At 45.9% G+C, this 57,671-nt stretch carries 54 protein-coding genes and 1 pseudogene (1 of these 55 running past the window's edge); 40 read left to right on the top strand and 15 right to left on the bottom strand.

Going from position 1 to position 57,671, the window contains the following annotated elements; translation table 11 throughout:
* The 3 genes from A3IE_RS0116495 to A3IE_RS0116485 all read left to right on the top strand — a co-directional run.
* Positions 1 to 2,561, top strand: partial view of a 2-oxoglutarate dehydrogenase E1 component gene (locus A3IE_RS0116495; RefSeq protein ID WP_020396734.1) — the 3' portion only. The gene continues 271 nt to the left of window position 1, outside the view; the window shows 2,561 of its 2,832 coding nt (coding positions 272–2,832); its start codon lies beyond the left edge, outside the window; its stop codon occupies positions 2,559 to 2,561.
* A gap of 441 nt (positions 2,562 to 3,002) precedes the next feature.
* Positions 3,003 to 6,422 (top strand): type I restriction-modification system endonuclease, encoded by a 3,420-nt coding sequence (gene hsdR / locus A3IE_RS0116490; protein WP_020396733.1) that lies wholly within the window; start codon positions 3,003 to 3,005, stop codon positions 6,420 to 6,422.
* A gap of 55 nt (positions 6,423 to 6,477) precedes the next feature.
* Positions 6,478 to 6,957, top strand: coding sequence for a Uma2 family endonuclease (locus tag A3IE_RS0116485; protein WP_020396732.1), 480 nt, complete (start codon positions 6,478 to 6,480; stop codon positions 6,955 to 6,957).
* Here A3IE_RS0116485 and A3IE_RS0116480 read toward each other — a convergent pair whose 3' ends face one another.
* Positions 6,958 to 7,236: a hypothetical protein gene (locus tag A3IE_RS0116480; protein WP_020396731.1), complete on the bottom strand. Its 279-nt coding sequence runs from the start codon at positions 7,234 to 7,236 to the stop codon at positions 6,958 to 6,960.
* A 128-nt stretch (positions 7,237 to 7,364) separates the two neighbouring features.
* Here A3IE_RS0116480 and A3IE_RS0116475 point away from each other — a divergent pair, with 128 nt between their 5' ends.
* The 6 genes from A3IE_RS0116475 (at position 7,365) to ilvE (ending at position 12,587) form a co-directional block, all read left to right on the top strand.
* Positions 7,365 to 8,819, top strand: coding sequence for a class I SAM-dependent DNA methyltransferase (locus A3IE_RS0116475; RefSeq protein ID WP_020396730.1), 1,455 nt, complete (start codon positions 7,365 to 7,367; stop codon positions 8,817 to 8,819).
* Positions 8,820 to 8,901: 82 nt separating this feature from the next.
* Positions 8,902 to 9,153, top strand: coding sequence for a hypothetical protein (locus A3IE_RS0116470; RefSeq protein WP_020396729.1), 252 nt, complete (start codon positions 8,902 to 8,904; stop codon positions 9,151 to 9,153).
* Positions 9,150 to 9,557: a type II toxin-antitoxin system VapC family toxin gene (locus A3IE_RS0116465; protein WP_020396728.1), complete on the top strand. Its 408-nt coding sequence runs from the start codon at positions 9,150 to 9,152 to the stop codon at positions 9,555 to 9,557. The genes A3IE_RS0116470 and A3IE_RS0116465 overlap by 4 nt, the downstream gene beginning before the upstream one ends.
* Positions 9,557 to 10,975 carry a restriction endonuclease subunit S gene (locus A3IE_RS0116460; protein WP_020396727.1) on the top strand — a complete coding sequence of 473 codons (1,419 nt, stop codon included), beginning with the start codon at positions 9,557 to 9,559 and terminating at the stop codon, positions 10,973 to 10,975. Before A3IE_RS0116465 ends, A3IE_RS0116460 begins: the two co-directional genes overlap by 1 nt.
* A 151-nt stretch (positions 10,976 to 11,126) precedes the next feature.
* The gene (locus A3IE_RS21090; RefSeq protein ID WP_020396726.1) at positions 11,127 to 11,579 is read left to right on the top strand and encodes an LEA/WHy family protein; all 453 of its coding nucleotides are present in this window, start codon (positions 11,127 to 11,129) and stop codon (positions 11,577 to 11,579) included.
* 138 nt (positions 11,580 to 11,717) lie between these two features.
* A complete protein-coding gene (gene ilvE, locus A3IE_RS0116450; protein ID WP_020396725.1) occupies positions 11,718 to 12,587 on the top strand; it encodes a branched-chain-amino-acid transaminase in 870 nt (289 codons plus the stop codon).
* A 28-nt stretch (positions 12,588 to 12,615) separates the two neighbouring features.
* On the opposite strand, the gene A3IE_RS21085 is transcribed toward ilvE, so the two are convergent.
* On the bottom strand, positions 12,616 to 13,305 hold the full coding sequence (locus tag A3IE_RS21085) for a TetR/AcrR family transcriptional regulator (RefSeq protein WP_051062553.1): 690 nt from the start codon (positions 13,303 to 13,305) through the stop codon (positions 12,616 to 12,618).
* 112 nt (positions 13,306 to 13,417) lie between these two features.
* Positions 13,418 to 14,251, bottom strand: a complete 834-nt coding sequence (locus A3IE_RS21080) for a quinoprotein dehydrogenase-associated SoxYZ-like carrier (RefSeq protein ID WP_020396723.1) — start codon at positions 14,249 to 14,251, stop codon at positions 13,418 to 13,420.
* Between the two features lie 305 nt (positions 14,252 to 14,556).
* On the opposite strand from A3IE_RS21080, the gene A3IE_RS0116435 reads away from it, so the two are divergent.
* The 25 genes from A3IE_RS0116435 to A3IE_RS22250 all read left to right on the top strand — a co-directional run bounded on the left by A3IE_RS0116435 (position 14,557) and on the right by A3IE_RS22250 (position 36,187).
* Complete coding sequence (locus tag A3IE_RS0116435) at positions 14,557 to 16,416, top strand: methanol/ethanol family PQQ-dependent dehydrogenase (RefSeq protein ID WP_020396722.1); 1,860 nt, start codon at positions 14,557 to 14,559, stop codon at positions 16,414 to 16,416.
* 71 nt (positions 16,417 to 16,487) lie between these two features.
* Positions 16,488 to 18,035, top strand: a complete 1,548-nt coding sequence (locus A3IE_RS22275) for a quinoprotein dehydrogenase-associated putative ABC transporter substrate-binding protein (RefSeq protein WP_020396721.1) — start codon at positions 16,488 to 16,490, stop codon at positions 18,033 to 18,035.
* Between the two features lie 9 nt (positions 18,036 to 18,044).
* A complete protein-coding gene (locus A3IE_RS0116425; RefSeq protein WP_020396720.1) occupies positions 18,045 to 18,734 on the top strand; it encodes a hypothetical protein in 690 nt (229 codons plus the stop codon).
* Between the two features lie 24 nt (positions 18,735 to 18,758).
* Positions 18,759 to 18,836 carry a pyrroloquinoline quinone precursor peptide PqqA gene (gene pqqA, locus A3IE_RS23460; protein ID WP_083900675.1) on the top strand — a complete coding sequence of 26 codons (78 nt, stop codon included), beginning with the start codon at positions 18,759 to 18,761 and terminating at the stop codon, positions 18,834 to 18,836.
* A gap of 55 nt (positions 18,837 to 18,891) precedes the next feature.
* Complete coding sequence (locus tag A3IE_RS22270; RefSeq protein ID WP_083900673.1) at positions 18,892 to 19,800, top strand: DUF2380 domain-containing protein; 909 nt, start codon at positions 18,892 to 18,894, stop codon at positions 19,798 to 19,800.
* A 27-nt stretch (positions 19,801 to 19,827) separates the two neighbouring features.
* On the top strand, positions 19,828 to 20,274 hold the full coding sequence (locus tag A3IE_RS22265) for a hypothetical protein (protein ID WP_020396718.1): 447 nt from the start codon (positions 19,828 to 19,830) through the stop codon (positions 20,272 to 20,274).
* A 120-nt stretch (positions 20,275 to 20,394) separates the two neighbouring features.
* Positions 20,395 to 21,273, top strand: coding sequence for a formyltetrahydrofolate deformylase (gene purU, locus A3IE_RS0116410; protein ID WP_020396717.1), 879 nt, complete (start codon positions 20,395 to 20,397; stop codon positions 21,271 to 21,273).
* Between the two features lie 229 nt (positions 21,274 to 21,502).
* Positions 21,503 to 22,321, top strand: coding sequence for a CDP-diacylglycerol--serine O-phosphatidyltransferase (gene pssA / locus A3IE_RS0116405; RefSeq protein WP_020396716.1), 819 nt, complete (start codon positions 21,503 to 21,505; stop codon positions 22,319 to 22,321).
* 235 nt (positions 22,322 to 22,556) lie between these two features.
* Positions 22,557 to 24,107, top strand: coding sequence for a 2-isopropylmalate synthase (locus A3IE_RS0116400; protein ID WP_020396715.1), 1,551 nt, complete (start codon positions 22,557 to 22,559; stop codon positions 24,105 to 24,107).
* A gap of 6 nt (positions 24,108 to 24,113) precedes the next feature.
* A complete protein-coding gene (locus A3IE_RS22260; RefSeq protein ID WP_020396714.1) occupies positions 24,114 to 24,977 on the top strand; it encodes a uracil-DNA glycosylase in 864 nt (287 codons plus the stop codon).
* A gap of 3 nt (positions 24,978 to 24,980) precedes the next feature.
* On the top strand, positions 24,981 to 25,448 hold the full coding sequence (gene rimI / locus A3IE_RS0116390; RefSeq protein WP_020396713.1) for a ribosomal protein S18-alanine N-acetyltransferase: 468 nt from the start codon (positions 24,981 to 24,983) through the stop codon (positions 25,446 to 25,448).
* A 115-nt stretch (positions 25,449 to 25,563) separates the two neighbouring features.
* Positions 25,564 to 26,874, top strand: coding sequence for a polynucleotide adenylyltransferase PcnB (gene pcnB, locus A3IE_RS0116385; protein WP_245539209.1), 1,311 nt, complete (start codon positions 25,564 to 25,566; stop codon positions 26,872 to 26,874).
* The gene (gene folK / locus A3IE_RS0116380; protein ID WP_020396711.1) at positions 26,875 to 27,360 is read left to right on the top strand and encodes a 2-amino-4-hydroxy-6-hydroxymethyldihydropteridine diphosphokinase; all 486 of its coding nucleotides are present in this window, start codon (positions 26,875 to 26,877) and stop codon (positions 27,358 to 27,360) included.
* Positions 27,361 to 27,377: 17 nt separating this feature from the next.
* Positions 27,378 to 28,535: a murein transglycosylase A gene (gene mltA, locus A3IE_RS0116375; protein ID WP_020396710.1), complete on the top strand. Its 1,158-nt coding sequence runs from the start codon at positions 27,378 to 27,380 to the stop codon at positions 28,533 to 28,535.
* A 2-nt stretch (positions 28,536 to 28,537) separates the two neighbouring features.
* Entirely contained in the window at positions 28,538 to 29,380 is an 843-nt protein-coding gene (locus tag A3IE_RS0116370; protein ID WP_020396709.1) for a methyltransferase domain-containing protein, read from the top strand.
* Positions 29,381 to 29,534: 154 nt separating this feature from the next.
* The gene (gene sdhC / locus A3IE_RS0116365; protein ID WP_026154989.1) at positions 29,535 to 29,909 is read left to right on the top strand and encodes a succinate dehydrogenase, cytochrome b556 subunit; all 375 of its coding nucleotides are present in this window, start codon (positions 29,535 to 29,537) and stop codon (positions 29,907 to 29,909) included.
* 13 nt (positions 29,910 to 29,922) lie between these two features.
* Positions 29,923 to 30,303 carry a succinate dehydrogenase, hydrophobic membrane anchor protein gene (gene sdhD, locus A3IE_RS0116360; RefSeq protein ID WP_020396707.1) on the top strand — a complete coding sequence of 127 codons (381 nt, stop codon included), beginning with the start codon at positions 29,923 to 29,925 and terminating at the stop codon, positions 30,301 to 30,303.
* A gap of 11 nt (positions 30,304 to 30,314) precedes the next feature.
* Positions 30,315 to 32,102, top strand: coding sequence for a succinate dehydrogenase flavoprotein subunit (gene sdhA, locus A3IE_RS0116355; RefSeq protein WP_020396706.1), 1,788 nt, complete (start codon positions 30,315 to 30,317; stop codon positions 32,100 to 32,102).
* Positions 32,103 to 32,113: 11 nt separating this feature from the next.
* A complete protein-coding gene (locus A3IE_RS0116350) occupies positions 32,114 to 32,893 on the top strand; it encodes a succinate dehydrogenase iron-sulfur subunit (RefSeq protein WP_020396705.1) in 780 nt (259 codons plus the stop codon).
* A gap of 51 nt (positions 32,894 to 32,944) precedes the next feature.
* Entirely contained in the window at positions 32,945 to 33,178 is a 234-nt protein-coding gene (locus A3IE_RS0116345; RefSeq protein ID WP_020396704.1) for an FAD assembly factor SdhE, read from the top strand.
* 18 nt (positions 33,179 to 33,196) lie between these two features.
* Positions 33,197 to 33,451: an FAD assembly factor SdhE gene (locus A3IE_RS0116340; RefSeq protein ID WP_020396703.1), complete on the top strand. Its 255-nt coding sequence runs from the start codon at positions 33,197 to 33,199 to the stop codon at positions 33,449 to 33,451.
* 38 nt (positions 33,452 to 33,489) lie between these two features.
* Positions 33,490 to 33,915 carry a rhodanese-like domain-containing protein gene (locus tag A3IE_RS0116335; protein WP_020396702.1) on the top strand — a complete coding sequence of 142 codons (426 nt, stop codon included), beginning with the start codon at positions 33,490 to 33,492 and terminating at the stop codon, positions 33,913 to 33,915.
* 37 nt (positions 33,916 to 33,952) lie between these two features.
* Complete coding sequence (locus A3IE_RS22255) at positions 33,953 to 35,230, top strand: OmpA family protein (protein WP_020396701.1); 1,278 nt, start codon at positions 33,953 to 33,955, stop codon at positions 35,228 to 35,230.
* A 15-nt stretch (positions 35,231 to 35,245) separates the two neighbouring features.
* On the top strand, positions 35,246 to 35,395 hold the full coding sequence (locus A3IE_RS23005; RefSeq protein WP_020396700.1) for a hypothetical protein: 150 nt from the start codon (positions 35,246 to 35,248) through the stop codon (positions 35,393 to 35,395).
* A gap of 12 nt (positions 35,396 to 35,407) precedes the next feature.
* A complete protein-coding gene (locus tag A3IE_RS22250) occupies positions 35,408 to 36,187 on the top strand; it encodes a hypothetical protein (RefSeq protein WP_157832893.1) in 780 nt (259 codons plus the stop codon).
* Positions 36,188 to 36,207: 20 nt separating this feature from the next.
* Here A3IE_RS22250 and A3IE_RS0116315 read toward each other — a convergent pair whose 3' ends face one another.
* The 4 genes from A3IE_RS0116315 to A3IE_RS0116300 all read right to left on the bottom strand — a co-directional run bounded on the left by A3IE_RS0116315 (position 36,208) and on the right by A3IE_RS0116300 (position 39,653).
* Positions 36,208 to 36,750: a winged helix DNA-binding protein gene (locus A3IE_RS0116315; protein WP_020396698.1), complete on the bottom strand. Its 543-nt coding sequence runs from the start codon at positions 36,748 to 36,750 to the stop codon at positions 36,208 to 36,210.
* Between the two features lie 12 nt (positions 36,751 to 36,762).
* Positions 36,763 to 38,058, bottom strand: a complete 1,296-nt coding sequence (locus tag A3IE_RS0116310) for a TRAP transporter large permease (protein WP_020396697.1) — start codon at positions 38,056 to 38,058, stop codon at positions 36,763 to 36,765.
* Positions 38,058 to 38,618, bottom strand: coding sequence for a TRAP transporter small permease (locus A3IE_RS0116305; RefSeq protein ID WP_020396696.1), 561 nt, complete (start codon positions 38,616 to 38,618; stop codon positions 38,058 to 38,060). Before A3IE_RS0116305 ends, A3IE_RS0116310 begins: the two co-directional genes overlap by 1 nt.
* 66 nt (positions 38,619 to 38,684) lie before the next feature.
* Positions 38,685 to 39,653 (bottom strand): TRAP transporter substrate-binding protein, encoded by a 969-nt coding sequence (locus A3IE_RS0116300; protein ID WP_020396695.1) that lies wholly within the window; start codon positions 39,651 to 39,653, stop codon positions 38,685 to 38,687.
* A gap of 125 nt (positions 39,654 to 39,778) precedes the next feature.
* Here A3IE_RS0116300 and A3IE_RS0116295 point away from each other — a divergent pair, with 125 nt between their 5' ends.
* On the top strand, positions 39,779 to 43,396 hold the full coding sequence (locus A3IE_RS0116295) for a hydantoinase B/oxoprolinase family protein (protein WP_020396694.1): 3,618 nt from the start codon (positions 39,779 to 39,781) through the stop codon (positions 43,394 to 43,396).
* Between the two features lie 31 nt (positions 43,397 to 43,427).
* Entirely contained in the window at positions 43,428 to 45,050 is a 1,623-nt protein-coding gene (locus A3IE_RS0116290; RefSeq protein ID WP_020396693.1) for a long-chain-fatty-acid--CoA ligase, read from the top strand.
* On the opposite strand, the gene A3IE_RS0116285 is transcribed toward A3IE_RS0116290, so the two are convergent.
* Together A3IE_RS0116285 and A3IE_RS0116280 are read right to left on the bottom strand one after the other, a co-directional pair.
* Positions 45,045 to 46,199, bottom strand: coding sequence for an alpha-hydroxy acid oxidase (locus A3IE_RS0116285; protein ID WP_020396692.1), 1,155 nt, complete (start codon positions 46,197 to 46,199; stop codon positions 45,045 to 45,047). The genes A3IE_RS0116290 and A3IE_RS0116285 overlap by 6 nt on opposite strands.
* A gap of 71 nt (positions 46,200 to 46,270) precedes the next feature.
* Entirely contained in the window at positions 46,271 to 46,708 is a 438-nt protein-coding gene (locus A3IE_RS0116280; RefSeq protein WP_020396691.1) for a hypothetical protein, read from the bottom strand.
* Positions 46,709 to 47,128: 420 nt separating this feature from the next.
* On the opposite strand from A3IE_RS0116280, the gene A3IE_RS0116275 reads away from it, so the two are divergent.
* Positions 47,129 to 50,065, top strand: coding sequence for a DEAD/DEAH box helicase (locus A3IE_RS0116275; RefSeq protein ID WP_211206846.1), 2,937 nt, complete (start codon positions 47,129 to 47,131; stop codon positions 50,063 to 50,065).
* Here A3IE_RS0116275 and A3IE_RS0116270 read toward each other — a convergent pair.
* Genes A3IE_RS0116270 through A3IE_RS0116255 form a run of 4 tightly spaced genes read right to left on the bottom strand, consistent with a single transcriptional unit; the run spans position 50,062 to position 53,193 of the window.
* Positions 50,062 to 50,379 (bottom strand): hypothetical protein, encoded by a 318-nt coding sequence (locus A3IE_RS0116270; RefSeq protein ID WP_020396689.1) that lies wholly within the window; start codon positions 50,377 to 50,379, stop codon positions 50,062 to 50,064. The two genes, A3IE_RS0116275 and A3IE_RS0116270, sit on opposite strands and share 4 nt — an antisense overlap.
* A gap of 10 nt (positions 50,380 to 50,389) precedes the next feature.
* Positions 50,390 to 51,037 (bottom strand): LutC/YkgG family protein, encoded by a 648-nt coding sequence (locus tag A3IE_RS0116265; protein WP_020396688.1) that lies wholly within the window; start codon positions 51,035 to 51,037, stop codon positions 50,390 to 50,392.
* Positions 51,030 to 52,451, bottom strand: a complete 1,422-nt coding sequence (locus tag A3IE_RS0116260; RefSeq protein ID WP_020396687.1) for a LutB/LldF family L-lactate oxidation iron-sulfur protein — start codon at positions 52,449 to 52,451, stop codon at positions 51,030 to 51,032. The genes A3IE_RS0116265 and A3IE_RS0116260 overlap by 8 nt, the downstream gene beginning before the upstream one ends.
* Positions 52,444 to 53,193 (bottom strand): (Fe-S)-binding protein, encoded by a 750-nt coding sequence (locus tag A3IE_RS0116255; protein ID WP_020396686.1) that lies wholly within the window; start codon positions 53,191 to 53,193, stop codon positions 52,444 to 52,446. The genes A3IE_RS0116260 and A3IE_RS0116255 overlap by 8 nt, the downstream gene beginning before the upstream one ends.
* A 227-nt stretch (positions 53,194 to 53,420) precedes the next feature.
* Here A3IE_RS0116255 and A3IE_RS21050 point away from each other — a divergent pair, with 227 nt between their 5' ends.
* Positions 53,421 to 54,365: a PfkB family carbohydrate kinase gene (locus A3IE_RS21050; RefSeq protein ID WP_020396685.1), complete on the top strand. Its 945-nt coding sequence runs from the start codon at positions 53,421 to 53,423 to the stop codon at positions 54,363 to 54,365.
* Positions 54,362 to 55,279, top strand: coding sequence for a pseudouridine-5'-phosphate glycosidase (locus tag A3IE_RS0116245; RefSeq protein WP_020396684.1), 918 nt, complete (start codon positions 54,362 to 54,364; stop codon positions 55,277 to 55,279). Before A3IE_RS21050 ends, A3IE_RS0116245 begins: the two co-directional genes overlap by 4 nt.
* Here the strand turns inward: A3IE_RS0116245 and A3IE_RS0116240 are convergent.
* Entirely contained in the window at positions 55,276 to 55,803 is a 528-nt protein-coding gene (locus A3IE_RS0116240) for a thioesterase family protein (protein WP_020396683.1), read from the bottom strand. The two genes, A3IE_RS0116245 and A3IE_RS0116240, sit on opposite strands and share 4 nt — an antisense overlap.
* Before the next feature lie 225 nt (positions 55,804 to 56,028).
* Positions 56,029 to 56,435 (bottom strand): annotated as a pseudogene (locus A3IE_RS0116235) (GFA family protein).
* A 335-nt stretch (positions 56,436 to 56,770) separates the two neighbouring features.
* On the opposite strand from A3IE_RS0116235, the gene A3IE_RS0116225 reads away from it, so the two are divergent.
* Positions 56,771 to 57,649: an IS982 family transposase gene (locus A3IE_RS0116225; protein WP_020396680.1), complete on the top strand. Its 879-nt coding sequence runs from the start codon at positions 56,771 to 56,773 to the stop codon at positions 57,647 to 57,649.
* The last annotated feature ends 22 nt before the right edge of the window (positions 57,650 to 57,671 follow it).

Here is a 57,671-nt window from a genome sequence, read left to right as displayed (position 1 = left end):
ACTCTTATCGTTATGTAGGGCATTTAGCCGCCAATCTTAATCCACTCGGCGATTATGGTACTCATGTACCGACCCCAGAACTAACACTGGAAGCCAACGATTTACATAATACGGATCATAGTATTGCTTTCGACCCCGGCTCTTTCAATATTAAAGCAACGCCAACACTCGGCAATATCTTCCATGCACTGAAAGAAACCTATACGCGTACTATTGGTTTTGAGTACATGCACATTATGGATTTGGAAGAAAAGCGTTGGATTCAGGCGCGGATTGAGCCTGATATGGGACGCGAAGTACTCAATAACGATCAAAAGAAAATGTTGCTCAAGCAGTTAACGGCGGCGGAAGGTTTCGAGCAATATTTGCATCGTCGCTTTGTAGGCCAAAAACGTTTCGGTCTGGAAGGTGGCGAAAGCTTAATTCCTATGTTGCATCGTATTCTGCAAGAAGGCGGTGCGGCGGGTATGAAAGAAGCCGTTATCGGCATGGCGCATCGTGGCCGTTTGAATGTACTGATTAATGTGATGTATAAGCCATCTGGTGTGCTATTCAGCGAGTTCGAAGGCAAAACCACGGATGGGCAATACACGGGTGACGTTAAGTATCACAAAGGTTATTCCAGCGACATTATGACGGAGGGTGGCCCCGTACACTTGGCACTAGGCTTTAATCCTTCACACTTAGAAATCGTAAGTCCTGTGGTCATTGGTTCAGTGCGTGCACGTCAAGAGCGTCGTGGTGATCGGACTGGCGAACAAGTCATGGCGATTAGTATCCATGGCGATGCCGCATTTGCGGGTCAAGGCGTCGTGATGGAAACCTTCAATATGGCACAGACGCGCGGTTATCGCACCTTGGGTACGGTTCATATTGTTATCAATAACCAAGTCGGTTTTACGACTAGCACCACGACCGATAGCCGTTCTACACATTATCCAACGGATGTGGCGAAGATGATTAATGCGCCGATCATCCACGTGAATGGTGATGATCCAGAAGCAGTTATTTATGCTGCGAAGGTCGCCTTAGATTATCGTAATCGCTTCAAGAAAGATGTGGTGATTGATTTGGTTTGTTATCGCCGTTTAGGTCATAACGAGGCGGATGAACCCGCTATGACGCAACCGGTGATGTATAGCATCATCCGCAATTTACCAACTACCCGTACGCAGTACGCCGAAAAGTTGGTGAAAGAAGGTGTCATTACACGGGAAGAAGCCGATGCTATGGTGGCTGAGTTCCGTGCTGTTATGGAAGCGGGTGAGGTGGTGCGTGGTTATTTCGGCCAGCCAGTAGTAGACGGTTTGCCGAACGAGCTTCAAACGCACTGGAAAAATTATTTAGAAGGCAAATGGCGCGATAAAGTGAATACCGCCGTGAGTGCCGAGCGTATTGCTTCCTTATCCTCAAGCTGGCTGAATAATATTCCGTCTGATTTCAAAGTGCATCGTCGTGTTCTGAAAGTTATTGAAGACCGTGTTGCGATGGGTAAAGGTGAAAAGCCTGCTGATTGGGGTTTCGGTGAGACCTTAGCTTATGCGACTTTATTAGAAGAAGGCCGCCATGTACGCTTGTCCGGTCAGGACTGTGGACGCGGGACTTTCTCTCATCGTCATGCAGTGCTGCATCACCAAGAAGAGCGCAGACAGTGGTTACCCTTATTGCATCTGACGCCAAATCAAGGCTCGTTCAACGTTATTGACTCAGTATTGTCTGAGGAAGCGGTGCTGGCTTATGAATATGGTTATGCTACGGCTGAGCCAGAAAGCTTAACAATTTGGGAAGCGCAATTCGGCGATTTCGTGAATGGTGCGCAGGTGGTTATCGACCAGTTCATTAGTTCCGGTGAGCAAAAGTGGCAACGTTTATGCGGTTTGGTGATGTTCTTGCCTCATGGTTTTGAAGGCCAAGGGCCGGAGCACTCTTCTGCGCGGATTGAGCGGATGGTGCAATTGGCAGCACAGGAAAATATGCAGATTGTGATTCCAACCACACCTGCGCAAACCTTCCATATGCTGCGCCGTCAAGTGCTGCGTAATTATCGTAAGCCTTTGATTGTATTCACACCGAAAAGCTTGCTGCGTCATCCATTAGCTGTGAATGAGCTGAAAGATTTCACCGAAGGTGAATTCCAATTAGTCATCGATGAAGTGGACAGCCATATCACTAATAATAAAGCGGCCGTAGATCGCGTTATTATGTGTAGTGGTAAGGTGTATTACGATCTGTTAGAAGAGCGTCGGAAAAATAATCTGGAGAATGTGGCGATTGTGCGGATTGAGCAAATCTATCCTTTCCCAGCGCCTGAATTGCGTACTGTCGTTTCTTCGTATCCGAATCTAAAGCATTTGATTTGGTGTCAAGAAGAGCCAGTCAATCAAGGTGCATGGGATGGTATTCGTCACCGTTTCGAGGCTTATGAGTTGGCAGAAATTTCTTGTGTGAGTCGTCCGGCAGCAGCAGCGCCTGCCGTAGGTTCGCTGTATGTTCATCAAGCTCAGCAACAAGCTTTAGTGAAAGAAGCGTTGGGGATTTCGAACGAAGCCGCAAAAGCCTAATCCGCTAAGTTAAACCAAAAACCCTGAAATTTGCTCGTCGAATTTCGGGGTTTATTTTTTTATTTTCTCTATTCATCTCCTGCCTTTAGCAATTTTCTTGCTTACCTCAATAACCTGCGTTCGATGTAAGAAATGTGCCGAATGATACGGGGCTTCCTAGAAGTCAGTAGCGCCTGTTGTGGAATACTTCATGGGATAACCACATCTTAAAACTACCCATGCAAGTTATAACCTGCTAAGCCAAGGGTATTAAGGGCTTTATCAATCGCAATGATCTGTCCGCTTAACACTGTGCGAGTAGTAGGTATCAAACTGCTTCGAATGCAATGAATCATTCCCCAGTTTTTTAAACAAATAAGCACCGATCGAATGATTCGATTCACTTATAGCATTACTCTCCATTAAACTAATTAACTTCAGGGCAGCTAAAAAGGGCAACTCATGCAAACACATGGAAATTTTGAATTTCTCAGTGAGCATAGCCCGATTCTTTTGCAGCTTGCGCGCACGGCTGAGGCGATTTTTGTGAGTGATCCGAATACAACACTCATTAAATTACGCCAATTAGGAGAAGCATTAGCGCAGGATTTAGCGAGTCGCTATGGCATTCGTTTTGATGAACAGACGACGCAAAAAGACTTGCTAAATAAATTGCAGCAAGAACTGCAATTAGATCGCAAAATCCGTGATTTATTTTACATACTGCGTGTGGAAGGAAATAAAGCCACGCATGAATTTCAAACGCGCCATCAAGAAGCCCTAAATGGCTTGAAAATGGCACGCGAACTGGCTGTATGGTTTCACCGCAGCTTTGGCAAACAAGGCAGCCAATTTAAAGTGGGTGCATTTATTCCACCGCGTGATCCGAGCCAACCTTTACGCGAACTCACCGAACAGATTGCACAATTACAAAGCCAATTAAACAGCGCACATCAACAAGTTGATTCTAATCAAGCCTTATTAGAGCTAATCAAACAGCAAAAAGTGGAAGCAGATGCTTTAGCCCAATTGATGGATGAAGAAGCACAGCACTTTAAACAACAAGCGGAAGCGGCTGAATTAGAATTATTAGTCCAACAAGAGCAATTTCAGGCTGAAATTAGACAACTACAATTAGCTTTAGCCAACCAACATGATGCCGCACAGCAGAATAAACGCCGCAAAGAGTTATTACATAAGATTCACTTAGCTAATAAACAGATATATTTAAGTGAAGAGCTAACCCGTGAACTGATTGATCAGCAACTACGCGAAGTCGGCTGGGAAGCGGATAGTAAAAATCTGCGGTTTAATTTGGGGGCACGCCCTGAGGCCAAAACCTTTAAAGCCATTGCCGAATGGCCGACCCATGATGGTCAAGCGGGGCGAGCGGATTATGTCTTGTTTGCGGGTTTAACCCCGCTAGCTGTGATTGAAGCGAAGCAATTGACTAAAAATGTCTATCACGCCGTCGATCAAGCTAAGCGTTATGCCCGTGGTTTTCAAACGCATGATGCTTGTCAGTTAGCAGGTGAATGGGGGTCGTTTAAAGTACCGTTTGCTTTTGCCACTAATGGGCGGGCCTATTTACCTCAATTAGAACAAGAAAGCGGCATTTGGTTTTTAGATTTACGTGACGATTATAATCAGAGACGTGCTTTAGAACATTGGTATAGTCCTGCGGATTTACAGGCTTATTTAAAGCAGAACATAGCACAAGCTGAAACGACGCTTGCGAGTATGCCATTTAAATTTGATTTCCATTTGCGCCCCTATCAGATTGCTGCTATTCAGGCCGCAGAACTGTGCATCTCCCAACAGCAACGGGAAATTTTGCTCGCAATGGCGACCGGTACGGGCAAAACCAAAACTTGTATAGCCCTGATTTATCGTTTACTTAAAGCGCAACGTTTTCGACGTATTTTGTTTTTAGTGGATCGTAGTGCCTTGGGTGAGCAAGCTTATAATGCGTTTAATGAAACACGCATGGAAAATGCCAGTACCTTTGGCAATACCTTCACTGTATTAAATATGAAGGATAAATATCCAGAAGGCGATGCGCGCTGTGTACAAATTGCCACGGTGCAAAGCATGATTAAGCGTGCGTTATTTGAACCAGACCAACAACCTAGCGTCGGGCAATATGATTGTATTGTGGTGGATGAATGCCATCGTGGTTATCTGTTAGATAAACTAATGGATGATACTGAACTCACCTTTCGTGACCACGACGATTACTTGTCTAAATACAAACAGGTTATCCATTATTTTGACGCAGTACGCATTGGCTTAACCGCTACACCTGCTGCGCACACGGCTCAGATTTTTGGTAAGCCCGCTTTTACCTATACTTATCCTGAAGCAGTGATTGATGGCTTTTTGGTTGATCACTTGCCACCGATTCGGATTCAGACCCAATTAGCAAAAGATGGGATTCATTATGCCGTACAAGAAGAGGTCAAGGTCTATGATGCCACTAAACAGCAAGTCGTCAGCTATAACACACCCGATGAATTGAGCTTTGATGTAGCGCACTTTAACCGCAAGGTCATTACTGAGAATTTTAATCGTGCGGTACTGGGGCATTTGATTGAGCAAGAGCTGATTGATCCAGATCAGCCTGCCAAGACCTTGGTATTTTGTGTGAATGATGATCACGCTACTTTAGTGGTGCGCTTATTTAAAGAAATTTGTCAGCAGCATTTAGGCGCGATTGAAGATGATGCGATTATGAAAATTACGGGTTCAGTGGATAAGCCACTCGATCAAATTCGCCGCTATAAAAACGACCGTTTACCCAATATTGCCGTCACCGTCGACTTACTCACCACGGGTATTGATGTGGACAGTATTTGCAATTTAGTCTTTTTGCGCCAAGTGAATAGCCGTATTTTATACGAGCAAATGCTAGGCCGCGCTACTCGGCTCTGCCCTGCGATTGGCAAGGGTCATTTTCGGATTTTTGATGCGGTGGACTTGTATTCCAAGCTTGAAGCAGTCAATACCATGCGCCCAGTAGTGACTGACCCGACCATTAGCTTTATACGTTTGGAAACGGAGATTGCACATGGCGAAAATGCCGATTTGGTCGAATTAGCCAAGGGGCAACTGCTGGCTAAATTACAAGTGAAAAAGAACTACCTCACCGACGCACAAACCGAAGCCATCCAAAGCTTAACAGGTGAGAACTTAGCCACTTTAATCCCCCCCCTCAAAGCCATGTCGCCTGCTGATTTAGCAACGTGGATGCAGCAACATCAAGGTCTTGGCGATATTCTTGATGCTAAGGTCAAAACTAACCGCCCTACGCTGGTAATTTCTGGGCATGAGGATAAAGTAGTGAGTGTTACTGAGGGTTACGGTGAAGGTAATACCCGCCCTGAAGATTATTTAGAAGCCTTCCGCCAGTTTATTAATTCCCAAGGCAATAAACTGCCCGCACTCGAACTAGCTATTACACGTCCTTGGTCGCTGACACGGGCTGATTTGAAAAAGCTCGTGATAGAGCTAGAGAAAAATCATTTCCGCGAGCTTGACTTAGATGCAGCGTGGAAAGCTGCCAAAAATGAAGCGATGGTTGCGCGTATTATCGGGCATATCCGCCAAGCGGCCTTGGGAGAAGCCTTAATTCCGTGGGCGGAGCGTGTCGATCAAGCCTTAGCCAAACTTCTTGCCCAGCAAGACTGGAATCTTGGACAACGCAAATGGCTACAAGCCATTGCAGGGCAAACTAAAGCAGAAGTAATTGTTGATATCGATTCCTTCCAAGCCGCCATTTTTAGGAATCAAGGTGGCTTAAAAAAGGCGAATCTACTGTTTGATAATCAACCTGAGGTCATTTTGCAGCGCTTTAATCAGGCATTGTGGCAGGATGCGGGCTGATGCTGCAATCCGTGCTAAACTGGAGCACTTGCTTAACCAGTTGAGGTTTAATGTTATGGATGCACGCTTACTGCAAGCCGAATCCTTAGGGGTAAAGCTGGAAATTGTGAATGGTTTGCCTATCTGGGAAGCACAGCCAGTTTATCGCCATCAACGTGCAGTCGATCAAGTGCGCAGCACGATTCAGCCGAGTCTAAACAAAGCCTGCCAGTGCATCCACATTGCTGATGTTTATGTCAGTTTTCCTGATGGTTCGCTCAAGCGCCCTGACATTTCGATCTTTTGCCGTGAACCAGATGAAGACGAAGCCGCGATTACCTTAGTGCCCGAAGCGGTGATTGAAATTATTAGCAAAGGCTATGAGGCCAAAGATTTGCAAATTGCCCCACCGTTTTATTTATCCCAAGGCGTGAAAGATGTATTGGTGATGAATCCGTATACTTTAGCAGTCTTGCATGTGCGGCGTGACGGTGCAAAACATTATATTTCCCCCGTTGAGCTAGAACTGGAATGTGGTTGTCGGGTCACGGTTTAGTTATTGGCGCAAGCTGGTAATTTCTTGGCGCAACTGTTGATTTTCTAAAACAATTTCTTGTAAGCGTTTAGCCATCACAACTATTTGTATCAACGTTGCATCAATTTTGGCTTGTAAATTTGGGTTAACATTGCTGCTAGTAGAATTCGCTAATACTAGGCCTTCTTCCTGATCTTTTTCGGCATACCACTGTTCGAGTTGCTGCTGCTCAGCCTCAGTGAGTACAAGGCCGCGTGTGGCTTTATCGTGTAGCTGAACCCCTAATTCATCTGTAATCATTGCGCTGTCCTTTTCAGGAAAATCATGTGTTAAGTTTACCATAACTCGTCAAGCTCGCACGGTTAGGCTTTTGCAAAGGCTAATTAATGCTAAACTCTGTACCCTTCTAGCCTGAGTCTGAGCTGTTTATGAGCACTGTCGATATTGTCGCCAAGCTGTGGAATTTGTGTAATGTGTTGCGGGATGATGGGGTAACTTATCATCAATATGTGACTGAGTTGACCTATCTGCTGTTTTTGAAAATGGCGCAGGAAACCGAGCAGGAGCACTTATTGCCGGAGGGTTATCGCTGGACGGATTTGAAGGAACAGAGCGAGCCGCAGCGTCTGGAAGATTATAAAAAACTGCTAATCCATCTAGGCTCGCATGGCAGTTCGATCACGCGGCGCATTTATAGCAATGCTGCTTCGGTGATTCGTAAACCTGTCACCCTGACTAAGCTCCTGACTGAAATTAATCAACTCGATTGGTACGATGCCAAAGCAGAAGGCTTGGGTGATTTGTATGAAGGCTTATTGCAGAAAAATGCCGATGAGAAAAAATCGGGCGCAGGGCAATACTTCACGCCGCGTGTACTGATTGATGCGATGGTGGCGTTAATGCGCCCTACCTTACAGGATGTGATTTGTGATCCCGCCGCAGGTACGGGTGGTTTTTTGATTAGTGCCAATCATTATCTGGAAAATCACTACGATCTAAATCAGCTTTCAGAAAAAGATTATGACCGTTATCAGCACCAAACCTTTTACGGTATGGAGTTAGTGGAAGATACCCACCGTTTAGCGCTGATGAATCTAATGCTGCATAACTTGGCGGTGGATGAAAAAGGCGCAGGGATTTTGTTTGGCGATACCTTGAGCAATGAAGGGCGCGATTTAAAGCCTGCAAGTTTGGTTCTGTCTAATCCACCGTTTGGGACGAAACAAGGTGGCGGTGCGCCGACACGCGATGATTTATTGCACTACACCAGTAATAAGCAACTTGCATTCTTGCATGTGATTTATCACAAGCTGTTAAACGCAGGTGGGCGCGCGGCGGTGATTTTGCCCGACAATGTGTTATTTGAAGCAGGCATTGGGCAAACCATTCGGCGCGATTTGATGGAAAAATGCAATCTGCATACGATTTTACGTTTACCCACCGGCATTTTCTACGCACAAGGCGTGAAAACCAATGTGCTGTTTTTTACTAAGCCTAGCGATCCTAAACAGGACACGGGCAATACCAAAAATGTGTGGGTCTATGATATGCGTGCCAATATGCCACAGTTTGGCAAACGCACAGTGCTAACGGAAGCGCATTTTAATGAGTTTATCGAATGCTTTGGCGCAGATGCTTATGGCAATGCAGCACGTACTGCACAGGATGAGAATGGACGTTGGCGTTGTTTTAGTCGGGAGTGGATTCGGGATACCAAAGGTGACTCGCTGGATATTAGTTGGTTGAAGGATGACAGCAGCGTGGACGCAGCAAGTTTACCAGAGCCTGAGGCGTTGGCGAGTGAAGCACTAGCTGAATTGGAAGCGGCAATGAGTGGTTTGCAGGATTTGTTGAAGGCGCTGGGGGCGGAGCAGGCGGCTTAGTTAGGCGTAAATTGATTCAAGCTGTTCTAAGGGCAATACTTTATAATTATTTCAAAATCACTGATTAGATGAGGATTGTATTATGACTTATGAAGAGCTTCAGCTAAAGATAAAAACCCTCGACCCTAGCTATTTGCAGCAGATAGCTGATTTTATTGACTTTATCAACCAGAAAAAACAAAAAACTTTTCAGCAAATGATTATGGAAAAACGCAAATATTTTCCAGAAACGCAGTTTACGCCAGCCACTGCAAAACCTGCTTACACAACGCGGACGCTAAGTATTGAGGATATGAATGCAGCAGTGGATTATGAAGCTGGTGAGCATCAATGATTGAGTTAGATACGAATGTTATTGTGCGCTATTTGAGCAAAGATGATGAGCAGCAAACTGAAGTCGCTACACAATTGATCATGCAAAATGAGTGTTTGTTATTGCAAACAGTATTGCTTGAAACAGTATGGGTATTAGGTTCTAAACGTGGGCACGCTTGGAGTCGAGAGCAGATCGCAGAGAATTTGAAGCATCTTTTAGGATTACCAACTTTAGCTCTTCAGGGCTTGGAACAGATGTATCAGACTTTAAGGTGGTACGAAGCAGGTATGGACTTTGCGGATGCTTTGCATTTAGCCAATAGTACGAGTCAGTTTGCTACATTTGATAGGCATTTAGCGAACAAAGCGGCGGAATTAAATGCGCCTACAAAGATTATTTTCTTGGGGCAACAGGCTCACTGATGGATTTAGATAGTTTGCCCACATCTTGGGTCATAACCTCTTTAGCTACAGTTTGTAGCGATATTAAACAAAAAACGCCTGAGCTAGATGAACAATTAACCTATATCGATATTGCGAGTATTGATCGACACTTAAAGGCCATCACCGAGCCACAACTACTCATTGGCAAAGATGCGCCAAGCCGTGCAAGGAAAATTGTTCAAACCAATGATGTACTCGTTTCAATGACGCGCCCAAACTTAAATGCTGTCGCTATAGTAAAAAGTGGGCTAATAAACCCAATAGCTTCTACAGGTTTTGATGTGCTTCGAGCTAATCAGGTACATCCGCAATGGATTTTTTTTCAAGTTAGAAACCAAACTTTCATAGAGGAGATGTCAGATAAGGTTCAAGGGGCTTTATATCCTGCTGTGAAAAGCGCCGATATTCGTAGTTATGAAATCCCACTCCCTCCCCACGCCGAACAACAAGAAATCGCCACCCGTTTAGATGCTTTACTCGCGCAAGTGGATACGATTAAAGCGCGTTTGGATGCGATTCCAGCGATTTTAAAACGCTTTCGGCAATCGGTGTTAGCAGCGGCGGTGAGTGGGAGGCTGACGGAGGATTGGAGGAACGACAGTAATTATATTGGAACAAATATAAATATGTTAATTCCACAATCTTGGCAATTACTAAGTATTGATGATGTCGCTGAGGTAAAAGGTGGAAAAAGACTACCTAAAGGGGAAGAACTATTAGCGACTGATACAGGTTATCCTTACATTAGAACAGGACAACTTAAAAGTGGAACCGTAATAACCGAGGGACAACTATATCTAAAGCCAGAAGTACAAAAGCAAATTTCTCGTTATATCGTTAATACAGGGGACATTTATATAACTATTGTTGGAGCTTGCATAGGTGACGCAGGAATTATTCCTGAAGCTTACGATGGCGCAAATCTCACTGAGAATGCAGCAAAAATATGTAACTTTAAGAAGAAATTAAATAATCAATATTTTTCGATATGGTTACGTAGTCAATTTTTGCAAGATATTATTTCATTTGAAATAAAATCAGGTGCTCAAGGTAAATTAGCATTGCATAGAATAAAAAGTCTTCCTTTTTCTTACCCTTGCATCGAAGAACAAACCGAAATCGTCAAACGAGTTGAACAACTCTTTGCCTTCGCCGACCAAATCGAACAACAAGTTCAAAGCGCCCAAAACCGCGTGAATAATCTCACCCAAGCCATCCTCGCCAAAGCCTTTAAAGGCGAACTGACTGCTGAATGGCGCGCGCAAAACCCTGAACTGATTAGCGGGGAAAACAGCGCGGCGGCGTTATTAGAACAGATTCAACAAACCGCAAAACCCACTAAAACTAAAGCAGGCAAAACCCAACAAGGGCAACTCGCCCTAAAACCAAACCATTAAGCCATCCACACAAAGGCTGAATCGCTTTCGCTGTTCTAAACGTAACGCACCTGAATGCAATGCCTCGTCGTTATACGCTGAGCGGTTTGTTGCGCTAAAACTATCAAAATTTGGTATATAGCAGCTTGTGTTTTAATAGGGCTTTTAACAAATGGCAATCATAAAAAAAATGGTGTTAGGCTGGGCTTTAGCTTTAGCCGGTTGTTCCGCAATGGGGCCAGCGTCTAATTTCATCCAAGCACCCAAAATTTCTATCCAAGACGCCTCCGTGCAGAATATTTCGTTGATGCAGGGGACAGGTTTAGTCACCTTACAAATCACGAACCCGAATCCAGTGCCGATTCCTTTGGAAGGGGTGCAATATAATTTGCGTCTGAATGGCGCACAGGTGGCTAGTGGGGCGCAACGTCAGTCTATGCACCTCATGCCGAATCAGCCCATGGCAGTGCAAATTCCTATTCAACTTAATCTACAGCAAATTATGCAATTAGCGCCTAATCTGTGGCGTTCACAGCAGGTGCAATACGAACTTGATGGCGCAGTGCAAGTGCCTTACTTAAGTATTCCTTTCCAGCGCCAAGGCGAGATCGGCGTACAAATGTAGTACAGTTACACCTTGCATTAGCATTACAGTTCCCGACCAACGCACCACTGTCATGAAATCGAAAAGTTTGAACTGAATCTGTACCGTTGTGCATTTGGCTTTTACACTAGGGCTTTTAGCATTCAATGAGAAAAGAATATGTTTGAGCAGGCTTGTTGCTGGATTGACGGCAAAATCGTCCCCGTTTCGGAAGCTAAAGTTTCAGTATTTGACCACGGTTTTTTATATGGTGACGGCATTTTTGAAGGCATTCGCTTTTATAATCGCAAAGTATTCCGTTTACCGCTGCATTTAAAACGTTTTGAGCGTTCGGCCGTAGCTTTGCAATTAACGTTACCGTATAGCTTGGATGGGATCGAAGCGGCGATTTATGAAACGATTAAAGCCTCACCCTTGAGCGATGGTTATTTGCGGGTCATCGTGACGCGGGGAGTGGGCGTATTAGGCATCAATCCAGCGTCTTGCGCAAAACCTAGCTTAATTGTAATTGCCGATGAATTAAAAATGGCGAGTGATGAGCAACGTGAAAAAGGCGTAAAAGCCATTATTACTTCGACGCGTCGCACTATGCCAGATCGCTTAGATTCACGTATTAAAAGCATGAATTATTTGACTGCGATTTTGGCGCGCATGGAGGCGAATTATGCGGGGGCGGATGAGGGGATTTTATTAAATGACCGTGGGTTTGTCGCTGAAGGCACTGTGGCGAATTTGTTTGTGGTCTCCGAAGGTATATTACTAACGCCTCCGGCTACCGAGGGAGCGTTGGGCGGTATTACACGTCAGACTATTTTAGAGTTGGCTCAGGTGTTAAATATTCCCGCTCGTGAAGCAGCCTTAACCGCTTATGATTTATATAATGCCGAAGAGTGTTTCTTCACCGGAACCGGAGCGAAATTAATTCCAATCCGTGAAATAGATGGGCGTAAAATTCGTCATTGTCCGGGCAATATTTATCGCAGCTTATTCAAAGCCTTTAATGAATTAGTGCAAAAAGAAACTGCTTAAACAAACTAGGATAGGCTAGTCGCTAGACTTAGCCTGTCAAACTGGTACGCTGGCATAGTTTATTAGCGAGTTTTCTGGGTTTGCGCGTAGTGGCATTCGCCCAATAAGCGACCGTAGGGATTTTATCGGGCACGAGTCCAGCCTGCGCAGCGCTTACGGTTTGCGCAATATACTCAACGAGCGAGTTAGTGATTTTGCCTTCAAGGCGTAATTGAATCATGTGGATGGCGCTGCCGAATAACATGGCGGTGGCTATGTGTTCATCCATGGAGCGGAATTCGCCGTGTTGCATACCTGCTTGCACAATAAAACGTAGTTTTTGAAAAGCTAGCGATTCGCTGACGGCGGGTTCATCAGGCAAAAAATCGGGATGGTGAGTATGAAACAAAAACGCAATCATATTGCGATGCGTTTCAGTGAAATGAAATAGCTCACTAATAATGCGCTGATGTCGTTCGCTAGCGCTTGGGTAGTTAGCTATGGCCGCATCGACGACCTCCGCTAGTTCATTCAACAAATGTTGGTATAACGCGCGTGCGATGCCCTCTTTGCCGCCAAAATGATTATAAATAGAGCCAATACTGACCTGAGCTTGGCGCTGAATCTCATGAATGGAAATATTATGAAAGCCTTGCTGCACAAAGAGGTTTAACGCAGCCGTCAAAATGCGGCAGCTCAACGATTCGTTTGGGTCATTCGGTTTTCTTAAATATGGCATAGTTCAGACTGATCTGGTTGTAGGTGTTGAAGGCTACCTTAAACGCCTCACAGCCTAAGATCAATACTTCCTCTAGACGAATAAGCTAATGCTTATAGCTTACTGAAAAATTTTAATAACTCGCACTTTTGTCCTCACCGATCATTTGCTGGTGTACAAATACTTTGCCTTCAGTGTCTGTAATGGTGGCAGTTAATTGTTGCTGTGTACTAGGCTTAAAATCAAAGCTTAATACGGGATTTTCACTAATGGAAATATTGGTTTCAGCTGATAAAATAATATCTTCGCCTAATTTAACCTCAATCGCTTTAATATAATGGGCTGGCACAAAAAGTTGGGTTAACTGGTCGCGTTGCAAACCGGTTAAGTTCGGATGTTTAATCGCCAAACTGGCTTGTGCCCAGTCATGCGTAGACTTGCTCGTTAAGTTATTAATCTTAAAGCGCATTTGTCCTAGTTCCTTGGCCGCTTTTTGCATATCTGTTGCCGCAGGTGCTGAGCAACCGCCACTCGCTTTCACAAAATGACTTTGCATATACAATTGACCATCACTGGTTTCGGCAATCACGCGAACGGGGGAATATTCATTCACACGAATAAATAAGTCTAATTGTGCAATATGGCTATTCGGACTTAAATTAAACTTGCCTGCTAATGGACTAGGATTATTGTCGATAATTAAATAAAGGCTTTTTAATTTAGAAATATCTAAATCTTTTGGGCGGGTAGTAATGCTCACGGGTACACGCGCTGGGTCTTCGGCACGATCGGGAGCAGTTAAACTCACTACACTTGTATTTTCTTGGATGGGTCGTTCCTGAAAATAAAAGTTCTTCAGGCGGCTATTCCACGCTTGGTTGAGATCGGGCGGTTCAGTGCCTGCTGAAACGATACTTGTATAAGCAAGCAGACATAAGCTGCTGATCAGTCTAAGAAATCCTTGCATAACTCCTCCCAGTATCACATTGGATTGCTTAATTTTTGTCTAAGTTATTGAGCCATAAGGGACATTTTTTAGCTTATTGACAAAAATGAACATTCATTCTACTCTCTGACTTGAGTGAGGAGCAACCAAAGTTATGCAGATATAGGCTGCAAAACCATTAAAAATTATTATTTTTAGTTGTTTTAAGAGCTTTGGTTAAGTACCGGTCTGCTTTAAGCAATAGGAAATTTCTAGCGGGGATGTTGCCTATTGGCAGACCACCATTCATGAAAAATGAATTCGGTGTATACCAATGGAGGAGTTCTATGAAGTTTCCAGTCAAATCTATGTTGTCGGTTGTGTGTGCGCTTGCTTGTAGTGGGGCTGCGTTTGCGGATTCGGTGATGGACGCTATCGGCAATAATGCTAACTGGGCAATCTGGGGTGGTAATTATGCAGGTAATCGTTACAGTACCTTGAATCAAATTACCGCTGCTAATGTTTCTAAATTACGTCCTGAGTGGACGTTCTCAACAGGTGTGCTACGGGGGCATGAAGGTGGGCCACTGGTCATCGGCGAAACCATGTATGTGCACACACCATTTCCTAATAAAGTCTTCGCGATTAATCTGAATGATCAGACTGTCATTTGGCAATATGAGCCAAAGCAGGACGCTAATGTTATTGGTGTCATGTGCTGTGATACCGTCAATCGTGGTTTGGCTTATGCAGATGGCAAAATCTTCTTACAACAAGCTGACACAACCCTAGTAGCACTCAATGCACAGGATGGGAAGTTAGTTTGGAGCGTCAAAAACGGTGATCCTAAGAAAGGTGAAACCAATACTAATGCCCCCATCGTCGTTAAAGATAAAGTCATCACAGGTATCAGTGGTGGTGAATTCGGCGTGCGTGGTTTTGCGGCAGCCTACAATATTAGCGATGGTAAATTAGCTTGGAAATGTTATAGCACCGGCCCTGATGCTGAGATGTGTATGGATCCTGCTAAAACCATGACATGGACAGGGACTAAAGGGGGAATGCAGCCGGTAGGCCCTGATTCTAGTCTGAAAACATGGCAGGGTGACCAATGGAAAATCGGTGGCGGTACGACATGGGGCTGGTACAGCTATGATCCCGAGCTCAATTTAGTGTATTACGGTACAGGCAATCCTAGTACTTGGAATCCAGTGGTTCGTCCCGGTGATAATAAATGGTCGATGACTATCATGGCACGCGATGCCGATACCGGTATGGCGAAGTGGGTTTATCAAATGACCCCGCATGATGAATGGGACTATGACGGTGTGAATGAAATGCAATTGGTCAAAATGAAGGCCAATGGCAAAGAAATGAAGGGCTTGGTGCATTTCGATCGTAATGGTTTTGGCTACACCATGAATGCGGAAACGGGTGAGGTCTTATTAGCGACTAAATATGATCCTGTAGTCAACTGGGCAAGCCATATCGATATGGAAACAGGTCGCCCTGTGGTTGACCCTAAGTACAGTACCGATAAAAACGGTGCTGATTTTAATACGCAAGGGATTTGCCCAGCGGCATTGGGTTCAAAAGACCAACAGCCGAGCGCTTACTCGCCTAAAACCGGCTTATTCTACGTGCCCACTAACCATGTGTGTATGGATTACGAGCCTTACCAAGTCGAATACGTGGCCGGTCAACCCTATGTTGGAGCAACATTGAGTATGTTCCCAGCCGGTAAGGTGAAAGGCGATAACTCCACGCATATGGGTAATTTTATTGCTTGGGATGCCACCAAGGGTGAAATCAAATGGTCTTTACCTGAGCAATTCTCTGTTTGGAGTGGTGCCTTAGCGACAGCGGGGGATGTCGTGTTTTATGGCACGTTGGAGGGTTACTTGAAAGCCGTTGATGCGAATACTGGTAAGGAGCTTTATCGGTTCAAAACGCCCTCTGGCATTATCGGCAATATCAATACCTGGAAGTTTAAAGACAAGCAGTACATTGGTGTGTTATCCGGTGTGGGTGGTTGGGCCGGTATCGGTATGGCGGCAGGCTTGGCGGGTGATACCGATGGTTTGGGGGCAGTCGGTGCTTATCGTAGTTTAAGTGCGTATACCCAATTAGGGGGTGTCTTGACTGTGTTCTCCTTACCTTCTGAAGTGACTCAAGGTGAGGCAAACCAAAAGGTCGCTCAGCAATAAGGTCATGCTGTCGTGGTGGGGATGCTCCTGCGAGCATCCCATTTGTCGGGTTTGATGGAGTCAGGTGTTACATGAAAACTCATAATCGTGTTATCCGCCGTGCTTTCCAAGTGACTGCTTTAGCAGTCGCTGCCATAACGCTTAGTACTTCCAGTAGCTTGCTAGCTGCCGAGGCGATGTCGGCGCGCACTAGCCTCAAGGTTTGCGCCGATCCGCATTACATGCCGTTTTCTAGCCAACAATTAGACGGTTATGAAAATAAACTGGCAGATTTGATGGGGCGTGCTTTGGGGGTACCAGTGCAATATACGTGGTTTCCACAGCGTATTGGCTTTATTCGCAATACCCTGCGTAAAGAAACCCCACAAGGGCAAGTGGATGGCTATTTATGTGATGTAGTAATGGGCGTACCAGCAGGTTATGAACAGACGCTGACATCCAAGCCCTATATGCAATCGTCTTATATGCTAGTGGTGAATCCAAAGGGCAAATTAGCTCAGTTAAACACTGCTCAACCTTTGTTAAATCAAATACCCGAAGGTTCAAAAATTGGCGTAACCGAGCGTAGTCCGGGGGCAGAGTGGTTAGCCAAGCATAATTTATTTCTAGCCATGCAGTCGTATGTGGCGCAATCCGGTGATCCGAATGAATATCCGGGGCAGCTGATATTACAAGATTTGCTTGCAGGTCATTTAGATGCAGCAATTGTCTGGGGGCCTACCGCTGCTTATTTTGTTAAGCAATCGCCCACGGATGCACGATTTTATTTAGTCGCTATGCCGAAAGAGCAAGGTATACAGTTTCACTATTCGATTGCGACGGGCGTGCGGTTTGGTGATAAAGCATGGCGTGATCAAATTAATAACATCTTGGCGCAGCACCAAGAGCAAATCAAAAACATTTTGACTGAGTATGGTATTCCTTTAGTCAATGCTGTTGGTGAGGTGTTATTAGCTAATACACCCACGGCGAATGCAGCCGAAGCAACCCCACCGGCTACTAATGTAGCGCCGCCCAGCACTGTATTGGAAATGGTGACCACTCAACCACCACAGCCAGTGCTAGCAACGCCAGCAACCCAGTCTAATCCTAGTGCACCAGCACAAGGGATGGCAGCCCCTGTAGCGGATCCTGCACCGCCAGCGCCAAGCGTTACCACTACTCCAGTAAACGCAGCAACACCGCCCACACCACCGATTCCTCCAACTCCCCCCACTCCTCCAGCAGTGGCAGCCCCTGCTGCAGGGATGACAGGGGAGACGGTGGTTGTGAGTGCGGCCAAGCCCTATGAGGGGCATTTGCAATGTGATACGGATGGTAAAAACTGTAAGGTAGATACTTATATTATCAAAGGCTTTCGAACGTTTGGGCAGTGTCAGGTTTGCCATGGTATAGATGGTTCGGGCAGTACGATTGCACCTAATTTATTGGAAAAATTACAGCAGCTTGATAAAGCTACTTTTATTAACCGTGTGACTGAGGGTTATAAGGGGCAAATCGGGGTGATGCCGCCTTGGAAAGAAAATCCAAATGTGATGAATAATATCGAAAATCTCTATGCGTATTTAAAAGCGCGCTCTGACGGTTTAGTTGGCGCCGGTAGCCCACAGCGTTTCTAGGAGCGAGTGATGCCTTGGATAAAGTTCAGGATAGCAGTTTGGTTATTGGCCTTGGGTTTAACTTCTCCGGTGTTTGCAGAAAATGCTGAGCAATTCAATAAGGAAAGCTTTTCCAAAGCTAATCAAGCTTTGTTTTTATCGCCTCATTTTAAAGCGGTCAAACAAGCGGGTCAGTTAGTGTATGACGTGTTGGAGTTGCGTGATGATCAGACCCAAATCAAGGATAGTGTCAGCTTAGATATTAAGTTCGAGCAACAGCATATGCTGGTACAATCCACTTATCTAAGCGGCCAGCGCCAATTGTGGGTACCTGAATTTACTGATCCTGAGGGTAATCCGGTTCTCATGTGGTTTTTACAGTCGGATACTAACGAAATGGCTCGTCAAAATGGCGGACAATGGCGTCATTTTCAGAAATACATCAAGTTAGCTTTGGAAAATGAAGCCCTGTATGAAACGGTTCAAGTACCTTATCGCGGCCAAGTCTACTCAGGGGTACATATTCACATTCAACCTTATGTCAATGATCCTGAGCGTGGCCGTTTTGCTAAGCCCGACTTTGTGAATGCGTACTATGATTTTGTGTTAGCAGAAGACATACCGGGAGGTATCTATAAATTGGCCATGTATGTTTTGCCGAAAGGCTCAAGCGATGTGAATCGACGCATTGCCAGTCGTGAACTCACTTTGCGCGAATAGCGCGTTTTTGGAAGGAGCAAACCTATGAAAAAGTGGACTAAGCCCAGCTATCAAGATTTACGCTATGGCTTTGAGATCAATCTCTACATTCTGAACCGCTAATTGCGGTTGTCACCGTAGTGTGCCGTGGCGCATTACGGTTTTATTAAGGAGTAGTATGATGCGATGGAAATTCCCCAGTGTTATGCTAATGCTACTATGGCTTAGCTTTGCGCAGTCTGTGTCAGCTCAAGTAGTTGTCTTAGCTTTTGAATTACAAGATACGACTTTAAAGCCTGCTACCGCTGAAGAATTACAACGTACCGCTTCAGCACAAAACCTCCTTATCCAAGCTTTACAAGACAAACATTATCCGGCTATGAGCATTGAACCTGCTCAGCAGCAGGCTGCTGACAAAGGCTTCGGCTATCTTTATGATCATCCTGAAGCAGCGGCGCAATTAGCCTTGTCACAGGGCGCGGACGCTATTGTGGTCGGGCGTGTACATAAGCCGAGTTTTTTATTTGCTTATTTTATCGCGCGTTTAGTCGATGCCAAATCCGGTAAGGTGATTTTGGATACGGCGATCGAGGCTAAAGGGCCCAGTGATCAAGCTTCAACCCAACGCGCTTTAGTCTCCCTAGCGAATAAATTACTGCCAGCCTTACTTGCCGTTACTACTGACTCCATGGCTCAAACTTCAGAGCGTCGTTTGAGTACGCGTATTTATCAAAAAGCTACCAATAAAGCCTTTGCTGATGTGGTTGATGATGCCCTTACTGCGATTAGCCAACATAATTTTCGTATTCTAGGTCAGTCGGATGTAGGTAAGGCTATTGCTGAGCGAGAAGCGAGTGATTTTCCGGCAACTACCATTATCCAATTTTGTAATCTAACTTATGCCAAGACTTTTTTAGAGGCGAGTAAAGGAGAAGGGGCGATTCAAATGCCCTGCCGTTTGATTATTCGTCAAGCTGGTCGGCAAGTACTATTAGAAACCGTGTTAGTGGAGAGCCTCAGTCAGATCGAATTTAGTACAGAGGTTAATAAGATTTTGCGTGCCATTGTTGATAGCGCGGCGAGTTAAGCATCCATAAGCCTAAGGAGGAAAGTGATGCAGAGGGTCAATAAAATAAGCTTCTTTTTGTCAAGCCTGCTGCTGCTTGGATTAAGCCACTACAGTAGTTATGCGGAAGATGTGCCACTGAATAATTACCCCACTCAAGCACGCGTAGAATATGTGTTTGAGTGCATGAGTAAGTACGGTGGGGAAAATTACACTACTATGTATGGCTGTGTGTGTGCGATTGATGAGATCGCCAAGCGCATTCCTTATGACAATTATGTGCGTACTCAAACGCTCGATTCCATTCTGAAAGTTCCTGGCGAGCGCTCAGCGCAATATCGCGATATTAAAGGCGGGCGTGAGGCGATCAGTGAATTTAAGACCTTTACGGCCGAGCGTGAATCCTATTGTGGTTTGAAAAAGCCAGCTCCCGTTGCAGCAACACCCGCAAACACTCAAACGACAAAAGCCTCCCAAGCTAGCGCACAGCCCTAGAGCTGTTTTAGGCACGCAATGCTGCTAAACTAGCGCAGCGTGCCTTGTGACCTGTTCACAAGGCTAGATTGATCAAACCAACTCATATTACTCAATTATTGGACGTATAGGACAAGAATAATGGCTACGTTTGCAGCATCACCTTTGCCGAGTAAAAGTTTTATTTTACGTGCTAGTTGCCCTGCCATTCGGGGGGTTGTTGCGGGAGCGACCTCGATGTTGTTTGAGCAGGGCTGCTATATTAGTGAGATGGCACAATTCGATGATCAGGAGACTGCACGTTTCTTTATGCGTGCCGAATGTGAAATTCAAGGTGATGCGACTTTAGAGCAAATCCGTGAGCATTTTGTGCCAGTGGCAGAGCGCTTTCAGATGGAGTGGTCGATTCGCGATGCGGCTGAGCCAGTGCGCGTCTTAATTATGGTCAGTCAATTCGATCACTGCTTGGATAATTTGCTTTACCGTCATCGTAAGGGCGAGTTAAAAATGCAAATTACCGCAGTAGTGTCCAATCACCTCGATTTGCGGCCTATGGCAGAACGGGAAGGCTTACGCTTTATTTATATGCCGGTTAATAAAGACAATAAGGCACAGCAAGAAAAAGCACTGTTAGACGTAATTAAAGAAACGCGAACTGAATTAGTGGTGCTAGCACGTTACATGCAGATTTTATCGAATGATTTATGCGAGCAATTACGGGGTCGGGTGATTAATATTCACCATTCTTTCCTACCAGGTTTCAAAGGCGCCAAGCCTTATCATCAAGCGCATGCGCGTGGGGTCAAATTAATTGGCGCGACGGCGCACTACGTCACGGCCGATTTAGATGAAGGCCCGATTATTGAGCAAGCCGTGCAAGTGGTCGATCATTCCTATTCCCCTGAGGATTTAACCTCGATTGGGCGCGATACTGAAACGGTCGCTTTATCGCGTGCTGTAAAATTGCATATTGAGCAACGCGTCTTTTTAGATGGGAATAAAACAGTCGTCTTCAAGTAGTTTGTTAAAGACGATTCGATATCATCTAGGTTTAGGGAGTAGGGTAAAGATACTTACTCCCGCTGGTGCTATAAAAAATCTACTGTTGGCGCTAAGGTGAAAAAATTGCCATTGCGTAATGAGGCTACTATCATTTTTATATAAGACTGAAACCTAAGTTGTTTTATATAATGCTACACTGAACTTCCAACTGAAAAATGATCACTACTTAATTATAAAGGGAGCAATAGTGGATTCTAAACCTGAACATGATACTGCTGAGGCCGATGCGGATAATCCAGCAATACCGGCTGAGCGACGCAGAAAAGGCATCTATTTATTGCCAAATTTATTCACAACCGCTGCTATGTTTTGCGGTTTTTACGCCATTATTGCGTCTATTCAAGGTCAGTACGAAGTGGCTGCGATTGCCGTATTTGTCGCTATGGTACTGGATAGCTTAGATGGTCGCGTGGCGCGTTGGACAAATACCCAAACGGCCTTTGGTGCGGAATATGATAGTTTATCGGATCTCGTATCCTTTGGTTTAGCACCTGCCTTGACGATGTACCAGTGGTCGTTGGTACATCTACGTGAGATGGGCACAGCTTGGGGGAAAATTGGTTGGCTAGCTGCGTTCATTTATGCGGCGTGTGCTGCTTTACGTTTAGCACGTTTTAATACGCAAATTGGCAAGGCAGACAAGCGTTTTTTCACCGGCATGCCAAGTCCGACCGCCGCGGCTTTGATTGTGGGGATGGTGTGGGTTTTTCACGACTCTGAGGTGGCTGGGCGTAGTTTACAGATGCCTGCTTTGATTGCGACGGTGGTCGTGGGCTTATTAATGGTCAGTAACTTTAGCTATTATAGCTTCAAAGATATTAACTTACGCGGTCGTGTTCCATTTGTGGTTATGATCGCTGTAGCCTTAGGCTTTGTCTTAATTACGATTGATCCACCCAAGGTGTTTTTTACCTTCTTTGTGCTCTATGGTTTGTCAGGCCCTGTGCTTTGGATGACGCGTCAAGTACGTCGCTACCAACGCCGTAAGAGCAAAACTACTACTTGAGGCCAGCAGCGTTTTATTGTAGTTTTGCGAGTATCCTACAACGGTAACTTATATTCATGAACTCACGCAGCGCCCCTCAAGATTTTGCTCAAGCTTATTTAAGCTTTAGCTGCGTGCTGTCTACAACGCTGCTACTTCGACTGCCCTAAGGGGCAAATAGTGACGCGCCTGGCGAGGCTGGAACGCGCTTAATTCATTATTTTTACCAGAATACCAGCGAGTGGAATACATAAGCATGTCTAAACAACGTTTAATTATTTTTGATACAACCTTGCGCGATGGCGAGCAAAGTCCCGGCGCTACCATGAATCAAGCTGAAAAAATTCGCATCGCGCAGATGTTAGAAAAAATGCGCGTGGACGTGATTGAAGCAGGATTTCCTATCGCCAGCCCCGGTGACTTCGAGTCAGTAAAGGCCATTGCTAAAATTGTAAAAGACAGCACCATTTGTGGTTTAGCACGTGCTTTGGATGCGGATATCGAACGTGCTGCTGAAGCCCTAAAAGGTGCAAATTCCGGACGTATTCATACCTTTATCGCTACTTCACCGATTCATATGCAAAACAAATTGCGTATGACGCCGGATCAAGTGGTTGAACAAGCTGTTTATGCAGTGAAAAAAGCGCGTCACTATACGGATGATGTGGAATTTTCCTGTGAAGATGCGGGACGTTCAGAGTTTGAATTTTTGTGTCGAGTCATAGAAGCAGCGATTAATGCGGGTGCAAGAACCATCAATATTCCTGATACCGTGGGCTATCAAATTCCCCATGTCTTTGGCACGATGGTCGGCAATTTAATTAAAGAAATTCCCAATTCAGACAAAGCCATTTTTTCAGTGCACTGTCATAATGACCTCGGTCTGGCGGTCGGTAATTCTTTAGCAGCCGTGATGAATGGTGCGCGCCAAGTGGAATGTACCATTAATGGGTTGGGTGAGCGTGCCGGTAACGCGTCGTTAGAAGAAATTGTGATGGCAATTCGTACGCGCCAAGATGTATTTGAAGTCGAAACGCATATTGATACGACCCACATTGTGCCGACCTCGCGCCTCGTTTCAAGTATCACAGGCTTCCCCGTGCAACCGAATAAGGCGATTGTTGGGGCAAATGCTTTCGCGCATGAGTCTGGTATTCACCAAGATGGTGTCTTAAAGCACCGTGAAACCTATGAAATTATGCGCGCTGAAGATGTGGGTTGGTCAGCCAATAAAATCGTTTTAGGCAAGCATTCTGGCCGTAACGCGTTCCGTGCACGCTTACAAGAGTTGGGTATTCATTTAGCAACTGAGCAAGAAGTGAATGCGGCGTTTTCGCGCTTTAAGGATTTAGCGGATCGTAAGCATGATATTTTTGATGAAGACTTGCACATGCTGGTGTTGGATGCGCGTGCTCAAGATGAACAAGTCATTTACGAATTAGTATCTTCGCGGGTGTGTTCTGAAACTGGTGAAACGCCCGTGGCTATGGTTACGCTGAAAGTGCAAGGGATTGAACAAAGCGCTGAGGCGATTGGGGGCGGGCCTGTGGATGCTGTATTCAAAGCGATTAAGCAAATTACTGGGCAGGCTAGTGCACGCTTGCAGCTTTATTCTGTCAATAATATTACCAGTGGAACCGATGCGCAGGGTGAAGTAACGGTGCGCGTTGAGCAAGCAGGACGTTTGGTACATGGGCATGGTGCAGATACAGATATTGTGATTGCTTCGGCGAAAGCTTATGTCGAAGCGCTCAATAAACTCGCTTCGCAGCAGCAGCGCGCTCATCCTCAACATGATGGAGTGTAGGCCCTCTTGGATGGTCAGACACGCCGCCATTATTTGAAAGCGATGGGAATTCCTTTGTGGGTTCCCAGAGCTGTTGAAACCGAGCGCATTGAGGAAGCTGAAGTCAGCTTAACGGATGTCGGCGCCAAATCCTTAGACCTGTCAGGCACTGAGCTTGAAGCGCCCTTCGATGCGAGTGCTTATGCTGAATACACACAATTTCAGCAAAAAGCATCACTTCCTGATTTATCAGATTTTTTCAAAACCGAAAAAACAACTCCAGTTTTAACACCTAAAACCCTCGTCCCATTAACGGCGGTACCTCCCGATTGTACTAAAATGGATTGGCTGAGTTTGGAGCAATCCGTTAGCCAATGCGAATTATGTAATTTGCATAAAACACGCCAGCGCACGGTTTTTGGGATAGGTAATCAGCAGGCAAGCTGGATGGTGATCGGCGAAGCACCCGGTGCGGAAGAAGATAGACAAGGTGAACCGTTTGTCGGTCGTGCAGGGCAATTATTGAATAATATGCTGGCGGCGATTGGTTTAGTACGTGAGCAGATTTATATTGCCAATATTCTCAAATGTCGCCCCCCTAATAATCGTGACCCCAAACCCGATGAAGCCTTATTATGTCGAGGCTATTTGGAACGTCAAATCGCGTTGGTTCAACCTAAATTGATCTTAGTGGTTGGGCGAATTGCGGCTCATAATCTACTCAATACCACACAGTCCTTAGCCAAGTTACGCGGTCAACGCCATGACTTGCCGCATACTCAAATTCCAGTGGTGGTTACTTATCATCCTGCCTATTTATTACGTCAACCCCTCGATAAACGTAAAGCATGGCAAGACCTGCAATTTGCCCGCCAAACCTTAGCTAGATAAATCATGTTCGAAATACTTTCTTTACCCTTGCGCCCTATGGTGGAGGAAGACTTAGCGGCAGTGATGCAAATTGAACTACGCGCTTATAGTCATCCTTGGACTCATGGCATTTTCAGTGACTGTTTGCGCCATCGTTACCCTTGTTTTGTGTATCAGCCTGATCGAGACATTGAAGCTTACGTGGTGTTGATGCAAAGCTTAGAAGAATTGCATATTTTGAACATTACGGTGCTGCCAGAGCGACAAAGGCAAGGCTTAGGACGGCAATTATTAAATGCAGTAGAAAAAATTGGGCTAGGTTTATCGGCGAGTGAATGTTTCTTAGAAGTGCGCGCCTCCAATCAGGCCGCTATTAATTTGTATTTAAAACAAGGGTTTAATGAGATTGGATTGCGAAAAAATTATTATCCAACGCAGCAAGGGCGCGAACATGCCCTGTTAATGGCAAAAACACTCTTTCCGCCGGATTAGGCTCTGGTGTAAAGTGTGAAATAGTTTAGTACCACAGTAGTTTGAATGCTAATATCGTCGATTTTACCAGCAATCGGCTGAGGCCATAAGTCAATAACGGGGAGCCAGTGTTAATTTGAATTCAGTAGCAGGTAATTCGGTACGCATTCCTGCGTCAATGCATTCGATTCGGTCAGAGCAAATCTGCCAACGCGCGGACGGCATTATTCGCCGGTTACAACAAGCGGGATTCGAAGCCTATTTAGTCGGTGGTTGTGTCCGAGATTTATTACTAGGGTTAATCCCCAAAGATTTTGATATTGCCACCAGTGCTCATCCCGAGCAGGTGCGTAAACTATTCTCCTCTGCACGCTTGATTGGGCGACGCTTCCGTCTAGCCCATATTTATTTTGGGCGCGATTATTTGGAAGTTGCTACGTTTCGTGCTCCCCATGACGATAGTGATGAAGGGCACGTCAATGATCAAGGTCGTATCCTACAAGATAATGTTTATGGCACTTTAGAAGAGGATGTATGGCGGCGCGACTTCACGATTAATGCTTTATTTTATGATCCGGTGACTGGGGATGTGCTCGATTTCGTTAATGGTTTGCAGGATTTAAGGCAGCGCGAATTAAAACTGATTGGCAATCCTGAATTACGTTATCGCGAAGATCCGGTGCGGATGCTACGTGCTTTGCGGTTTGCCGCTAAATTACAGTGCCAAACTGAGGGTGAAACCTTTGATTTGATTCATCAGTTAGGACCTTTGCTACGTGGTGTTGCGCCGGCACGTTTATTCGATGAGCTATTAAAACTACTGCATAATGGTACGGGTTGGAAAAGCTTCCGACTATTAGAAGCCTACGGTTTATTGCCTTATTTGTTGCCTGTAGTGGCAGAAAGCTTTAAGCAAGAACGTAGCGGCGGCATGTTCCGTCGTTTATTGCAAGCCTCGTTAGAAAATACAGATAAGCGCATTGAAGAAGGCAAGTCGGTGCAGCCATCTTTCTTGTTTGCTGTATTGTTGTGGGAAAAAGTACAGCGTTTAATGCTACAAGAATTGGACGATCATCCGGAGCTACAAGCGATCCAGCTAGCTGCCAACGATGCTTTACAAGATCAAGTGCAAGTCACGGCGATTCCGCGTCGATTTAGTAATATTACGCGTGAGATTTGGGGCTTGCAGCCGCGTTTTCGCGCGCATGATTTGCGGCGTGTAAATCTTCTCTTGAATCATCCGCGTTTTCGTGCGGCTTATGATTTTTTATGTTTGCGCGCACAAGCGGGCGAAAATGTGCAGGATCAAGTGGAATGGTGGACTGCTTTAATGGCGGCGAGCCATGAAGATCGTTTGCTGATGTGTAAGCCTTCTGGCAAAAAGCGTCGTCCCAAAAAGCGCCGTAGCGCCCATAAAGCACTACCAGTGACGGTATTGGTCGATTAAATGATGGTGCGCGCTTATATTGGGCTAGGCAGTAATTTGGGTGATTCCTTGTCCACGCTACAAGCCGCGCTGAACCGCTTACATCAGCACGCTAATATTAGCCTTCACAAAACCTCGTCTTTTTATCGTAGTAAACCGGTGGGGCCACAAGATCAGCCGGATTATATCAATGCGGTCGCTGAGCTAGAAACCGATTTAAGTGCGGTACATTTGTTAAAGGTGTTATTGGCGGTTGAGCAAGACTACGGACGAGTGCGTGAGGCTGGATTACGCTGGGGGCCACGAACGCTAGATTTGGATTTATTGCTTTATGGCAATGAAACGATTGATTTGCCACAATTGCGTGTGCCACATCCTTTTTTGACAGAGCGTGAGTTTGTGCTCATTCCCTTATTAGAAATTGCCCCCGACTTGTGTTTACCTCAGGGTGAGCGGCTTAGTGATCTTCCTGTCGCTACAGCGCCCCACCAACTACAAAAATTGTAAAATAATCAAGGATAGTTATGGTTAAGCGAGGGCTTTGGTGGATTTTAGTAGCGTCGCTCTGCTTAGCGGCCTGCAACAAAGAAAAACCCGCAAAACCAAGCAACACGGCTCAAACACCGCAGCCACCCCAACTGAGTGAAGCGCTATCCTGGTCAAAAGTTCCCGGTTGGCAGCAGGATGTCGTTCAAGAAGCTTGGCCAGCTTTAAGCAGTAATTGTCGCGCGTTAGCTTTAAAACAGCCCATCTGGCAAGTGATTTGTACTGATGCGGCCACCTTGCCTAATCCGCCGGATAACGCTAGTGCGCGTGCCTTTTTCGAAAAGCATTTTACGGTACATCAATTATCACTTCTCGAGGGTGGTCAACAGGGTTTGATGACTGGCTATTATGAACCCTTATTGATGGGCAGCTTTACTCCCGATGAGCGCTTTAAATACCCATTGTACAAGACACCTAGCGATATGCTGACGATTGATCTTGGGAATGTGATACCTGAGCTAAAAGATAAGCGTATCCGTGGGCGTTTGGTCGAGGGCAATAAAGTGGTACCGTATTACGCGCGTGCCGATATTGAAGCGCCCACTAAACCGTTGGCGGGGCAAGAGCTGCTGTGGGTTGATAGTCGCGAGGATGCTTTTTTCTTAGAAATTCAAGGCTCGGGGCGTGTACAGCTACCCGATGGTAAGGTGATTGGTGTCAATTATGCCAATCAAAACGGTTATCCTTATGTTGCTATTGGCAAACCTATGCAGACTTGGGGAATGCTAGAGGCGGGTAAGGTTAATATGTTTACTATTAAGCAATGGCTACGCGAGCATCCAGAGCAGGTGGATCAGGTTTATCACGCGAATCCAAGTTATGTGTTTTTTAGTTTACGCGATCAGGTCGAAGCGGGGCCACTGGGATCATTGGGGGTTCCCTTAACTGCTGAACGCAGTGTAGCGGTCGACAAAAAAATGATTGAGTTAGGCTCGGTATTATGGGTCGATACGACTTATCCGGATGGCACTCAAGCGCCCTTACAGAAACTGGTGTTCGCACAAGATACCGGTGGTGCTATCAAAGGTAGTTTACGTGCTGACTTCTTTTTTGGGACAGGAAAGGTAGCTGAAGAACGTGCGGGTCTGATGGCGCGCAAAGCGGAGTTTTATATGCTAAAGCCTAAGGATTTCTAGCCTTGACCGCGACGATTGATTGCCGCTCGTGGGCTGAGTTTTGCTCAATCCATATTAAAGGGGCTGTGTCAATACCTGCTGAGCACTTATTTGCCCGTTTGCATGAGTTGCCAAAGAAGACTGAGCCGCTGGTTTTATGTGGTTCGCAAGCTGAATTACAGCTAGCTGAAGCCTTTCTCATGGAGCGTGGTTATGACATTATTGAAAAGCTGGAATGGGACGAGCAACTGCTCAAGCGCTTAACGGATTTACAACAGCTAGAGCAGGGCAGTCTCCAACCCCGTTTATGGCAGCCAGCCCCACTATTACAGCGTTTTATTCAAGAGTTCATGCCACATTATGGCATTCAAGCGGGCAAGGGTTTAGATTTGGCTTGTGGCGCGGGGCGCGATTTAGTTTATTTGGCCTTGAATGGCTGGCAAATGACGGGTGTAGACTGGTCAGCCGACTCGATTCAGCGTGTTACTCAATTAGCCGCCCAACATCAAGTCCAAATTAAAGCCTACCAGCGCGATTTGGAAACATCTTCTGATCCTTTAAGCGATTGGCCCGATCAGCAATTTGATCTAATTTGTGTTGCGCGTTATTTGCATCGACCTTTATTTACGACGATACGCCGCTTATTGAAGCCTAATGGTATTTTGATTTACCAAACTTTTATGAAAGGTTGTGAGAATACGGTTGTGGGGCGGCCTCGTAATCCACGTTTTTTGCTTGAGCCACACGAATTGGCTAGTTATTTCTCCAATGATGATATTTGGTTGGATGAGATAGAGATATTGCCAGATGATCGTCCAATCAGTGCATTTGTGGTAAGATTACGCTCCCATTTAGTGGCTTGCTAAATGTTAAGTTAATACAATTCATCAAACTGTCAACAATGCCTACATTTTTCCTTGGAAAAAACCACTAAGCGAGCTATGATTCGTGCCAGTTTACACCATGTGTCGACAATCTGATGATTTATACCATCACGCCCAATAGAGGTTCCCAAGCACTATGAAGACCGGCAATAGACCCTTATCACCTCATCTCAGTGTCTACAAATTCCCACTTACTGTCCTTATGTCGATTACCCACCGTATCACGGGCGTAGCCTTAGCGCTTGGCTCACTGGTGGTGGCTTATTGGTTAGCATCGATTGCAGTTGGCCCTGAAGCCTATGCGAATGCGACTGAATTTTTGGGTTCTTGGTTTGGCAAGTTAATTTTATTCGCTTGGACAGCTGCTTTGTTTTATCACATGAGCAATGGTGTGCGACATTTATTATGGGATATGGGCTATGGCTTTGAATTGCCTACCTCGGTGCTGATGAATAAAGTCGTGTTAGGGGCTAGTGCTGTGTTGACCGTTTTGGTGTGGCTTGTGGCCTAAGGAGAGGAAGCAAATGAGTTTAAATACACCTTTAAAAAATGCGCGAGGCCTCGGTTCGGCAAAAGATGGCACGGGTCATTGGTCGATGCAGCGTTTAACAGCGGTGGCTTTAATACCGCTTAGTTTATGGATAGCCTTTACGGTAGCACACATGGCTGGTCAAGATTATGAGGCTGTGCTGGCGTATTTCAGAGCACCTTTCCATATTTCTATGTTTGTCTTATTTGTTTTTGCTGCGTTTTATCATGGCGCTTTAGGTTTGCAAGTGGTGATAGAGGATTATGTCCACAACGAAGGTGTAAAAATTGGAGTGATGATTGTCATGAAACTAGGCATGGCTTTGTTGGGCACTATTAGCGTTGTGTCTATCTTACGTGCTGCATTTGGGAGCTAAGGAGAAGGTTCATGGCAGATTATAAAATTCAAAATCATACCTACGATGTGGTAGTCGTTGGGGCAGGTGGGGCAGGCTTACGCGCTACTTTCGGTATGGCAGTGAAGGGCTTATCGACAGCCTGTATTACTAAAGTATTCCCAACCCGTAGTCACACGGTGGCAGCACAAGGTGGTATGTCAGCGGCCTTAGGTAATATGGGGCCGGATAAATGGCAATGGCATATGTACGACACGGTGAAAGGATCCGATTGGTTAGGCGACCAAGATGCGATTGAGTATATGTGTCGTGAAGCGATTCCAGCCGTCATTGAATTAGAACATCAAGGTGTACCGTTTTCGCGTACTGAAGATGGTCGTATTTACCAACGCCCCTTCGGTGGTATGACCACCAATTATGGTGAAGGTATTGCGCAGCGCACTTGTGCAGCAGCTGACCGTACTGGGCATGCGATTCTGCATACGCTGTATCAACAGTCTTTACGGCATAGTGCAGAGTTCTATATTGAGCATTTCGCGACTGACTTAATCATGGATGAGCAAGGCGTTTGTCGTGGTGTACTAGCCTGGGATTTGGCAACTGGCACTTTACGTGTATTTCGCGCCCAGACTGTGGTGTTGGCTACGGGTGGTTATGGTAGAGCGTATTTCTCTGCGACTTCAGCACATACCTGTACGGGCGATGGCAATGGTATGGTGACGCGTGCGGGTTTACCGTTGCAGGATATGGAATTCACGCAATTCCACCCCACCGGTATTTACGGCTCAGGCTGTTTGATTACCGAGGGTGTACGTGGCGAGGGTGGCTATCTCACTAATTCTTTAGGTGAACGCTTTATGGAGCGTTATGCGCCGAATGCAAAAGACTTAGCGTCACGTGACGTAGTAAGCCGTTCAATGACCATTGAGATTAATGAAGGTCGTGGTGTGGGCCCCCATAAAGATCACATCCATATCCACTTGGAGCATTTGGGTGCAGATGTTATTCATGAGCGCCTGCCTGGTATTGCGGAAAGCGCCAAGATTTTCGCAGGTGTCGATGTGACCAAAGAACCGATTCCGGTTCTGCCGACCGTTCACTACAACATGGGCGGTATTCCCACGAATTATCATGGCGAAGTAGTTACCCTAAAAGATGGTAATCCGGATAGCGTCGTGCCGGGCTTAATGGCGATTGGTGAATGTGCGTGCGTCTCGGTGCATGGTGCGAATCGTTTAGGCTCGAACTCTTTATTAGATATCGTTGTGTTTGGTCGTGCGGCCGCCAATCGTTGTGCTGAAACCCTAAAGTCTGGTGCGAATCAGCCTGATCTGCCAAAAGCGGGTTTGGATAAAGCGTTAGATCGTTTCAAGCGTATTCAACAGGCCAACGGTAAAACGACAACCGCTGACATCCGCAATAATATGCAGCAAACCATGCAGAAACATGCGGCAGTATTCCGTACCGGCCCTTCTTTAGAGGAAGGTGTGGCGAAGATGAATGACATTTATGCTAGCTACAGCGATGTGAAAATTGCTGACCGCAGTTTGGTGTGGAACTCTGATTTGATGGAAACCTTCGAATTGGCGAATTTATTAGATTGTGCGCAGGCTTCAGTCCAGTGTGCTTTGAATCGTCAAGAAAGTCGTGGTGCTCATGCGCGTGAAGACTTTCCAGATCGCAATGATGAAACCTGGATGAAGCATAGTGTGGCATGGGTGGATGAAGCCGGTAAGGTGTCAATCGATTACCGTCCCGTTCATACTTATACTTTAACGAGCGATGTTGAATATATCGCGCCGAAGAAGCGTGTTTACTAAGGGGTAGGACAATGGCTGAATTTAAATTACCAGCTAACTCGGTTATTAAGGAAGGCAAAACTTGGCCTGCGCCCGCTGGTGCTACACGGATTAAGAAATTCAAAATCTATCGCTATGATCCTGATACGGGTGAGAATCCACGTTGGGATACTTATGAAATTGATTTAGACAAATGTGCGCCAATGGTTTTGGATGCTTTGTTGAAGATCAAAAATGAAATTGATACGACTTTGACCTTCCGCCGTTCGTGTCGTGAAGGTATTTGTGGTTCTTGCGCCATGAATATTGGCGGCACGAATACACTGGCTTGTATCAAGGCGATTGAGGATATTCCGGGCGATATTACCATTAGCCCCTTGCCGCATATGGAAGTGGTTAAGGATTTAATTCCTGATTTAACACACTTTTATGCCCAATATGCTTCCATTAAACCGTGGATGCAGACCACTACACCGGCACCCCAAGACCGTGAGCGCTTACAATCACCAGAGGATCGTAAAAAGCTGGATGGCTTGTATGAGTGTATTCTATGTGCAAGCTGTTCAACGTCTTGCCCGAGTTATTGGTGGAATGGTGATCGCTATTTAGGTCCTGCCGTTTTGCTCCAAGCTTTCCGTTGGGTCATTGATAGCCGTGACGAAGCCACAGGTGAGCGTTTGGATAATTTACAAGATCCATTTAAGTTGTATCGCTGCCATACCATTATGAACTGTACTAATACTTGCCCCAAGGGTTTAAATCCTGCTAAGGCGATTGGTCAGCTCAAACGCCTAATGGTAGATCGTCTCTAGTTTACTCTACCCGCCTTGCCTACGAGGCGGGTTTTCCTTGGGAGTACCCCAATGAGCGAGTTATCTCGATACAAGCTACGTTGTCGGCGTGGCATGAAAGAATTAGACGTTGTCTTAGAACGTTATTTACAACGCCATTTCCCAGTGGCAAATGAGCATGAGCGCCAGCAGTTTGATGCCTTATTGGAATTACAAGATCCTGTACTCTTTGGCATTTTATTTGGTCTAGATCCTACACCTGAACCTTATCTCGCTTTGGTTGAGAAAATCAGAGCAGTTCATTAATTTAACCAGTCGAGTTACATGGATAGTGATGAGTTGCGTGCCGAGCGATTGGTACGTGTGCGCTGGGCCTGTCAGCGCACGATTCAGGCTTTAAATAGTCCCTTGAATCAGTTTCTCGTAGAGCATTACGATACGATTCCTATGGCTCAACAATTTGCCTTTGAGCGCTTGCTAAGTGCGGCCGATCAAGATATTTTGGACTGGCTACAAGGCATTAAGCAGCCTCATGATCAGGGGATACGAGAGATATTGTCTCTCATGCGTTTTCCTTGAATACTAGCGAGCAATTTTTGTTGAGGAGTGCTTAAAAAATGGCTGATTTAATTGATTTGTCGCCCATTGATGCTTATAACTTTTTACAAGGCAACCCAAATTCTAGTATCCTGATTGATATTCGCTCATCTATGGAATATCTATTTGTGGGACATCCCCTAAATTCTGTACATGTTGCATGGATTGATGAGCCTGATTGGGATGTGAATCCTGCCTTTGCCACTGAAGTCTTGCGTATGGTGGAAATGCGTTGCAAAGGTTTAGACGCCAAAACTGAAGCAAAAGTGGTATTATGCTGCCGTAGTGGCAAGCGTACCCGCGATGCTGCCGCTGTATTATTGGCAGAAGGTTTTCAACATGTGCTGCATGTCGATGAAGGGTTTGAGGGCGAACGCGACGAAAATCACCATCGTGGTACACTAGGTGGTTGGCGTTTTCATGGACTGCCATGGGAGCAATGTTAAGGAAAGCCTAGGGCAGTTTAAAAGGAGTTAGTGAGTCATGAAATTGAAAAGCCTTGCTGTGTTAGCACTAGCAGGTGTTTGGGGTGCATCCGGTTGGTGGTGGTATGCGTGTCAAATTAAGGGATTTTGCGGTGAGCCAGCGAATGCGCACACCAGCGAAACGACTGAGCTGAGTAAGGCTCATGCTGCAACCGAAGCAATAGGGGATGCAAAGTCTCCCGCAACAACTGATGCTGAGACAGTAACAAGCAATGACTCTAATAAGCCATTAGATGAGCAGGCCAGTTTAACCGCGCCTGTTAGCACGGACACCTCTGCCTCAGTACTCCCTAAACTAAAACCTAAACTTAGCACGGGTTCGTCTAGTAATAAGCAAACAGATGCTCAAGCGCCCGTGCTGGCCGAGCCAAATGCCTTGGATTCTCAAGGGGAAGAGGTCGTTTCTGAAACCAGCAGTACTGAAGAAAATGATTTAGCCGCTGCCAATCAAGCGGCTGAGCAATTGGCTGAAAAAAAATTGGCCGAAAATGGTCAAGCCTTAGTCGCTGCCACGAGTCATAGCACTGCTGATAAGACAGAGCCTGTCTCAACAACAGCCGAGGTGAAGCCTGAGCCGACGTTGGCCGTGGGTGATCCTATTCCACCCGAGCCTGATGCTATCGTTCTGGCTCAGAACCAAGATAAGACTAAGGCAGCGCCCAGCGCTTCAGAACCAATCGCCACGCCCTCAAGCAAAAAAGCGGATGCCAAACAGCAGGAGGCCGCTAGCGAGGAGCCGACTGAGGATAAACTTAAGCGTGAAAAGGCTAAAGATAAACAAGATAAGAATGAAAAATCCGAAAAGTCAGCTAGTGATGCCAAGAATGATAAGACCGACAAAGACAATGGTGATAAGTTAACCGTTGAAACGATTGGTAAGGATGATGAAAAAGATAAGGATAAAAATAGTAAAGATAAAAAGAAAGTTAAATCCATTAAAGCTGCGCGCTTATATTTCCCGTTCCGTTCTTCTAGACCTGAGTTAGCCGACGAATCGAAGGATTATGTTGAAAGTGTTGTGACTTATTTGAAAGAGAATCCCAAAGCAAGTATTACGTTAACAGGACATACGGATAATGTAGGCGATGCGGATTATAATGAAAAAGTAGGCTTAAAACGCGCTGAAGCGGTAAAAAAACTATTAGTAAGACAAGGTGCTCCCGCCGATCAAATCAAAGTGGATTCGAAAGGGGAGTCTCAAGCTATTGCCAGCAATAAAGAAGAAGAGGGGCGCAAAAAGAATCGTCGCGTTGAATTGACCCCCAATCGCAAATAAAAAAGGAGCTATAAAGTGTTTGAAAATATCACAACTCGTTATGATATGAGTAGCGCGACTTGGGAAGTGGCGATTATTTTATTGGGTGCTTTTCTATTAGGTTTTTTATTTTGCTACGTGCAGATTAAACCTCATAAAGACCATGACACTGAATCCAACAATTAAAAGGAGTTGATGGTGGAGGAAGCGTACACATTTGGCACAGCTAGTTTGCAGATTTTTTTATTAATGCTCGGCGCATTTCTGTTGGGAGCATTAGCTTGTTTTCTATCAAAGAAAATAGGTTTATGTTGCCGTTATGAAGAAAAATTAGTTTATGAGGATTTAGAGCCGAGTTTTCGTCCTTTAGATTTTCCGCAGCGCCAGCCTCTTTTAAAAGGGGCGGATCAGCCTGATCCAAGTACTATTATTCGTCGTCGTATTGAAGCCGAACAACCTGCTGTTACACCGGCACCCGCCCGCAGTTCATTTGAGGCACGTCTTGCTGAATTAGGGGTGGATGATCGGCCTGTCGTGAGTATGGATGCCACGACTAGGATTCCCTCGCCAGCTAAAAGTTTTGCACCACCGCCACCCCCTATGCCAGCGCCAGCCATTATGCCATCGGTAGCCGCGAATTTAGCCAAGCCTGCCCCTTTAAGCGTTGAAACAAGCAAACCCTTTTTGACTTCAGATGATTTAGATTGGGATGATGAGCATCGTGTTGATGACCTAAAAAAACTTGAAGGGATTGGTGCAACGGTAGAATCTTTATTAAATGCAGCTGGCATTAAAAGTTATGCGAAGCTTGCGACCATGGATCGGGATGCTTTAAAAGAGATTTTAGAAAAGGCCGGTTCAAAATTTAAAATGTATGATCCTAAATCATGGCCTTATCAAGCTGAATTAGCAGCAAAAGGTAATTGGGAGCGTTTAAAAGAATATCAAGACTTTCTAGCCTCAGGACGTAATGGCTGAGGCTAGCGGGTAAATAGCCTTTAGAGTGACGACGCTGCTCTGGAGGCTTGGTCATAAAGACCGGATAAACTTCTCAAAATTAAAGCACAGTGACTAATTTCATTAAAGTTCTGATCTGTCGCTCCAGCTGCATCAATTAAACAGGCGTTGCGCACTTCGCGGTATTTTTCACAAACGTCCTGACCTTTTGGGGTGGTCTGATAAAACATTTCTTTGCCCACTTTGCGGCTTTCTACCAGCTCATTTTTCATGAGTTTCTTTAAGGAATAATTCACCGTGTGGTTATCGTCAATATTAAGGGTGAAGACGATATCAGCTAGGCGTTTTTCACGGGTACGATGATTGACATTGTGGAGTACCAGTACATCTAGTGGATTAAAATCTTTGTAGCCCAGCGAGGCGATACAATGCACCATCCAACGGCTGAAAGCGTTGTAAACCATAGTCATAGCGTATTCCATTTCACTGAGTTGCCAGCATTTTTCTTGTGCCAAGTGAGCGGAGGAGACAATGGGTAATTGCGGTAAGCTAGCCGCCTGATGGGAGATGGTTTTTTTTGCCATAGTTGAGTTGAGCTACATTTGATTAGGTAAGAAAGTCACAATACTGGGGAAAATAACGATCAGTAGCAAGGCTAAGAGCATCACCATAAAGAAGGGTAAGGCTGCTTTGGTGATGATCCAGATATTACGTCCAGTCAGGGCTTGTAGTACAAATAGATTAAAGCCGACCGGTGGGGTGATCTGTGCCATTTCGACTAAGATTACGAGAAATATCCCAAACCACAGTATATCGATGCCTGCTTGCGTGACAACAGGCATGAGGACCGAGGTGGTGAGTACTACCACCGAAATGCCATCTAGAAAGCAACCTAGGATAATGAAAAATAAAGCGAGTGCTGTGAGCAGGGTATAAGTGGAAAGCTGCAAGGTGCCAATCCATTCGGCTATGAGTTTGGGGATGCCAGTGAAACCCATCGACATGGTTAGAAAGGCTGAGCCGACAAGGATAAACGCAATCATGCAGGAGGTCTTAGTAGCGCCCATTAAGCCAGCGATAAAATGTTCTTTGCTGAGCGATCCCGAAGACCAAGCAATCACTAAAGCAAGGACTACGCCAACCGCCGCTGAGTCGGTGGGGGAGGCTATACCCGCATAGATTGAGCCAATTACACCGATAATTAATAAAAACACCGGAATTAAGCGCTGCGAACGTTTCAATTTCTCAGTAAAGTTATACTGTTCGGTTTCAGCGGGTATTTGCTGGGCATGAAATAAAGACCAAATGATCACGAATCCTGCCATTAGCGTGAGTAATAGAATTCCCGGTAGTACGCCTGCAATAAACAAGCGTGCAATCGACTGTTCGGTGGCCACGCCATACACAATTAAAATAATCGAAGGTGGAATTAATAGACCTAGGGTAGCTGAGCCTGCCAAAGTGCCAATGGCCATTTGTTCAGGGTAATTACGTTTGGCTAGCTCAGGAATGGTGAGTTTGCCGACGGTCATTGCAGTTGCGGCTGAAGAGCCTGATACCGCAGCAAATAGGCCACAACCTAGAATATTCACGTGCAGTAAGCGCCCTGGAAGTTTATTGAGCCAAGGCGATAAGCCGGTGAATAAATCTTCTGACATTTTAGAGCGAAATAGGATTTCACCCATCCAAATAAATAAGGGCAGGGAGGCTAAGGCCCAAGAGTTGCTGCTCCCCCATAAAGTTGTGGCTAGAATTTGACCGACTGGCGCATCGGTGAATAAGGCCATCGCGACCCAGCCGACAGCTAAGAGTGAAAAGGCTACCCATAAGCCTGAACTTAAGAAAGCTAATAAAACCACTAATAAGAGTAGCGTTAAATAAAGTTCATTCATTATTCGCCACCCCGTTGTGCTAAAGGATCATTGTCAGTGCGTGTATAACGTGCAGGTTTTCCTTGGATCAGTAAAACCAGATTATCGAATAAAGCTAAAGCTAGTACGGCTAAGCCTAAGACCAAGCTAGATTGTGGAATCCACAAAGGCATGGCGATTACACCAGAGGACATATCGTGGTATTGCCAAGCCTCTTTGACCATTAAAAACATATAACCGCTCATATACAGGGTCAGCGCAAGGGCGATAGCCACACTACTGATTTCAAACAATGTTTGTAAACGAGCAGGTAAGCGGCTGGTAATTAGGTTAATGCGGATGTGCTCGCCTGCTTGAAGGGTATACGCGAGAGCCAAAAAAGAGGCCGCTGCTAAGAAAAAGCCAGTGAAGTCGGAGTAAGATGGAATCGTTAAGCCTAAGGCCGTACCCGTGAATAGTTTTGCGAGACGGTCGACTAGATTTAATAAAACTTGGGCAAAGACTAAGAGCGTGATTGCTACAATAAACAAGGCCGCTAGACCACCACTAAGACGATATAAGCGATCTAAAAATGCACGCATCGGCTTAAACTCCCTATAAAATTCTCTCCAAAGAGAGAATCTAAGTTCATGATAGTGGCAACTCTATTATTGATAAGCCTTGAGAATTTTTTCGCCATCCGTGCCGGTCGTTTTTTTCCAGTCTTCCAGCATCGTTGCACCGACAGCTTTTAAACTGCTCATTAATTCGGGGCTAGGGCTTATCACCTTAATACCATTGTCTTTTAAGACTTGAACTTGCTTAGTGTTTTCTGCTTTGCTTAATTCCCAGCCACGTTGCTCGGCGCTAGCGGCAGCGGCTAAGATGGCCTCTTGCGTCGCTTTATCTAATTTACGAAAAGCGGATTTATTGACGACTACAATATTTTTTGGAATCCATGCTTGAATATCAGTGTAATAATCTAAAAAATCCCAAGCTTTGGAGTCTACTCCGGTAGATGGTGAGGTAATCATCGCCTCGACACGGCCAGTGCTAAAAGCTTGGGCAATATCAGGGGCTTCTACCTGAGTGGGTGCTGCACCGACAGCACTAGCGAACTTTTCTAAAGTGGCATTATAAGAGCGGAATTTTAGGCCTTTTAAATCATCGACGGTTTTAATTTCTTTTTTGGTATATAAACCTTGTGGGGGCCAAGCGACTGAATACAGTAGCATCATGCCTTGTTGATCCAATAACGCTTCAGCGACAGGCTTTTGCGCATCCCAGAGTTTTTTCGCTTCATCATAGTTGGTGGCCAAAAAGGGCAAGGCATCCAAGCCAAATACGGGCATTTCATTATTCGCAAGCGACATAAAAAATTCACCAATCGGTACTTGGCCGCTACGCACGGCTTTACTGATTTCGGGATGTTTAAACAGTGATCCAGCGGAATGCACTTTAATGTCGAGTTGATTATTAGTTTTTGCCGCAATCTCTTTGGCAAAATCATTAATGTTGATGGTATGGAAATTCGTGTCGGGGTAGGGTGTTGGCATATTCCAAGTTTCTGCATGGACACTGAGGCTGATACTCAGCACAACACCGGCAAATGCTGCCAATAAACTTGAATGACGCATAAGTCTTCTCCTCCAGTTTGTAAAACTTCAGTTAAAAAGCCATTAAGAATTATCCTAGTATTACGTTGACATTTTGTCAACGTTTCTATAGCGTTTTATATAAATGCTACTAGAGGAGTAAGTTTATGTCCCCCCAACTCATCCCCAACCACTTAGCACAATGGCAATTTTGGATTGATCGTGGTGGTACCTTTACTGACATCGTAGCGTTGAGTCCGACGGGAGAATTGCGAACCCATAAGCTCCTTTCTGAAAATCCTGAACGTTATCAAGATGCTGCCATCCAAGGCATTCGCGATTTAATGGGGCTGAACTCCGATGAAGAGATTCCCGCACAAAGTATTAAAGCTGTGAAAATGGGAACGACAGTCGCGACGAATGCGCTATTGGAGCGTAAAGGTGAGCGAATTTTATTGCTTATAACCCAAGGTTTTGGTGATTTACTACGTATTGGCTATCAAAACCGTCCTGATATCTTTGCGTTGAATATTGTTTTGCCCGAATTATTGTATGAGCGGGTCGCCGAAATTCCAGAGCGCTTTTCAGCCCAAGGCGTAGAACTGATTCCTTTGGATGAACACGCTGCGAAAGTAGCGCTTCAAGAGGCTTACCAAGCCGGTATTAGGGCAGTGGCGATAGTATTTTTGCATGCTTATCGTTATCCGGCTCATGAGCGAAAAGTGGCTGAACTAGCCCAACAATTGGGTTTCAGTCAGATATCTAGCAGTCATCAAGTGAGTCCTTTGATTAAATGCGTCGCGCGTGGGGATACCACCGTAGTGGATGCTTATCTTTCGCCGATTTTACGCCGCTATGTTGAACAAGTGAGTACAGCCTTGGGCAAAGAGAGTTGTGATGCCCTAATGTTTATGCAATCCAATGGTGGTCTTACTGATGCAGCACTGTTTCAAGGCAAGGATGCGATAGTGTCAGGGCCTGCAGGTGGCGTCGTTGGAATGGTAAGAACGGCGAGCGCCGTGGGTATTGAACATATTATTGGTTTTGACATGGGCGGCACATCGACGGATGTCTGTCATTATGCCGGTGAGTATGAGCGCTCGTTTGAGACGGAGGTTGCGGGCGTGCGTATGCGTGTTCCTATGATGGATATTCATACGGTCGCGGCCGGTGGCGGTTCTATTTTGCGTTTTGCGGATGGGCGCTTACAAGTTGGCCCTGAGAGTGCAGGTGCCAATCCAGGCCCTGCCTGTTATCGTCGTGGTGGGCCTTTGACGGTAACCGATTGCAATGTCCTGTTGGGTAAACTGCAAGCAGAGTATTTTCCGGCAGTATTTGGTGCGGATGGTAAACAGCCTTTGGATCGTGAGTTAGTGCGCCAACAATTCACAGCATTGGCGGCTGACATTGCTGCGACTACGCAAACACCAGAGCTGAGTCCAGAGCAGCTAGCTGAAGGGTTTTTGCGGATTGCGGTTGAAAATATGGCGAATGCCATTAAGAAAATCTCCGTGCAGCGCGGACATGATGTAACGACCTATACGCTAAATTGTTTTGGTGGTGCTGGCGGTCAACATGCCTGTGCAGTGGCGGATACCTTGGGTATGGAGCAAATTTTTATTCATCCTTTTGCGGGTGTGTTATCGGCGTTTGGCATGGGTTTAGCGGATATTCGTGCCTTGCGTGAAGTTCAGTTTGGGCAGGATTTAAGTCAGATCAGTGCCGCAGAACTCATGTTGGCACAGTTGGGTCAGGTCACTCGTCATGAGGTGTTACAACAAGGGATTCCTAAAGACAATATCCGTTTGGTGCAGCGTGCTCATTTACGTTATGACGGCAGTGATCAGGCTCTGCCGGTAGATATCGCCAGTGCTGACCAAATGCAGCGTAATTTTGAAAATATCCATCAAGCCCGTTTTGGCTTTATTCCTAAGTCGGGCAAATTAATTATTGAATTATTATCGTCAGAAGCAATTGGCTCTACGGGAACAGATGCCAAACTGCAATTGCAAGAACAAACCCCTTTTAAAACAGATGTTTCAATGTTTAGTCAAGGGGCTTGGCATACTGCCCCCTTAATTAAACGTGAAGGGATGAAAAGTGGGGAGTGTATTAAAGGGCCTGCCATTATTAGTGAAACCACTGGCACGACTATTATTGAGGCCGGTTGGCAGGCACAACGCGATGAAGCTGGAAATTTGATCCTAAGACGTCACCAAGCAAGGCCACAACAGCACGCTTTGGGTACTACGGTAGATCCAGTTATGTTGGAGGTTTTCAATAATCTCTTCATGTCTATTGCCGAGCAAATGGGGGCAACACTCGCGAATACCGCACATTCGGTCAATATCAAGGAGCGCTTGGACTTTTCGTGTGCCATTTTTGATCCGAATGGTGGATTGGTCGCGAATGCGCCGCACGTACCTGTACATTTAGGTTCTATGAGCGAAAGTGTGCGCAGTATTTTGCAGCTTAACCATGGTACTATGCGCGCCGGTGATGTGTTCATGATGAATAATCCCTATAACGGGGGGACGCACTTGCCAGATGTGACGGTGATTACGCCAGTATTTGCTGACAATGGGAGTGATCTGATTTTCATGGTGGCTTCGCGGGGGCATCATGCCGATATTGGTGGAAAAACTCCAGGGTCTACACCACCTGATAGCACCCATATTGAAGAAGAAGGGATTGTGATTGATAGCTTTAAGCTAGTTGATCGAGGCGTATTTTGTGAGCAGGCGACCCGATCCTTACTCGCATCAGGCCCTTATCCCTGTCGTAATATCGATCAAAATATCGCTGATTTGTCCGCCCAAATTGCGGCCAATGCGACCGGTGTGCGTGAGGTTCACCGAATGGTGCAACAGTTTGGCTTGGAAGTCGTTCAGGCTTATATGCAGCATGTGCAGGATAATGCCGAGGCTAGTGTGCGCCGCGTATTGGGTGTGCTGAAAGACTCAAGCTTTGTCCATGAACTGGATAATGGGGCACGTATTCAAGTCTCGATTCGGATTAATCACAGCGCGCAAACGGTTGACATTGATTTTACAGGAACTTCAGCGCAGGACAGTGGCAACTATAATGCACCGTTGGCGGTGTGTCGCTCGGTAGTCTTATATGTGTTTCGTACCTTGGTCGGGGCAGCCATTCCACTGAATGAAGGCTGCATGAAACCGCTTAATATCATCGTTCCCGAAGCCTCGATGATTAATCCTCAGTATCCGGCGGCAGTCATCGCAGGGAATACGGAAGTGAGTCAAGCCATCGCCGAAGCGTTATATGGGGCTTTGGGGGTGTTAGCGGGTTCACAAGGCACCATGAATAATTTTGTATATGGCAATGCACATTACCAGAACTACGAAACCTTATGTGGTGGTGCGGGAGCAGGGATAGGTTTTGAGGGAGCGAGTGCCGTTCATACCCATATGACGAATACCCGCCTCACTGATCCTGAAGTGTTGGAAAATCGTTTTCCGGTGCGTATTGAGCAATTCGCCATTCGGCCTGATTCGGGTGGGGAAGGGCAATTCAAAGGCGGCAATGGCCTCATTCGCCATTTACGCTTTCTAGAACCTATGACCGTGACCGTATTAAGTTCAAATCGGATTAAACAAGCGCGTGGTCTGTTGGGTGGTACAGCAGGTTTGTCGGGACGGAATGCAGTATTAAAAGCTGATGGGACTTGGGTAGCGTTGAAAGGTAATGATCAGATCGAAGTACAAGTGGGTGATGTGTTTGTGATGGAAACACCCGGCGGCGGTGGATGTGCTATGATGAGCTGATAATCATACAACCATCGTAAGGAGGATACGAATGTTTGGACAAATGCAAAAACAAGCTTTGCTGATTAGCAACTTGATTAAGCACGCTGACAAATACCATGGCACAACCACCATTGCTTCGGTGGAAACTAGCGGTGGCATGGTTTATAAAACGTGGGCAGACGTTGCAAAGCGGGCGCGCCAATTAGCGAGTGCTTTAGAGGGCTTAGGGCTTCAAAATAGCACCTGTTGTGGAACGCTGGCATGGAATAATCACCGCCATTTAGAGATTTATTTCGGTGTCTCGGGTGGTGGGAATATCTGCCACACCATTAATCCACGTCTTTTTCCTGCGCAACTCAGCTATATCATCAATCATGCGCAAGACAAAATTCTGTTTTTTGATAAAACCTTTTTACCCTTAGTGTTAGCCTTAAAAGATCAGCTCAAAACGGTTGAACATTATGTTTTATTAAGTCCGCCAGATGCCGAGGCGAGTGCGCAGTTCCCCGAATTAAAGTTCTATGAGGATGTCATTGCGCAAGGCAATGCGGATTATGAGTGGCCGGAATTTGATGAAGAGACGGCCTCCAGTCTTTGTTATACCTCGGGAACAACCGGTGACCCGAAAGGTGTCTTGTATTCGCATCGTTCTACCTTATTGCACTCGTATGCGATTGCAATGCCGGATAGTATGTGTTTGTCGGCACGCGATAAAATTATGCCGGTTGTGCCAATGTTTCATGTCAATGCTTGGGGTGTCCCTTATGGGGCAGCCATGGTGGGTGCCAGTTTAGTTTTGCCGGGGCCTGGTTTGGATGGTGAAAGCTTACGGAAGTTGATCGATCAAGAACAAGTTAGCTTAGCGCTCGGCGTACCAACGATTTGGCAAGGTTTACTACAGGCCTTAGAAAAATCAGGCTCTACTAAAACCAGCTTAAAACGTACCATTATTGGTGGCGCGGCTTGTCCCCCCTCGATGATTGCGACTTTCCGCGATAGATATGGCGTCGAAATTATCCATGCTTGGGGAATGACGGAGCTAAGTCCAATTGGCTCTGTCAACAATCTACTGAAAAAGCATGATGCATTGCCGCTCGAGCAGCAGTGGGCGATTCGGAATCATCAAGGTCGTCCTCCCTTTGGTGTCGAATTACGCATTGTAGATGATGAAAACAAAGTATTGCCCGACGATGGTAAGGCGCAAGGCAATTTGCAAGCGCGTGGTTACTGGGTCGTTGATACTTACTTCAAAAAAGAGAACACCGCTTTAGAGGATGGTTGGTTTGCAACGGGTGATGTGGCTACGATTGATCCAGATGGTTATATGACCATTCGCGATCGCTCCAAAGATATTATTAAGTCTGGCGGCGAATGGATTAGCACGGTGGAATTAGAAAATATCGCTGTGGCGCATCCAGATGTTTTGGGGGCTGCCGCGATTGCAGCCAAGCATCCAAAATGGGATGAGCGACCTTTATTGATTGTCGTCAAGCGCGAAGGGCGTGAGGTTTCCGAGGCGAGTATTCTGAGTTTTTACGAGGGCAAGATTGCGAAGTGGCAAATTCCGGATCGGGTTATTTTTGTTGATAGTTTGCCACTCAATGCGACCGGCAAATTGATGAAGAACAAGCTGCGTGAGGAATATGGCAATTATCTGTTAAGTGATTCATAAGCGTAATAGCTTGTCAGGCGTTAAATCGCTCAAGCTGGCGCAACCCATGAGAATCATGTCACGTTCGATTTCATGGCGCAATAAGGTGAGGGCGCGTTCAACGCCCGCTTGGCCGCCAGCCGCGAGCGGAAATAAATAGGCGCGTCCTATAGAACAGGCGTTAGCTCCCAAGGCTAACGCCTTCAATACATGCGAACCACGTCGCACACCACCATCAATGATAATTTCAACTTGTCCCCCCACGGCATCTGCAATACGGGGCAACATATCAAAAGGCGCAACGCATCCATCAAGTTGTCGCCCGCCATGATTGGAAATCATAATCGCGGATGCACCAATGGACACGGCGCGTTTTGCGTCTTCCACCGACATAATGCCTTTAATAGCGAAGGGCTTTCCCCATTGCTGAATGATATGTTCTGCGTCTTGCCAAACTACCGAGCGATCAAATTGACTATTCACATAATCCATGACGGAAATGAGATCAGATTGGTCGCTACCCGTTTTGATGCGATCCACTACATTGGCTAATTCAAACTTTTCGCCGCGTAAATAATGCCAAGCCCATTGCGGGTGCAGCGCAAAACTCAATAAGCTTTTTAGCGTTAAATGAGGTGGCATCATTAAGCCAGTGCGCCGGTCACGCTCACGATTACCCGCGACTAAGGTATCGACGGTTAAACACAGTGCATCAAAATGAGCAAGCTTGCAGCGTTCAATAAATTCCTGTGTTAAACCACGATCTTTATGAATATAAATTTGGAACATTTTCGGCGTATTAGTTAATTTGCCAATGTTTTCAATACTCACCGAAGAGAGTGTTGAGAGGCTATACAGCGTTCCCGCTTTTTCAGCAGCACGTGCTACGGCATATTCACCTTCAGGGTGAAACATGCGTGTCATGCCAGTAGGCGAGCAAAATAAGGGCATACTTAGTTCACGACCCAATAGTTTCGTGGAAATAGTTAATGATGATAAATCCGCTAAGGCGTTAGGAATTAAACAGACTTGCTCAAAAGCTTGTACATTGTGCTGGGCTGTCCATTCATCATCCGCAGCGCCGTCGATATAATGAAATAAGGGAGCAGGTAACCGACGCTTTGCAAGGCGGCGAAAATCGCGGAAATTGTGGCAATTCTGAATGGACATCCCAGATTCTCAGCAAGATGATGATGTACTATGACGTGTCCTTATAAAAGCTAATAAGCTAGCGTAAACTTTTAATAAGTATCTACCCATTCATTTTTATGCTTATCAAATAGTTGCTGTTGATCAGTATTTAGTAATTTTTTTATATCAGCGCGCTTAATAATTGTCAGGCGTTTAAATTCTGCTTTTTTATCCATCGTAGATTGATCCGAGGCCATGAGTTTGGCGATACGTGCAGCATAATCTTGGTTAATTTTGCCAATTTCGGTGGTTTGGGCAGGGGTTAGATTTAACTTAGTTTTCATCGAATCCGTCAATGCCTGTGCGCGCTGGTCGGGTGTTACGGCTTCAGTCATTTTCCCACTGACTTGATCTTTGACTTGTGGCACGGATTTAGTGGGTGGTGTGAGTTCTTGACGGTAGGTGTAGCAACCACTTACAAACAGCGGACTAATGATCAGGACGCTAGACCACAGCATACGCTTAGAAAATAGTGTTTTGTTGAACATGGATTTGACACTCCTGGTGGGCTGATCATAAAACTACTTTATTAATGCTAATGAGCCATCAAGCCTTATCCTACCGACTTTTTAGCTTATCGCAAATCGAGTTTGAGTGAATAAAAAGAGCTGTGATCGATCCTTTCGGGTATGGCTATTGATAAAATTTTAACCTAACTGTACAAAGCCTAATATCATTCCTATTTTACTGAGATGGCTATGCTCAATGAAAAAATCTTTAACGATGGGTTATACGATTTACTGCTGACAGAAAATTATCAGCTTTTAATTAAACAGGAAAACCATAGACACATTATAACTCAGGATTTGAGTTTGGTTGACAGCCATCATCGTCTAGCAGAGTTGGTTAAAAAGCAACTTGCCTTGCTGTTGCAGGAGCTTGGAGGCAGCGATGATGAGAAGCTGCTAATGCAATTAAATATGGTTAATCAGCTTTTAATTTCGCTGCGCCAAGCCTCAGAAAAAAATAAAAATATAATAGATGTATTGAGTGACCGGCCGCAAATTTTAAGAGCTATTCAAAGTAAGCACTTAGCTTATATAGCACCAGAACTAGGTTTGTCTCAGCCATGGTTATTTACGGCCGGTAAGGATGCACCGGCTTTATTACAAGAGTTACGTGTGGAACTTACTACTTGTGATCATGTCGATATTTTAGTCAGCTTTATTACCGTCTCAGGTGTGCGGCGTCTGTTTGATATTTTACAAGCTATTACTGCCAACAATGCACAAGGTGAGAGCCGCACGCACCTACGCATCTTAACAACCACTTACACCGGCGCCACGGATCAGCAAGCGCTCGATGAGTTAGCACGCTTACCCCATTGTAGTGTGAAAGTCTCTTTAGATGGGCGACGTACACGTTTACATGCGAAAGCTTGGATTTTTAAACGTAAAACGGGCTTTGGCAGTGCTTATGTGGGTAGTGCGAATTTATCAGGGGCAGCTTTATTAGGTGGTTTGGAGTGGACCACTAAATTTACTGAGCATGGGCAACCTGAGTTGTTTACCCGTGCCCAAGCTCATTTCGAAACCTTGTGGGAAGATGGCGAATTTCAAACTTATAACCCTGAGAATAATGAGCATAGACAAGCTTTAACAACAGCCTTACAGCGTGAGTCAGGTTCTCAAGCACTCATTGCTAATCTTACCTTTTTCGATATTCAACCCAAACCTTATCAGCAAGAAATGCTAGAGCAATTACAGCATGAGCGCTCGCAAGGACGCTGTAAAAACTTGCTAGTTGCCGCAACCGGTACGGGTAAAACCGTTGTGGCTGCCTTTGACTATCGTTTGATTTGTCACCAGCAAGGCGGTAAACCACGCTTATTATTCGTGGCACATCGTGAGGAAATTTTAAAGCAAGCGTTACGTACCTATCGTGAAGTTTTGCGTGATGCAAGCTTTGGGAGTTTATTAGTAGGTGGTTATGAGCCTGATTCGTTGGAGCATTTATTTGCGACGATTGATAGCTTAGCGAGTCGAAGGCTAGTTGAGCAGCAAGGTGCGGATTATTGGCACACAGTGGTGATTGATGAATGCCATCATTTGGCTGCGGCGCGTTTTGATCAGTTTGTGAAAAGCATTCAGCCCGCTATTTTGTTAGGTCTTACAGCCACACCTGAGCGCAGTGATGGGCAGCCGATTTTAAGCTATTTTGATAATCGTCCTGATGGTAGCCCCGCTGTTGAACTGCGCTTATGGCAAGCTCTCGATTTGCAACTGCTCACACCATTTGAATACTTTGCCTGTGATGATGCGACCGACTTTTCGCAAGTACCTTGGCAGCAAGCGGGTGAGCGTAAAGCAATTGATAATCTAGTCACCGGCAATGCTATGCGGGCACACGTAGTGATCAATGAGTGGAAGCGCTTAACGGCTAATCCTCGCGCCGGTAAAGCGTTGGTGTTTTGTGTATCGATTGCACACGCAGAATTTATGACCGCTAGCTTCAATGCAGCGGGGTTGCCGGCTGCATGTATTGTCAGTAGCACTACAGCAGAGCAACGCAGCCTTGCGCCACAGCGCTTAGCCAATGGTGAGCTATGTGCCCTAGTAACGGTGGATTTATATAATGAAGGCGTTGATTTGCCGGCTGTTGATACCTTGCTGCTATTAAGACCTACGCAAAGTCCCGTCGTATTTCAACAACAAATTGGTCGTGGTTTGCGAATCGCGCCTACTAAAGACACCTGTCTAGTTTTAGATTTTGTCGGACAACATCGCAAAGAGTTTCGCTTCGACAAATTGCTTGGTAGCTTAACTGGACAGACACGGCGCGAATTAGAGCAGTCGGTGGAAAAGGGCTTCGCAAGTTTGCCAGCAGGTTGTTACATTCACTTGCATAGACATGCGCGCGAACAAATTCTTCATAGTTTGCGGTCGCTTACTCAGCAAAGTTGGCGCTATCTGATTCGTGAGTTGCAGGCTTTTAGTGTATTGCACAGCCGACAAACAGTGAGCCTAGCCACCTTTTTACACGAGCAGGTCATTGAGTTAGAGGAGGTCTATCGTGATAACAAGCCGAGTGGCTGGCTTTGTTTGAAGCGTGATGCAGGTCTGTTAACCACGGAAGAAACCAGCGAAGAAACTTATTTCAGTCAAAACTTTAGGTATTTATTGCATATAGATGATCCTGTGCAATTAGCTTTATTGCAGCGTGTGGCATTGGCAAAAGGACATTACCAAGCGAGCGCTGCACAAGAAACTTTGCGCCTCCAAATGTTTTCTTATCAAGTCGATGGGCAACAAACTCGAATAGGCAGTGCGATAGAGTTTTTAAAACGTCTACAAGATAATCCAGAAAGTTGCACTGAGTTGCTTGAGTTAGTCGAATTACTGCAAGCGCGGAGTATGTTGCCTGCTCAAAGTATTGCAGGCTTGGAGGATTTGCCTTTATGTCTACATGCTGCTTATGGGATTCGAGAAGTTTTAACAGCAGTGGGTTGGCTAACGGCTGAGAAGCGCCCACCTTTTCAAGCGGGTGTATTAGCATTGCCTGAGCGTAAAACCGAATTACACTTTGTCACCTTGGATAAGTCGAGCGGTTATCACGCCAGCATTGCTTATCATGACTACGCGATTAGCCGTGAATTATTTCATTGGCAAACACAGAATAGTGCAGGCGTTAATACGAAAACGGGGCGGCGCTATTTGGAAAGCCCAGAAAATGGTTGGACATTCCAATTATTTGTACGCCGCAACAAAGCCAGTGGCTATCGTGCTTGTGGCGCTGTAACTTTAGAGGAAATCACCGGCGAAAAACCCATGAATATTCGCAGCCGCTTACAAACACCTTTGCCGCTAAAGCTATTTAGGGAGTTTAGCGTGTTGGGCGAGCGTTAATCTTGATCTAAGGCGTAACTTAATACGTCCCAATTAATGCCAACAATAGCATCGTGATTACGATCAATCTGAGCAAAAACCTGGCGTGCTACATCACGCTCCATGCGTTGCTCAGCTACCCACTCCAAATCTTCTTGCATCCAAATGCTCGCCACCATAGGTTCATCAGCGCCTAAGTGACTAACATAACTAGCTAGGCGCTCTAAGTAATAGGCTGCATTGCCCGTTTGCTTAGCTGCGGGAATAAAGCTAAGTGTTGTTAGTAGTTGATCAAGTTGCTGTTTAAGTAAAATATTTAGCTTTTTTTCTTCCATAGTCTGCTCCTTACACCAAAACCACCACCAACTCCTTAGGCCCATGCACCCCATACGCCAACACTTGCGCAATATCTGCCGAGCGCGAAGGCCCCGAAATCAAGAGCGCATTCGTCGGTAAACCTTGTTCTAGCCAGCCTTGCTCCTGTACCGCTTCGGCAAAGGTGGAGTAAAGCTTATCGGTTTCTAAAATCGCAATATGAATCGGTGGCACGAGTGACAAAGTGCGCGGCTCATCGGGGCTAGACCAAAGGATTAGCGTTCCTGTTTCCGCAATGCCACCCAAAGTCGAAGTTAAACCCGCATCGACTTCATAAAACATTTCTTGCTTCCAGTCTTCAATGCTGCGTTCGTAATATTTGAGGGTCGGAAAGCGCTCGGCGTTTTGGGTAATTGCCTGTCCCCATTCGGTCGTCGGGGATAAGAGCAGATTATTTAAACCTTTTTGTTGGCAAATTGTGGCGACTGTATCGAGCCAGTTTGCACGATCCGCTTGATGTACTTCAGCGCGCACCGCTTGCATGCGTTCGGTAAAGCGACGAATGCGTTCGGCCTTATCCCAATCAAACCTACTCAAGGATTCGCGTGCACTCAGATCGACCACGGGACGTTCGACCGCCGTGAGGCGCTGTAAAATATTAGCGCGTGCCTTACTCATGGTCGACTCCTAAGGTTTTAAGTTGTTGGTGCAGGGTTTGCTCGGCGAGTTTGGGGGCGCTGCGCACGCTCGTCCATGCGCCTAAATTATTCGGGACTAAGCCGCGCAATTGGGTCGCGGTTTTGCTGCCAAAGTTATACACGCTTGGTGTACTCGCAGCCCATGACCATGCTTTCCAAGTGGCGGCTTCTAAAGATTTGCGCCGCGTGCCTGCTTCTTGGGTGGGTGTGTTTTCAGTGTCTTTGCGCACGCTGTCATATCGCAAGCGATTGATAATATTGGGGATAGGAATACGTACCGGACACACTTCGCCGCAGGCACCACATAAAGAGGAGGCTTGAATCAATTCGCCATGCACGCTTAAACCGGATTTTTGCGGCTCTAAAATCGTGCCAATCGGCCCGGGATAGACCGTGCCATAACTATGCCCCCCTATGCGCACGTAGACCGGACAATGATTAATGCACGCGCCGCAACGAATGCAACGCAAGGTCGCCAGCAGTTCAGGGTCGGAATAGATGCGCGAGCGACCATTATCTAGCAGTACCAAATGCACTTCGGTTGGGCCATCTTTTTCGTCAGGCTTGCGTGGTCCTGAGATCATATTGAAATAAGTGGTAATTGGTTGGCCTGTGGCTGAGCGCGGTAAAATGCTTAAAAGCGATGGAATATCACTGAGCTTTTCCACCACTTTTTCAATGCCCGTCACGGCAATATGCACCGGCGGAATGGTAGTGGACATGCGCCCATTGCCTTCATTTTCCACCAGACACAGCGTACCCGTTTCTGCGACCGCAAAATTCACGCCCGACAAACCCACCGGAGCCGCATAAAATTTATCGCGCAAAATCCGCCGTGCTGAGGCGGTCAATTCATCGACATTATCGGTGTAGGGAATATCGGGAAATTTCTCGTGAAATAGCGCCGAAATCTGTTCTTTGCTCTTATGAATCGCGGGCATGATGATATGCGACGGGGTTTCACCGTCCAATTGAATGATGAATTCGCCCAAATCCGATTCAAGTGCTTCAATGCCGCGTTCTTCCAGAAAATGGTTTAAGCCCATTTCCTCCGATACCATCGACTTGCCTTTAATAATCGATTTCGCATTGTGCTTTTGCATAATCCCAAGCACGATTTGATTGGCTTCATCGGTGGTTTCTGCCCAATGTACCTGCACGCCATTTTTAATTAAATTGGTTTCGAGCTGCTGCAATAATTCCGGCAATTTGCTCAAAGCATTGGCACGAATTGCTTGCGCTTGGGTGCGTAGCGCCTGTAAAGCGGCATCATCGGGAAACTGATTGCGCCGATTAATCATCAGCGTATCCATTGCCTTGCGGAAATGAGCGCGTATCTCGGTTTTACCAAGCGCTTTCTCAACATCCACGCGAAATTCAGTGGGTTTAGCCATGAGTACGCTCCCATAAAAATTCGGCGATATGTTGGGCTTTGGGGGCGGATTTGCCTTCGTGCTCAGCCTGATAAGCAAATGCACCACTAATATTCATTAAACAACCACAGTCTTGGCTCACTAATTGTGCCGCTCCTGTGGCTCGAATGTGCTGGGTTTTATCCGTCACCATCGCTGCTGAAATTTCCGGTTGTTTCACCGCAAACGTTCCACCAAATCCGCAGCATTCAGCTTTATAGGCTTGTTCTTTCACGTCCACATTGGAGAGTTGCCCCAGTAATTGTTCAATCTTATCCGCGACACCCATTTCACGCCGTGCTGAGCAAGAGGTGTGTACCGCGACTTCCACTGCTTGCCCTAAGTCTTGTAATTGCACCTTTAGAACATCAACCAAAAATTCAGTCAGTTCATACACGCGATTAGCCACTTTCAAAGCGTCGGCTTCGTCCGGTTCACCTTTGAAGAGTTCGGGGTAGTGGGTTTTCATCATGCCCGCGCAAGAACCCGAGGGAATAACGATTGGGATATTTTTGGGGAATAATTGGATTTGCGCCCGTGCCACTTTGCGCGCCTCATTACGATAGCCAGAGTTCCACGCGGGCTGACCACAACAGGTTTGCGCTTGCGGATAGATGACTTTCACGCCTTCACGCTGCAAGAGTTGCACTGCAGAAACACCTGCTTTGGGATAAATCAAGTCAATCAGGCAAGTGCCGAAGAAATAAATGGATTCAGGCTTCATGCGTTGAGCTTCCTAGGCGGTAGTATTAGGCATCTGGCCAAGGTCGTAAGGCGCTGCCGATGTTAGCTAAAGTGGCTTTAGGTTTACGCTTGGATCTGTTAGCTGCTTGAATGGAAGAATCCTATCATGTATCGTGTTTTGCGCAAACGCCTGAGAATTATCCCTTCTTGAACGGTTTTAGCTAACTTTTTTAATAGAACCTTGTGTTTCACTAAGTGAGCTGTGCTTTGAGCTATGTAGTTGCTATAGGTGGTGCGAATCTGGATATTAATGCTCAACCGAACAGCGCGGTGTTGGCACTGGATTCTATGACTGGCACGATCAGCACGAGCTTTGGCGGCGTTGCCCGCAATATTGCCGAAAATCTTGCTCGTCTTCATTTAGACTGCCACCTGTTGAGTGCGGTGGGTGAAGATACAAGTGGCCTCGCTTTATTGCAGCATACGGAACGGGCAGGAGTTAAGGTCGATGAGGTGCTGCGCGTTGCAGGCACACGTACGGGGATGTATGTATCGATTAATGATGCTCAGGGTGATTTGAGTATTGCTGTTAATGATATGGCGGTGCTAGAGCATCTGACTGCGGCTTACCTTCGTGAAAAACAGGCCTTACTGAAGCAAGCCGCCTTAATCATTGCCGATACCAATCTCTCGCAAGCTTGCTTAACTGCTTTATTCGAGCAAGCAGGGCAGATTCCGGTTTTTATTGACACGGTCTCAGTGCAGAAAGCGTCCAAAATTCGTGCTCACTTAGCTAACATTCACACGCTCAAACCCAATCGTTTAGAAGCAGAGTATCTGTCAGGCATGTCCCTAGACCATGATGCGGCAGCGCCCGCTGTGGCTAGTTGGTTTTTGGATCAAGGGGTAACTAATATTGTGTTGAGCTTGGGGGAGCGAGGGCTGTATTGTGCTGATCGACAAGCGCAAGTTTGGCTAAAACCTTTATCGGTTGCGGTCTGTAACACTTCCGGTGCAGGCGATGCTCTAATGTCTGGGCTGGTTTATGGTTATTTAAGTGGCTATTCGTTATGCCAAGCGGCGCGCTTTGCCCAAGGCTGTGCCGCCTTGACTCTTGGTGTGGCGCAAGCGAATTGTCCGAATTTATCGCCGGCTGCTGTCATGCAGTTGCTAAGCGTTCACGATGCGAATAATTCATTAGGATTGTTATGAAATACTTGGATATTCATCCCGAAGTGGCTACTGCCTTGGCTTCTCATCAGCCCGTCGTGGCACTGGAATCCACGATAATTTCCCACGGAATGCCCTATCCGCAAAACGTCGAAACCGCGCTTCAGGTTGAACAAGAAGTACACAAGCATGGTGCCGTGCCTGCCACCATCGCGGTGATTAATGGCAGGCTTAAAGCGGGTTTGAGTCGGGACGAAATCGAGCAATTGGGCAAAGGTGGGCACAGCATCACGAAAGTCAGTCGGCGTGATTTACCCTTTATAGTTTCTCAAGGCCAGACGGGCGCTACTACCGTGGCTTCTACTATGATTATTGCGGCGATGGCGGGGATTCGTGTCTTTGCCACCGGTGGTATTGGCGGTGTGCATCGTGGCGCGGAGACTTCGTTTGATGTGTCGGCAGACTTGCAAGAATTAGCACAAACACCGGTAGCAGTGGTCTGTGCAGGTGCAAAGTCGATTCTGGATTTGGGGCTTACACTCGAATACCTAGAAACGCATGGGGTGCCGGTGATTGGCTATCAAACTGATCAATTACCCGCATTTTTCACGCGCGGTAGTCAGTTTAAAGTGGATTATCGCATCAATGATGCTAGCAGTATTGCAAAGCTCATGTACGCCAAATGGGCCATGGATTTAAAAGGTGGTATGGTGATCGCTAACCCTATCCCTGAGCAATATGCTATGCCCAGTGCTGCGATTGATGGTGCAATTGAACAAGCCCTAGCTGAGGCCGCCGAGCAAAACATTAGCGGCAAGCAAGCAACCCCGTTCTTATTAGCACGGGTCTGTGAGCTCACTGGCGGTGATAGTTTGGCTTCGAATATTCAATTGGTATTGAATAATGCACGACTTGCCAGCGCTATTGCTAAGGCCTATTCTAATTTAGCACACTAAGCATTAGGCCAAGGGCGCAACGCTTCGGCAGCAATCCATGCTTTTACCCAGTCGGGTAATTCGGGTTGCCAATCGGGTTGTTGCATAACATTTAAAATAGTCTGAGTAGGGATGATTTTGCCTTTCTCGACCACCGCAGCGCGAATCAGTGCTGCGGAATGCCAAACCTCGCCGACTTGATGGGTTTGTAAAAAGTAAAACCATTTCTCATCATGTCCCAGTACACGCGTATGCTGTTCATAACGCCGAAACGGTTTAAGACGTTTGCGATAGCGTACACTACTGCCCGCGACTACAAAGCCCCATTGATGTTGTTTCACTTGCTGCCACAAGCCAGTACGTACCGCAAAGACAAAGCGCCCAATATCAAATAACGTTAAATGCCGCCCATTATTCATTTCCAGAAAAATATCACAGTCACTTAAACCTACACGCATCGGCACAATACTGGTGTCATCAATCTTCAAAGCGGGGGCACGTTTAGCCTTTTGGATGGCGAGCCATAAACGGAAAAACGGGAACATGGCTTGAGCCTCCTAACGTGATAAATGCCCTAAGAAGCGTACTTGACATGGTTCGTCAGCATCAATACTTTTTTAAGGAATCTTCGACAAAGACACAGACGGTTCAGCGGCTGGGCGAGCGCATTAATTGCCTCAACACTTTAATACCTAATTTTTGGCGAAGCCGTAAAGCAAAACCATATGTTTACCTTGAGAGTGATGCAAATAGCAGCTTGTACTTTAGGCTTAATCCAATAAATTATTCGGCAACGCCTGAAAACTTGGAATTCCCGCATAAGGCTCATGCCATGCTGCTTTGGATTCCACATTCACATGGGCTTTGGGTTTAAATTCAAGTGGTGTATCGAGTGTGGCAGCTACAATAGCCAGATACATCGATTTATCAGCCCCATAATTCATCAGGCGTGTGCCACAATTCGAGCAGAAAGCACGAGAACCACCGATTTCATTTTGAAACGCTTTCAAATGTTCTGCGCTTTGAGTGATTTTTAAGGTATCGCCTTTAGTGCTACTGTTACATAATCGGCATCATGTGCTTTGCGGCAATAAGAGCAGTGGCAATTAAACACCTTATTTGGCAATAGCTCGACCTCGTAAGTGATCTGACCACATAAACAGCTACCTTGAACCATAGATGTCTCCTTTTGAAGATGTCTGTCATGCTGGGCTTTGTTGATATTTAGCTTAAGTAATTGATTATACAGGTATATGGAGACTGAAAAATAATACAAGTTATTGAGTTTACTAAGTGTAATTTTTAAATGTAGAGAGCACCTATGAAGGCTCTCACCAAAAAAATAGATAACGTCAAATAAATAACGTCTTGTTTTCCCAGACCAGGCGGTGTCTGGAATAATATGTTATACCGAGATTTTGTCTAATAAACGTGAGTTTTGCATAAGGAAAGGCGTCTGATCAAGTAAATTGTGTGTCAATCACTCCACACCATCGACCCGGAGCAGACGCCATGCCCACAAGTTTACTCGAATTATTTTGTGACATTGATGATTTTTGCCAAACCTTTGTTCCCCAGTGGAACCAGCAGCGGCTAGCACACGGTGAGCAGCAGCGTCAACGCCCACGCCAACTCTGCTTAAGCGAAGTGATGACGATTTTGGTGTACTTTCATCAATCGAGTTATCGGTGTTTCAAACATTATTACCTGAAGCATCGCTCGGTCTTAGTAGACGCCTTTCCTGCCTTAGTCAGCTATAGTCGCTTTGTTCAATGGATGCCCGCCACTTTGATCCCTTTGTGTGTGTATTTGATGGGACGACGGGGACAGCAAACGGGCATTAGCTTCATCAATGCGACCTCATTAGCGGTGTGTCACCCGCGCCGTATTCCTAGCCATAAAGTGTTTAAACAACTGGCAAAACGTGGCAAAACCTCCACAGGGTGGTTCTATGGGTTCAAACTCCATTTAGTCATTAATGATCGCGGGGAACTACTCGCCTTTCAAGTGACCCCCGCCAATACTGATGACCGCCAACCGGTTCCTAAACTCACTCAGGGGCTAACTGGCAAGCTGTTGGGCGACAAAGGCTATTGGTCTAAAAAGCTCTTTGAAACCTTGATGGAACAAGGCTTACAGCTTATTACTCGTGTGAAACATAATATGAAAAACCAACTGATGCCCGTAGAGGATAAAATTCTCCTGCGCAAACGCGCCTTAATTAAAACCGTCAATGATCAGCTCAAAAATATTTCCCAGCTAGAACACACGCGGCATCGCAGTATGGCTAATTTTAGGGTCAATCTGCTCTGTGCGCTCATTGCCTATACCTGGCAACCTAAGAAGCCTTCCCTTCAATGGGCTACTGAAGCTCACATGCTTTGTGTGTGACTCTTAAGCAAAACTCACGTTA

Origin of the sequence: Thiolinea disciformis DSM 14473, assembly GCF_000371925.1 — a bacterium.
Taxonomy (GTDB): domain Bacteria; phylum Pseudomonadota; class Gammaproteobacteria; order Thiotrichales; family Thiotrichaceae; genus Thiolinea; species Thiolinea disciformis.
This window is presented reverse-complemented; position numbering and strand designations above follow the sequence as displayed.

Bases quoted from the DNA above. Each gene is read 5' to 3' on its own strand.
- hsdR (WP_020396733.1), top strand. From the start codon at position 3,003: ATGCAAACACATGGAAATTTTGAATTTCTCAGTGAGCATAGCCCGATT.
- A3IE_RS0116485 (WP_020396732.1), top strand. From the start codon at position 6,478: ATGGATGCACGCTTACTGCAAGCCGAATCCTTAGGGGTAAAGCTGGAA.
- A3IE_RS0116480 (WP_020396731.1), bottom strand. From the start codon at position 7,236: ATGATTACAGATGAATTAGGGGTTCAGCTACACGATAAAGCCACACGC.
- A3IE_RS0116475 (WP_020396730.1), top strand. From the start codon at position 7,365: ATGAGCACTGTCGATATTGTCGCCAAGCTGTGGAATTTGTGTAATGTG.
- A3IE_RS0116470 (WP_020396729.1), top strand. From the start codon at position 8,902: ATGACTTATGAAGAGCTTCAGCTAAAGATAAAAACCCTCGACCCTAGC.
- A3IE_RS0116465 (WP_020396728.1), top strand. From the start codon at position 9,150: ATGATTGAGTTAGATACGAATGTTATTGTGCGCTATTTGAGCAAAGAT.
- A3IE_RS0116460 (WP_020396727.1), top strand. From the start codon at position 9,557: ATGGATTTAGATAGTTTGCCCACATCTTGGGTCATAACCTCTTTAGCT.
- A3IE_RS21090 (WP_020396726.1), top strand. From the start codon at position 11,127: ATGGCAATCATAAAAAAAATGGTGTTAGGCTGGGCTTTAGCTTTAGCC.
- ilvE (WP_020396725.1), top strand. From the start codon at position 11,718: ATGTTTGAGCAGGCTTGTTGCTGGATTGACGGCAAAATCGTCCCCGTT.
- A3IE_RS21085 (WP_051062553.1), bottom strand. From the start codon at position 13,305: ATGCCATATTTAAGAAAACCGAATGACCCAAACGAATCGTTGAGCTGC.
- A3IE_RS21080 (WP_020396723.1), bottom strand. From the start codon at position 14,251: ATGCAAGGATTTCTTAGACTGATCAGCAGCTTATGTCTGCTTGCTTAT.
- A3IE_RS0116435 (WP_020396722.1), top strand. From the start codon at position 14,557: ATGAAGTTTCCAGTCAAATCTATGTTGTCGGTTGTGTGTGCGCTTGCT.
- A3IE_RS22275 (WP_020396721.1), top strand. From the start codon at position 16,488: ATGAAAACTCATAATCGTGTTATCCGCCGTGCTTTCCAAGTGACTGCT.
- A3IE_RS0116425 (WP_020396720.1), top strand. From the start codon at position 18,045: ATGCCTTGGATAAAGTTCAGGATAGCAGTTTGGTTATTGGCCTTGGGT.
- pqqA (WP_083900675.1), top strand. From the start codon at position 18,759: ATGAAAAAGTGGACTAAGCCCAGCTATCAAGATTTACGCTATGGCTTT.
- A3IE_RS22270 (WP_083900673.1), top strand. From the start codon at position 18,892: ATGATGCGATGGAAATTCCCCAGTGTTATGCTAATGCTACTATGGCTT.
- A3IE_RS22265 (WP_020396718.1), top strand. From the start codon at position 19,828: ATGCAGAGGGTCAATAAAATAAGCTTCTTTTTGTCAAGCCTGCTGCTG.
- purU (WP_020396717.1), top strand. From the start codon at position 20,395: ATGGCTACGTTTGCAGCATCACCTTTGCCGAGTAAAAGTTTTATTTTA.
- A3IE_RS0116400 (WP_020396715.1), top strand. From the start codon at position 22,557: ATGTCTAAACAACGTTTAATTATTTTTGATACAACCTTGCGCGATGGC.
- rimI (WP_020396713.1), top strand. From the start codon at position 24,981: ATGTTCGAAATACTTTCTTTACCCTTGCGCCCTATGGTGGAGGAAGAC.
- folK (WP_020396711.1), top strand. From the start codon at position 26,875: ATGATGGTGCGCGCTTATATTGGGCTAGGCAGTAATTTGGGTGATTCC.
- mltA (WP_020396710.1), top strand. From the start codon at position 27,378: ATGGTTAAGCGAGGGCTTTGGTGGATTTTAGTAGCGTCGCTCTGCTTA.
- sdhC (WP_026154989.1), top strand. From the start codon at position 29,535: ATGAAGACCGGCAATAGACCCTTATCACCTCATCTCAGTGTCTACAAA.
- sdhD (WP_020396707.1), top strand. From the start codon at position 29,923: ATGAGTTTAAATACACCTTTAAAAAATGCGCGAGGCCTCGGTTCGGCA.
- sdhA (WP_020396706.1), top strand. From the start codon at position 30,315: ATGGCAGATTATAAAATTCAAAATCATACCTACGATGTGGTAGTCGTT.
- A3IE_RS0116350 (WP_020396705.1), top strand. From the start codon at position 32,114: ATGGCTGAATTTAAATTACCAGCTAACTCGGTTATTAAGGAAGGCAAA.
- A3IE_RS0116345 (WP_020396704.1), top strand. From the start codon at position 32,945: ATGAGCGAGTTATCTCGATACAAGCTACGTTGTCGGCGTGGCATGAAA.
- A3IE_RS0116340 (WP_020396703.1), top strand. From the start codon at position 33,197: ATGGATAGTGATGAGTTGCGTGCCGAGCGATTGGTACGTGTGCGCTGG.
- A3IE_RS0116335 (WP_020396702.1), top strand. From the start codon at position 33,490: ATGGCTGATTTAATTGATTTGTCGCCCATTGATGCTTATAACTTTTTA.
- A3IE_RS22255 (WP_020396701.1), top strand. From the start codon at position 33,953: ATGAAATTGAAAAGCCTTGCTGTGTTAGCACTAGCAGGTGTTTGGGGT.
- A3IE_RS0116315 (WP_020396698.1), bottom strand. From the start codon at position 36,750: ATGGCAAAAAAAACCATCTCCCATCAGGCGGCTAGCTTACCGCAATTA.
- A3IE_RS0116310 (WP_020396697.1), bottom strand. From the start codon at position 38,058: ATGAATGAACTTTATTTAACGCTACTCTTATTAGTGGTTTTATTAGCT.
- A3IE_RS0116305 (WP_020396696.1), bottom strand. From the start codon at position 38,618: ATGCGTGCATTTTTAGATCGCTTATATCGTCTTAGTGGTGGTCTAGCG.
- A3IE_RS0116300 (WP_020396695.1), bottom strand. From the start codon at position 39,653: ATGCGTCATTCAAGTTTATTGGCAGCATTTGCCGGTGTTGTGCTGAGT.
- A3IE_RS0116295 (WP_020396694.1), top strand. From the start codon at position 39,779: ATGTCCCCCCAACTCATCCCCAACCACTTAGCACAATGGCAATTTTGG.
- A3IE_RS0116290 (WP_020396693.1), top strand. From the start codon at position 43,428: ATGTTTGGACAAATGCAAAAACAAGCTTTGCTGATTAGCAACTTGATT.
- A3IE_RS0116285 (WP_020396692.1), bottom strand. From the start codon at position 46,199: ATGTCCATTCAGAATTGCCACAATTTCCGCGATTTTCGCCGCCTTGCA.
- A3IE_RS0116280 (WP_020396691.1), bottom strand. From the start codon at position 46,708: ATGTTCAACAAAACACTATTTTCTAAGCGTATGCTGTGGTCTAGCGTC.
- A3IE_RS0116275 (WP_211206846.1), top strand. From the start codon at position 47,129: ATGCAATTAAATATGGTTAATCAGCTTTTAATTTCGCTGCGCCAAGCC.
- A3IE_RS0116270 (WP_020396689.1), bottom strand. From the start codon at position 50,379: ATGGAAGAAAAAAAGCTAAATATTTTACTTAAACAGCAACTTGATCAA.
- A3IE_RS0116265 (WP_020396688.1), bottom strand. From the start codon at position 51,037: ATGAGTAAGGCACGCGCTAATATTTTACAGCGCCTCACGGCGGTCGAA.
- A3IE_RS0116260 (WP_020396687.1), bottom strand. From the start codon at position 52,451: ATGGCTAAACCCACTGAATTTCGCGTGGATGTTGAGAAAGCGCTTGGT.
- A3IE_RS0116255 (WP_020396686.1), bottom strand. From the start codon at position 53,193: ATGAAGCCTGAATCCATTTATTTCTTCGGCACTTGCCTGATTGACTTG.
- A3IE_RS0116245 (WP_020396684.1), top strand. From the start codon at position 54,362: ATGAAATACTTGGATATTCATCCCGAAGTGGCTACTGCCTTGGCTTCT.
- A3IE_RS0116240 (WP_020396683.1), bottom strand. From the start codon at position 55,803: ATGTTCCCGTTTTTCCGTTTATGGCTCGCCATCCAAAAGGCTAAACGT.
- A3IE_RS0116225 (WP_020396680.1), top strand. From the start codon at position 56,771: ATGCCCACAAGTTTACTCGAATTATTTTGTGACATTGATGATTTTTGC.